The 43,566-nt window shown below is 61.1% G+C and carries 45 protein-coding genes and 1 riboswitch; of the genes, 34 read left to right on the top strand and 11 right to left on the bottom strand.

The features are described 5' to 3' along the window. Positions 1–468: 468 nt before the first annotated feature. The gene (locus EXY20_RS37945) at positions 469–711 is read right to left on the bottom strand and encodes a hypothetical protein (RefSeq protein ID WP_135557650.1); all 243 of its coding nucleotides are present in this window, start codon (positions 709–711) and stop codon (positions 469–471) included. Between the two features lie 319 nt (positions 712–1,030). On the opposite strand from EXY20_RS37945, the gene EXY20_RS37940 reads away from it, so the two are divergent. From EXY20_RS37940 to EXY20_RS37910, 7 genes are all read left to right on the top strand, one after another. Continuing rightward, the gene (locus EXY20_RS37940) at positions 1,031–2,242 is read left to right on the top strand and encodes a response regulator (RefSeq protein WP_167859803.1); all 1,212 of its coding nucleotides are present in this window, start codon (positions 1,031–1,033) and stop codon (positions 2,240–2,242) included. Then, positions 2,239–3,336: a HEAT repeat domain-containing protein gene (locus EXY20_RS37935; protein ID WP_135557648.1), complete on the top strand. Its 1,098-nt coding sequence runs from the start codon at positions 2,239–2,241 to the stop codon at positions 3,334–3,336. The genes EXY20_RS37940 and EXY20_RS37935 overlap by 4 nt, the downstream gene beginning before the upstream one ends. Further along, positions 3,317–4,786, top strand: coding sequence for a glycosyltransferase family 2 protein (locus EXY20_RS37930; protein WP_135557647.1), 1,470 nt, complete (start codon positions 3,317–3,319; stop codon positions 4,784–4,786). Before EXY20_RS37935 ends, EXY20_RS37930 begins: the two co-directional genes overlap by 20 nt. Further along, the gene (locus EXY20_RS37925) at positions 4,783–7,137 is read left to right on the top strand and encodes a hypothetical protein (RefSeq protein WP_235886399.1); all 2,355 of its coding nucleotides are present in this window, start codon (positions 4,783–4,785) and stop codon (positions 7,135–7,137) included. The genes EXY20_RS37930 and EXY20_RS37925 overlap by 4 nt, the downstream gene beginning before the upstream one ends. 49 nt (positions 7,138–7,186) lie before the next feature. Beyond that, positions 7,187–7,498 (top strand): hypothetical protein, encoded by a 312-nt coding sequence (locus EXY20_RS37920; RefSeq protein ID WP_135557646.1) that lies wholly within the window; start codon positions 7,187–7,189, stop codon positions 7,496–7,498. 178 nt (positions 7,499–7,676) lie between these two features. Beyond that, positions 7,677–8,021, top strand: a complete 345-nt coding sequence (locus tag EXY20_RS37915; protein WP_407944957.1) for a metal-sensitive transcriptional regulator — start codon at positions 7,677–7,679, stop codon at positions 8,019–8,021. Positions 8,022–8,056: 35 nt separating this feature from the next. Continuing rightward, positions 8,057–8,257, top strand: coding sequence for a copper ion binding protein (locus EXY20_RS37910; RefSeq protein ID WP_135557645.1), 201 nt, complete (start codon positions 8,057–8,059; stop codon positions 8,255–8,257). A 275-nt stretch (positions 8,258–8,532) separates the two neighbouring features. Here EXY20_RS37910 and greA read toward each other — a convergent pair whose 3' ends face one another. The 4 genes from greA to EXY20_RS37890 all read right to left on the bottom strand — a co-directional run bounded on the left by greA (position 8,533) and on the right by EXY20_RS37890 (position 10,439). Continuing rightward, positions 8,533–9,015: a transcription elongation factor GreA gene (gene greA / locus EXY20_RS37905; RefSeq protein WP_135557644.1), complete on the bottom strand. Its 483-nt coding sequence runs from the start codon at positions 9,013–9,015 to the stop codon at positions 8,533–8,535. 190 nt (positions 9,016–9,205) lie between these two features. Continuing rightward, positions 9,206–9,451, bottom strand: a complete 246-nt coding sequence (locus EXY20_RS37900; protein ID WP_135557643.1) for a hypothetical protein — start codon at positions 9,449–9,451, stop codon at positions 9,206–9,208. A gap of 184 nt (positions 9,452–9,635) precedes the next feature. Further along, a complete protein-coding gene (locus tag EXY20_RS37895; RefSeq protein WP_135557642.1) occupies positions 9,636–10,064 on the bottom strand; it encodes a VOC family protein in 429 nt (142 codons plus the stop codon). Positions 10,065–10,115: 51 nt separating this feature from the next. Next, the gene (locus EXY20_RS37890) at positions 10,116–10,439 is read right to left on the bottom strand and encodes an ArsR/SmtB family transcription factor (RefSeq protein WP_135557641.1); all 324 of its coding nucleotides are present in this window, start codon (positions 10,437–10,439) and stop codon (positions 10,116–10,118) included. A 227-nt stretch (positions 10,440–10,666) separates the two neighbouring features. Here EXY20_RS37890 and EXY20_RS37885 point away from each other — a divergent pair, with 227 nt between their 5' ends. After that, positions 10,667–11,167 (top strand): SRPBCC domain-containing protein, encoded by a 501-nt coding sequence (locus EXY20_RS37885; protein WP_135557640.1) that lies wholly within the window; start codon positions 10,667–10,669, stop codon positions 11,165–11,167. 146 nt (positions 11,168–11,313) lie between these two features. Here EXY20_RS37885 and EXY20_RS37880 read toward each other — a convergent pair whose 3' ends face one another. Continuing rightward, complete coding sequence (locus EXY20_RS37880; RefSeq protein WP_135557639.1) at positions 11,314–11,784, bottom strand: hypothetical protein; 471 nt, start codon at positions 11,782–11,784, stop codon at positions 11,314–11,316. Then, positions 11,781–13,034 carry a DNA polymerase IV gene (locus tag EXY20_RS37875; RefSeq protein WP_135557638.1) on the bottom strand — a complete coding sequence of 418 codons (1,254 nt, stop codon included), beginning with the start codon at positions 13,032–13,034 and terminating at the stop codon, positions 11,781–11,783. The genes EXY20_RS37880 and EXY20_RS37875 overlap by 4 nt, the downstream gene beginning before the upstream one ends. 143 nt (positions 13,035–13,177) lie before the next feature. Continuing rightward, a riboswitch (cyclic di-AMP (ydaO/yuaA leader) is annotated at positions 13,178–13,314 on the top strand. A 162-nt stretch (positions 13,315–13,476) separates the two neighbouring features. On the opposite strand from EXY20_RS37875, the gene EXY20_RS37870 reads away from it, so the two are divergent. After that, entirely contained in the window at positions 13,477–14,634 is a 1,158-nt protein-coding gene (locus EXY20_RS37870; RefSeq protein ID WP_135557637.1) for a KamA family radical SAM protein, read from the top strand. A 42-nt stretch (positions 14,635–14,676) separates the two neighbouring features. Continuing rightward, positions 14,677–14,853, top strand: coding sequence for a hypothetical protein (locus EXY20_RS39395; RefSeq protein WP_167859802.1), 177 nt, complete (start codon positions 14,677–14,679; stop codon positions 14,851–14,853). A gap of 50 nt (positions 14,854–14,903) precedes the next feature. On the opposite strand, the gene EXY20_RS37865 is transcribed toward EXY20_RS39395, so the two are convergent. Continuing rightward, a complete protein-coding gene (locus EXY20_RS37865) occupies positions 14,904–15,182 on the bottom strand; it encodes a hypothetical protein (protein WP_135557636.1) in 279 nt (92 codons plus the stop codon). 30 nt (positions 15,183–15,212) lie between these two features. Then, on the bottom strand, positions 15,213–16,493 hold the full coding sequence (locus tag EXY20_RS37860) for an ArsB/NhaD family transporter (RefSeq protein WP_135557635.1): 1,281 nt from the start codon (positions 16,491–16,493) through the stop codon (positions 15,213–15,215). Positions 16,494–16,838: 345 nt separating this feature from the next. Between EXY20_RS37860 and dapF the strand changes: the two genes are divergently transcribed. The 18 genes from dapF (at position 16,839) to spoVM (ending at position 34,859) form a co-directional block, all read left to right on the top strand. Beyond that, on the top strand, positions 16,839–17,678 hold the full coding sequence (gene dapF / locus EXY20_RS37855; RefSeq protein ID WP_135557634.1) for a diaminopimelate epimerase: 840 nt from the start codon (positions 16,839–16,841) through the stop codon (positions 17,676–17,678). 2 nt (positions 17,679–17,680) lie between these two features. Beyond that, on the top strand, positions 17,681–19,546 hold the full coding sequence (locus tag EXY20_RS37850; RefSeq protein ID WP_135557651.1) for a bifunctional homocysteine S-methyltransferase/methylenetetrahydrofolate reductase: 1,866 nt from the start codon (positions 17,681–17,683) through the stop codon (positions 19,544–19,546). Between the two features lie 74 nt (positions 19,547–19,620). Then, positions 19,621–19,881, top strand: a complete 261-nt coding sequence (gene remA / locus EXY20_RS37845) for an extracellular matrix/biofilm regulator RemA (RefSeq protein ID WP_010269798.1) — start codon at positions 19,621–19,623, stop codon at positions 19,879–19,881. Further along, entirely contained in the window at positions 19,871–20,512 is a 642-nt protein-coding gene (gene gmk, locus EXY20_RS37840; RefSeq protein ID WP_135557633.1) for a guanylate kinase, read from the top strand. Before remA ends, gmk begins: the two co-directional genes overlap by 11 nt. Before the next feature lie 3 nt (positions 20,513–20,515). Then, a complete protein-coding gene (rpoZ, locus tag EXY20_RS37835) occupies positions 20,516–20,734 on the top strand; it encodes a DNA-directed RNA polymerase subunit omega (RefSeq protein WP_135557632.1) in 219 nt (72 codons plus the stop codon). 527 nt (positions 20,735–21,261) lie between these two features. Continuing rightward, positions 21,262–22,476 (top strand): bifunctional phosphopantothenoylcysteine decarboxylase/phosphopantothenate--cysteine ligase CoaBC, encoded by a 1,215-nt coding sequence (gene coaBC, locus EXY20_RS37830; protein WP_135557631.1) that lies wholly within the window; start codon positions 21,262–21,264, stop codon positions 22,474–22,476. Further along, positions 22,473–25,028 carry a primosomal protein N' gene (gene priA, locus EXY20_RS37825; RefSeq protein ID WP_135557630.1) on the top strand — a complete coding sequence of 852 codons (2,556 nt, stop codon included), beginning with the start codon at positions 22,473–22,475 and terminating at the stop codon, positions 25,026–25,028. Before coaBC ends, priA begins: the two co-directional genes overlap by 4 nt. A 130-nt stretch (positions 25,029–25,158) precedes the next feature. Then, positions 25,159–25,641 carry a peptide deformylase gene (def, locus tag EXY20_RS37820; RefSeq protein ID WP_135557629.1) on the top strand — a complete coding sequence of 161 codons (483 nt, stop codon included), beginning with the start codon at positions 25,159–25,161 and terminating at the stop codon, positions 25,639–25,641. Beyond that, entirely contained in the window at positions 25,634–26,602 is a 969-nt protein-coding gene (gene fmt, locus EXY20_RS40210) for a methionyl-tRNA formyltransferase (protein ID WP_235886398.1), read from the top strand. The genes def and fmt overlap by 8 nt, the downstream gene beginning before the upstream one ends. Next, a complete protein-coding gene (gene rsmB, locus EXY20_RS37810; RefSeq protein WP_235886397.1) occupies positions 26,587–27,996 on the top strand; it encodes a 16S rRNA (cytosine(967)-C(5))-methyltransferase RsmB in 1,410 nt (469 codons plus the stop codon). Before fmt ends, rsmB begins: the two co-directional genes overlap by 16 nt. A gap of 371 nt (positions 27,997–28,367) precedes the next feature. Further along, positions 28,368–28,742, top strand: coding sequence for a hypothetical protein (locus EXY20_RS37805; protein ID WP_135557626.1), 375 nt, complete (start codon positions 28,368–28,370; stop codon positions 28,740–28,742). 152 nt (positions 28,743–28,894) lie between these two features. Continuing rightward, positions 28,895–29,944, top strand: coding sequence for a 23S rRNA (adenine(2503)-C(2))-methyltransferase RlmN (gene rlmN / locus EXY20_RS37800; RefSeq protein WP_135557625.1), 1,050 nt, complete (start codon positions 28,895–28,897; stop codon positions 29,942–29,944). A 7-nt stretch (positions 29,945–29,951) separates the two neighbouring features. Beyond that, positions 29,952–30,719: a Stp1/IreP family PP2C-type Ser/Thr phosphatase gene (locus EXY20_RS37795; protein WP_135557624.1), complete on the top strand. Its 768-nt coding sequence runs from the start codon at positions 29,952–29,954 to the stop codon at positions 30,717–30,719. Further along, a complete protein-coding gene (pknB, locus tag EXY20_RS37790; RefSeq protein ID WP_135557623.1) occupies positions 30,716–32,818 on the top strand; it encodes a Stk1 family PASTA domain-containing Ser/Thr kinase in 2,103 nt (700 codons plus the stop codon). The genes EXY20_RS37795 and pknB overlap by 4 nt, the downstream gene beginning before the upstream one ends. Positions 32,819–32,821: 3 nt before the next feature. Next, positions 32,822–33,733: a ribosome small subunit-dependent GTPase A gene (gene rsgA, locus EXY20_RS37785; RefSeq protein ID WP_135557622.1), complete on the top strand. Its 912-nt coding sequence runs from the start codon at positions 32,822–32,824 to the stop codon at positions 33,731–33,733. A 3-nt stretch (positions 33,734–33,736) separates the two neighbouring features. After that, positions 33,737–34,408, top strand: coding sequence for a ribulose-phosphate 3-epimerase (gene rpe, locus EXY20_RS37780; protein ID WP_135557621.1), 672 nt, complete (start codon positions 33,737–33,739; stop codon positions 34,406–34,408). Then, positions 34,405–34,701, top strand: coding sequence for a hypothetical protein (locus tag EXY20_RS37775; protein ID WP_135557620.1), 297 nt, complete (start codon positions 34,405–34,407; stop codon positions 34,699–34,701). Before rpe ends, EXY20_RS37775 begins: the two co-directional genes overlap by 4 nt. Before the next feature lie 77 nt (positions 34,702–34,778). Further along, complete coding sequence (spoVM, locus tag EXY20_RS37770) at positions 34,779–34,859, top strand: stage V sporulation protein SpoVM (RefSeq protein WP_036634233.1); 81 nt, start codon at positions 34,779–34,781, stop codon at positions 34,857–34,859. A gap of 89 nt (positions 34,860–34,948) precedes the next feature. Here the strand turns inward: spoVM and rpmB are convergent, their stop codons facing one another. After that, the gene (rpmB, locus tag EXY20_RS37765) at positions 34,949–35,137 is read right to left on the bottom strand and encodes a 50S ribosomal protein L28 (protein ID WP_135557619.1); all 189 of its coding nucleotides are present in this window, start codon (positions 35,135–35,137) and stop codon (positions 34,949–34,951) included. A 230-nt stretch (positions 35,138–35,367) separates the two neighbouring features. Here rpmB and EXY20_RS37760 point away from each other — a divergent pair, with 230 nt between their 5' ends. From EXY20_RS37760 to EXY20_RS37740, 5 genes are all read left to right on the top strand, one after another. Further along, positions 35,368–35,727 (top strand): Asp23/Gls24 family envelope stress response protein, encoded by a 360-nt coding sequence (locus EXY20_RS37760; RefSeq protein WP_135557618.1) that lies wholly within the window; start codon positions 35,368–35,370, stop codon positions 35,725–35,727. Between the two features lie 107 nt (positions 35,728–35,834). Continuing rightward, on the top strand, positions 35,835–37,526 hold the full coding sequence (locus EXY20_RS37755; RefSeq protein WP_207671405.1) for a DAK2 domain-containing protein: 1,692 nt from the start codon (positions 35,835–35,837) through the stop codon (positions 37,524–37,526). 11 nt (positions 37,527–37,537) lie between these two features. Beyond that, the gene (locus EXY20_RS37750) at positions 37,538–38,407 is read left to right on the top strand and encodes a DegV family protein (RefSeq protein ID WP_135557616.1); all 870 of its coding nucleotides are present in this window, start codon (positions 37,538–37,540) and stop codon (positions 38,405–38,407) included. Further along, the gene (gene recG / locus EXY20_RS37745; protein ID WP_207671404.1) at positions 38,407–40,455 is read left to right on the top strand and encodes an ATP-dependent DNA helicase RecG; all 2,049 of its coding nucleotides are present in this window, start codon (positions 38,407–38,409) and stop codon (positions 40,453–40,455) included. The genes EXY20_RS37750 and recG overlap by 1 nt, the downstream gene beginning before the upstream one ends. 93 nt (positions 40,456–40,548) lie before the next feature. Further along, on the top strand, positions 40,549–40,836 hold the full coding sequence (locus tag EXY20_RS37740; protein WP_135557614.1) for a stage VI sporulation protein F: 288 nt from the start codon (positions 40,549–40,551) through the stop codon (positions 40,834–40,836). Positions 40,837–41,333: 497 nt separating this feature from the next. Here the strand turns inward: EXY20_RS37740 and EXY20_RS37735 are convergent, their stop codons facing one another. Next, a complete protein-coding gene (locus EXY20_RS37735) occupies positions 41,334–42,083 on the bottom strand; it encodes a polysaccharide deacetylase family protein (protein WP_135557613.1) in 750 nt (249 codons plus the stop codon). A 117-nt stretch (positions 42,084–42,200) separates the two neighbouring features. Between EXY20_RS37735 and EXY20_RS37730 the strand changes: the two genes are divergently transcribed. After that, the gene (locus tag EXY20_RS37730; protein ID WP_135557612.1) at positions 42,201–43,304 is read left to right on the top strand and encodes an AI-2E family transporter; all 1,104 of its coding nucleotides are present in this window, start codon (positions 42,201–42,203) and stop codon (positions 43,302–43,304) included. Positions 43,305–43,566 lie beyond the last annotated feature (262 nt).

Genomic DNA, 43,566 nt, shown 5'->3' with positions numbered 1-43,566 from the left:
GGTTTGGCGTTTGAACTCCTCATCAAAATGTTGGCGGATATTTCCCATGACACACCTCGACCTTTCGTTTGTTTGTATTGTATCAGGTCGCTGTTACAGTGTGTCTACTTTCTAGTCTAAATTCAAAGCGTCTTTGTAAGGCTGAAATCAGCTTTATTTCGCTCGCTGCTCGGCGAGGTGGCACTGCAAGGCTGAAATCGGCCTTATTTTGCTTTCCGTTTGGGAAAATGGTGCTGTAAGGCTGAAATCAGCCTTATTTTGCTCGCTGCTCGGCGAAGCGTCGCTGTAAGGCTGAAATCAGCCTTATTTCGCTCGCTGCTTGCCTCGACCTTCCGTTTGGTATCAGGTTGCAGTTACGGCGTATCTACTTTCCGATCTGTATGCGTCGCGGCACCAATAGCGCATGTTACCTGCGCTGCAGCCCCCACATACTTTGGAGGAGGTTAAGGTGTAATAGATCCGCCACGCTCACTCTTCCCGCATCTCGTCCCGATGCTTCTTGTAACGGTAAAGCGCAAGGGGCAAGTTCAAGCATCCCGACAGAAACAAAAGAATGCCCGGAAGCGCCTGATAGAAGGAGATATGCAGCTGGCCGTCGCCGATCGGGCCGACTTTGGGCCGGTGAACATCCCAATAGGCGAGGGCAAAAAAGAGGATGGGAAGCAAGAGCGAGGCGATGGAAGCGACGATATGGGCGATGATTTTGTTCAAACTCGTTTCCTCCTTGTTTGGAGCACTTATGGGATATTATACCATGGGGATGCGCACAAGGGCATGGATAGCAGGTCTCATCTCCTTGCACGACAAACCTATTTCCGCCAAAATTAGGGCTTTTCCGTCCGCCGCCACAACGGCTATAATAGGGGAACAGTGAAAAGCAAACGCTAACATGACGCCGTCGCCGCAGAAGTGCAAGCGCAAGTCAAATCCCCGGTTTCACCCCTCTCGCCCGACGCGGCGTGGCTTCCGACCGTTCACCCCCTCAAACAAGCATCAACCCGTTCGACCCGGCGACTTAAAGGAGAGCGAGATGAGGAAGTATCAACTGCTGTTTATCGGACAATTTGACGAGACGATCGCATCCTGGCGTTTGACCGGCGGACCGGTGCGGGAAGCGGACCTGTACCGGCTGCTGCACCGGATCAAAGGCACGGCGGCGACGATCGGCCTGGGCGATTGGTCGCTTGCCGCCGAACGGCTGCTGCCCGGGCTGGCGGAGTACGGCGATCGCTTGTGGCCGCTGGCCGAACTGGAGCGCTTCGTCGCGCCGCTGCTGGCGTTGCGCGGCAGCGCGAACGCCGGCGACGGCGAAGCGGCGGCTTCGCTGCGGGAGCTTGCCGCCGCCGGCGAGGAAACCGCCGCAGCCGTAGAAACGCAGGCAGCCGCCGATCCCGCCAAGCCGCACGAAGCACTCGTGCTGCTCGTCGACGACGATGTTGCGCTGCTGCGCGTCATGAAGGAGCGGCTGGAGCAGGAAGGCTGCATGGTGATGGCCACGCCATATCCGGAGACGGCGCTGCGCTGGTTTCGCGAGCTGAAGCCGGACTGCGTCGTGCTCGACGTCGTCATGACGGGACGCGGCGGCTTCGAGCTGCTCGCTTACTTGCAGGAACGGTCGCTGATGTCGATGATGCCCGTCCTGCTGATGAGCGCGCAAAACGACAGCGCCATCCGCATCCGGGCTTACGAGTCGGGGGCGGACGATTTTATCCCGAAGCCGGTTGAGCCGGCCGAGTTTGCCGCGCGGGTGCTGAACAAGGTGCGCCGCAAAATGTCGATCGGCCAGCTGCTGCGGCAAGGAGCGGCGAACGGCAGCGGGCCGGGCGGCGATTCCCCGCAAGCCGGGCCCGGCCGCGTCGCCGTTATCGACGACGACCCGCTTATCCGCAACATGCTGGAGCGGCGTGTCCGCGACCTGGAGGAGGCGGAAACGGGGCTGGACGTTCGCACGTATCCGGACGGGGAAGCGTTCTTCCAGGACGAGTGGCATCGAAGCGGACAAGCGTATTTGCTGATCCTCGACCGGATGATGCCGCGCATGAACGGCATGGAAGTGGTGCGCCGCTTGCGCGCCGAGCATCCGGCCGACAAATACCGCATCCTGATGCTGACCGGCATCGGCGACGAAGCGGACATCGCGCAGGCGATCCGGGCCGGCACCGACGATTACGTCACGAAGCCGTTCCGGCTGCCGGAGCTGGAAGCGCGCATCCGGCGCCTGCTGCCCGGAGGCCGCCGATGAGCGACCAGGACGCAGTTCGCGCCATCGCGCTGGTTTGCGCCGGCTTCGCCTGCTTGCTGCTTGTCCTGTACGGCTACTTGCTGCTGCGCAAGTGGGCGCTGAACCGGCGGCGCGGCTTCATGGCGGCCTGGACATCGCGCGCCTCGCTGCCGGAATCGCCGATCGAACGATTCGTGACGCAAGGGGAAAACTCTCGCCGTCTCATGCCCCGGCGGAAGTGGGAATGGCGCACGCTGGAGATGTATTTGACGCACCGGCTGCGCGTGGGCGGCACGTTGGCGGAGCAGGAGCGGATTTACCGGCTGGCCGGCGACGTCTATGGGCCGCTGTACCGCAATCAGCTGCTCGATCGCCGGACCCGAATAAGGCAACACGCGCTGGCGCATATCGCGTTGTTTCATATGGACCGGCTGCAGCCGGAAGTTTCCGCTTTCCTGCACCGCAGCCGGCTGCAGCCGGAGGAATGGTGGGGGGCCTTGCGGGCGCTGGCGGCGTTCCAGGACAAGCTGGCGGCGGAATGGCTGCTTGGCCGGCACGGCAAGCTGCCGCTTTCGTCCGAGCACCGCTACCGGCAAGTGCTGATGGCGCTCGGTACGGAGCTGCTGGAGGAGTTGATCGAACAGTTCGATGAAGCCGACAAGGCGCTGCAGCGCAACCTGATCGACGTGCTGCGGACGCGCAACATCCGGACGGAGCGCTGTCTGGCGCTGTATGAGCGGCTCTTGCTTTCGCCGTCGGACGAGCTGCGCGTGCGCGCGCTCAAGGCTGCCGCCAATTTCGGCTACTTGAGCCAAGGCGCGGAGGATGCGCTGCTGGCGCGTTACGTCGACTGGCGCGGGTATCCGTGGCCGGAGCGGCTGATGGCGGCGCGGCTCATGGGAGAAGTGCGCAATGCGGGCTACCGCAGCCTGCTGGAGCAAATGATCGGCGACGAAGCTTACGCCGTACGCATCGAAGCCGCGCAAGCGATCGGCCGCTACCCCCAAGGCGGAACGCATTTGGCGCGAATCGCCGGGCAGCATCCCGACCGTTACGCGCGCGAAGCGGCAGGGGAGATGCTGGAGAGGAGGAGCTATGAACGGAACGTGGAGTGAATGGCCGGCCGTCATCGCGACGGTCGGCTCCGTCGTCGTTGCCGCTTACGTTGCGCTCGTCGCGCTGTTCTATCTCGCGTTGTTCGTTGTCGCGTTTCGCACGCTGCGCGCGGATTCGGACATCCCGCCCTTCCATTACGAAGAGCTGCTCCATTCCTCGTTCAGCCCGCCCTTGTCCATCCTGGTGCCGGCCTACAACGAAGCGCTCAACATCGTCGACAGCGTACGGTCGCTGCTCGGCATCAACTACGGCAGCTACGAAATCATCGTCGTCAACGACGGATCGAAGGATGCCACGCTGCAGCGGATGATCGACGAGTTCGATATGTTCGAAGTAAAACACCAGGTGCCCTGGTCGGGGCTGCCGAAAGCGACGAAGCCGGTTCGCGGCATATACCGGTCGCGCCGGCACCCGAACCTGGTGCTCGCCGACAAGGAGAACGGCGGCAAAGCCGACGCCTTGAACGTCGGCATCAATTTGGCCCATTACCCGTACGTTGTTTCGCTGGACGGCGACACGGTGCTCGATCCGGACGCGTTTCTGAAAATCATGAAACCGATCGCGGAGGCAAAGCCCGGCGAAGAAATTATCGCCTGCGGCGGCAGCGTGGGCATCGCCAACGGCAGCTTCGTCGACCGGGGGTTTCTCGGCGGCGACATCCGGCTGTCGCGCAACCGGATCGTCGTGATGCAAGTGATCGAATACATGCGGGCGTTCCTGATGGGACGCATCGGGCTCAGCCGAATGAACATGCTGCTGATCGTGTCCGGCGCGTTCGGCGTGTTCCGCAAAGATTGGCTGCTGGAGGCGGGAGGTTACGAAACCGGCACGATCGGGGAAGATATGGAGCTGATCGTGCGGCTGCATCGGCTGATCCGCAGGAAGAAGAGCAAGGCGCATATCGCTTACATCCCCGACCCGGTCTGCTGGACGGAAGCGCCCGAGCAGCTGCGCATCCTGAAGCTGCAGCGCATTCGTTGGCACCGCGGGCTGTTCGAAAGCCTGTGGCGTCATCGCGGCATGATTCTGAACCCGCGCTACGGCCGGATCGGGCTGGTGTCGATGCCGTACTTTTTGTTCGTCGAGCTGCTCGGTCCCGTCGTCGAATTGTGCGGCTACGCGCTGCTCGTCGCCCATCTGCTGATTGGCGATATCAACGCGGCGTTCAGCGCGCTGCTTCTCGCTTCGATGGTGCTGTACGGCTCGTTTCTGTCGATGGGGGCGGTGCTGCTTGAGGAATGGGGCCTGCGCAAATACAACCGGGTGGCCGACATATCCCGGCTGTTCTGGTGGGCGTTGTCCGAGTCGTTCTGGTATCGCCCGATCCAGACGGTGTGGCGCTGCCGCGGGCTGGTGCAGGCGATTCTCGGCAAACGTCAGGAGTGGGGAGAGATGGTCCGCAAAGGCATTTCCGTAGGACCGGGAGCGGGAGGGGGCGGCGGCCGATGAGAAGCTTGCGAAGCGAGAAGTACGGCAGCGCCCGCCTGCGGCGCGGCCTGATTGCGGCTGCGGCCGGCGTTGTCCTGCTGGCGGTCGTCGCTGTCGTCGTATGGCTGTCCGGGATGCTGGATCCGCTCGACCGGGCGGAGACCGTGCAAGTCGACGGCATTACGATTCCGGCCAACGTCGGCGGCCAGTATTTGCAGCGCTACCGCGGCGGCAAGGCAGAGGACATGCTGCTGAAAGGCGTGAATATGGGCATCGCCAAGCCGGGCCATTTTCCCGGTGAGGCGGCGATTACGAAAGCCGAATACGCCCGCTGGTTTCGCGAGATCGGCGCGATGAACGCCAACGTCGTCCGCGTGTATACGCTGCATCCGCCCGCTTTCTACGAGGCGCTGCTGGAGTATAACGAGCATGCGAAGCATCCGCTGTACGTGCTGCACGGCATCTGGATGAACGAAGACAAGCTGCTCGAGACGAGAGACGTGTTCGACGAAGCGAACGCGCAGGAATTTGCCGAGGAGACGCGGCGCATCATCGACGTCATTCACGGGCGGGCGGACATTCCCGCGAGGCCCGGTCACGCTTCCGGCGTATACAAGGCGGATGTGTCGAAGTATGTGCTTGGCTGGGTCATCGGCGTCGAATGGGATCCGGACATTGTCCAGTCGACGAATGCCAATCATGCGGGCGCGCCGGATTACGCCGGCACGTACTTCCGCACGCAGTCGGCGTCGCCGTTCGAAACGTGGCTGGCGCGTGCGCTCGACGATACGGTCCGGTACGAAACGGACACGTATCGCTGGCAGCGGCCGATCAGCTTTACGAACTGGGTGACGACCGACCTGCTGCACCATCCGGCCGAGCCGCTCGCCAAGGAAGACGCCGTATCCGTCGATCCGAACGTCATGTGGCCGACGCCGGCGCTGAAAGCGGGATATTTTGCCTCCTATCACGTGTATCCGTATTACCCGGATTTTCTGAATTACGAGAAGAGCTACATCAACTACATCGATCACCGCGGCGAAAAAAACAACTACGCCGGCTACCTGAACGATTTGAAGAAGGCGCACCGGATGCCGGTTCTTGTGGCGGAGTTCGGCATTCCTTCCTCGCGGGGGATGACGCATCGCAACGTCAGCGGCTGGAACCAGGGGTTCCATTCCGAGAAGGAGCAAGGCGAAATCGTCAGCCGACTGTATGAGGATATTCACCGCGAAGGGTTGGCCGGGGGGCTCGTGTTCACCTGGCAGGACGAATGGTTCAAACGGACGTGGAACAACATGGACTACGACGATCCCGACCGCCGGCCGTTCTGGTCGAACGTGCAGACTAGCGAGCAAAACTTCGGCTTGCTGAGCTTCGATCCGGGAGCGAAGGACCTGCTGGTCAAAGCGGACGGCAAAACGGGCGACTGGTCAAAAGCCGGCATCCGGCCGCTTGCGGAAGCTTCCGGCGGCAGCGCGCCGCACGCTTATGGCGACGGCTACGACGAGCAGCGCCGCATCGAGCGGCTGTATATGGCCAGCGACGAGCGGTATGTATATTTCCGGCTCGATTTCGGCCGAGGCGGGCAGCCGCTCGACTGGACGAAGACAGGGGCGACAATTTTGCTCGACACGGTGCCCGGTCAGGGGCAACTGACGGTGCCGGGCGGAGGCGGTTTGACGAGCGACGCCGGGTTCGATCTGGCGATCGACATCAAGGGGCCGGACGCTTCGCGGGTGTGGGTCGACAGCTACTACGACCTGCACGAGCTGCAATACGGGCGGATGCTCGGCATGATCCCGCAGGCGCCTTACGCGGATAAGATCAATAACGGGATCTTCCACAGGCAGCTGCTGACGCTCAACAAGGAACTGTCGTTCCCGGACCGGAAAGGGGCGGCGGATGAAGTGATTCCGTTCGAGTCGTACGAAACGGGCGTGCTGCGTTTCGGCAATGCCGACCCGGACAGCCCGCAGTACGATTCGTTGACGGATGTCGCGGCGAACGCCGATAATGGAATCGTCGAACTGCGCATTCCGTGGCAGCTGCTGCAGATCAAGGACCCCAGCACGCACGAAGCGACAGGGGACATCCGGCGGGACGGCATCGGCGCGAGCGTGCGTACGCCGGGCTTCCGCGTGGCCGTCGTCACCTACAAGCCGGACCAGGACATAAACAAGCTGCAGCTTGCGCCGGCCGGTTCCGCCATAGCGGACTCGCTGCCCGCGGCGGCGAACGGCATGCTGCGTGCGGCGGATATGCCGCTGTACGAGTGGCAGGATTGGGAATATCCGCTGACGCACGAACGGCTGAAGCCGTCGTACGATATCGTTAAAGCCGCGTTTGCGGCTCACGAATTGGCCCGCTGACGGCAGCCGCGCGGCAGGGAGCAAGCGGCGGCAACAAGGAGGAGAAGCGATGAAACGGATTATCGCCGGAGGGTTTTTGCTGCTGGGAGGCATTCTGCTGTATGCGGCGGCGCACATAGCGGCGGCTCAAGACTTGGTCAACATTCATGCCTGGTCGACGCCGCCGGGCAAGTTCGGCACGGCGCTGCGCGAGACGGGCGGGCTGGCCGCGAGCCGGATCGGCATCGCGCTTGGCGTGTGTGGTTTTGCGCTGCTCGTCTGGGAGTCGCTGCTGGCAGCGTGGCTCGCTCCGGCGCTCGGAAAGATGCGGGCGGAAGTGGCGCGGCGCAACGAGGAGTTCGACCGGGAATTCGGCAAATGAAGCGACGTTTCCGCCTGCCGGTCGGGCTGCGGCGATTCCTGGCGCGGCAAGCGAAGGGATAGCGCAAGCCCGATCGGCATATACTGTGTGACAATGATGCGGATGTGCGGCGGGCGGGTGAAATTTCTGTTTGACATACCCATGGGGGGTATTGTATATTGGTGTCAAGGGGGCGGTGATGAACATGGAGCATACGGCGCATACGGAGCAGAACGGAGCGGAATGCTGCGCCGCGGAAGGCGAGCCGCGCAGAAGCCATCATTCCGATAAAACGAAAGCGAATCTCGTGTCCCGGCTCAACCGGATCGAAGGGCAAATTCGCGGCGTCAAAGGGCTGATCGAAAAAGACACCTACTGCGACGACGTGCTCAACCAGATCGCCGCCATTCAATCGGCGCTGAACGGCGTCGGCAAGCTGCTGCTCGAGAACCATATGAAAAGCTGCGTCGTGGAACGCATCCAGTCTGGCGATCGCGACGTGATCGAAGAACTGCTCGTTACCGTCAACAAGCTGATGAAGTAAAGGCCCGATCATTATTTTCCGAGGAGGAACTCGTCATGAAAAATGTTACGTTGCATGTGGAAGGCATGTCGTGCGGCCATTGCGTCCGTTCGGTGGAAGGCGCAGTGAAGGAAGCGGGAGCGTCCGGCAAAGTCGATTTGGCCGGCAAATCCGTGGCGGTCGAATACGACGAGGCGAAAGTCAAGCTCGAGGAGATCAAGGAAGCGATCGAGGAACAAGGCTACTCGGTCGTTTGATGCCTGGCCGATGGACGGCAAGCGGACACGCTCTTTTTCGTCCGCTCTTTGCAGAGCCGCGCAATCGGTCCTTTTTTTGGCGGATGGTATTGGATAGGGGCTCAAACGACGCTGCAGATTGCCGGCATGACTTGCGACACACGCGCGACCCGCAGCGGGAAGGAGCTTGCCGAGCTGCCGGCGTCACGAACGCCGCCGTCAATTTGGCGCCTCGGGAGCCGTTGTGCCGGTTGGCGTCTGCAACGCGCTCGCCGGATCGGGCGGCGAAGCGCCGGTTAGCCGATTGCGCGAATTTCCAGCAACTCGTATTCGATCAGTCCGTCGGGTGCGGCTACGCGTATGATTTCGCCGACTTTTTTGTCCATGAGGGCGGTGCCGAGCGGGCTTTCGTACGAAATTTTGTTGTCGAACACGTCCGCTTCGGCCGGTCCGACGATCCGGTACGTCATCGTTTCGGCCAATTCGACATCGTTCAGCACGACGGTGCAGCCGACGTGAACGCGCGACAGATCAATGCTGGACGCATCGGTCACCTTGGCCCTTGTCAGCATCTTCTCAAGTACGGCGATGCGCGTTTCCATAAATGCCTGGTCGTCTTTCGCCGCATGATACTCGCTGTTCTCCTTCAAATCGCCGTAGCTGATCGCCAGTTTGATCCGCGCGGCGATTTCTCTGCGCTTGACCGATTTCAGCTCTTCGAGCTCCTGCTCCAGCTGGGCCATGCCTTCCCGGGTCAAAATCACTTCTTCATCCGCCATGGGGCCACCTCCAAAAACGCGTTTGTTTCGATTGTACACTTTTTCGGTCCGCGATGCCAAAAACGGGTTGCAGGTGACGGGACGAACGGTTTTGTTTCCTGCCGGAAGCTGAAAGGGGGCGGGAAGCGCTCGGAGGTGCAGGGGGATATCGGGTTCGATCCATTCAGGTAAGGAGCGGCGGTTGCCCGGGTTACGGGCACCCCGTCCGGCGAACGCGCAGCCAGTCGCGCAGCTCTTCGAGCAGCGTGTCGAGTTCCTGGCGCAGTTCGGACAGCTCGCGGCAGCAGCGTGTTTGCAGGTCGTCCATTTGTTTGGCTGACAACGTTCCTTGCTTCAGCTCGGTGCAAAGCAGCGCTTGCAGCGATTCATTGTTGCCGATCGACATGTGTTCGGGGATATACAAGCGGCCGGATGAGGGTTGATGGGCCAGTGCCATGAATTCGTCTCCTTTCCGTAAAGTTATTTCCAGTATATCCCCGGTTTGTTAATGCAGCGTCATTAGTTTGTTATCGGACTGTAAGATTATGGCGGATGTTGCCGTTATCTGCGGCATCGTTCGACCAACGGCAAAAAGGCTGTCCCATCGCGGGGCAGCCTTGTATGCATGAGCGACGGAGGAGTTACATCGCCATCTCGCCGGTGTCGTAGTTGAATTGCCAGGCGATGCCGAATTTGTCGACAACGCTGCCGTAACATTTGCTCCAGAACGTTTCCTGCAGCTCCATCGTCACGCTGCCGCCTTCCTTCAGCTTGTGGAATGCCGCCTTGACTTCCTCCAGATCGGTGCTGACGAGCGACAGGCTGAAGTTGTTGCCGGGGGTGAACGGCATGCCAGGGAACGTGTCGGAGAACATGACCACACTGCCGCTGATTTCCAGCCGCGCATGCATGACGAGCGACTTGGCTTCTTCCGGAAGCGGGTAGTTCGGGTCCGGCGGCACATCGCCAAACGCCATAATGTTCGGCGTTCCCAGGTTGAACACCTCGGCATAATACTCGACGACGGCGCGGGTGTTGCCTTGGAAATTCAGATACACGTTTATGCTCATCAGTTTCGCTCCTTCTCACGGCAAGGTTTGTTGTTGCGGCGCATGCGGCTGCTACGTCTTGTCTTTTCGCTGCATGTCTTGCAAATACTCGTCCAGTCGGTCGAATCGGTCTTCCCATAAACGGCGGAACGAATCCAGCCAGCCGTCCAGCTCTTGCAGCGGTTCGGCCCGCAGCTTGTAGATGCGCCGGTTGGCAATCGGTTGAACTTCGACGAGGCCTGCATCGCTGAGGACGCGCAGATGCTTGGAGGCTTGCGGCTGCTGCAGCTCGAGCCGATCGGCAATTTCACCGACGGGCAGCGCTCCGTCGCGCAGCAATTCGACGATGTGCAATCGGTTCGGCTCGGCAAGCGCGCTTAAAGTTGCCGTATTCATGATTGTTCCCAAGCTGCTCGTGACGTCATACAGCGTTCCCCTTTCCAACTTGAACATACTACAAATGAATATGCCGGTCAAGGAATACTGTTTCCGCTAATGAAGCGCTCCGGGCAAAATTTTGAATATTCCTTGACAAGAATATTCCGTATTGGATATATTAAAGGCATGAGGGTACAAGTTGCCCGGCAATTGTATCGCCCAACCAAAATGACGGAGGGAACCCGATGGCGGCATATGAAGCGCGAAGCGATGTGCAGGTAGGAGAGAAGGACTTTGTGATGGAGCGGATATTTCAGGCGCCGCGCGAGCTCGTATTCCAGGCGTTTACGCGTCCCGAGCATTTGGCGCGCTGGTGGGCGCCGGCCGGCTATACGATTCCCGTGTGCCGCGTCGATTTGCGTCCCGGAGGCGTGTGGCATTATTGCATGCGTTCGACCGCGGGCGACGAGCATTGGTGCCGCAGCGTGTACCGGGAAATCGAATCGCCGGAGCGGCTCGTATACACGTCGCTGTTCGCCGACGAACACGGCAACCCGACGGACGACATTCCGGAGCAGACGTGCACGGCTACTTTTACGGAAACGGATGGCGTCACGAGGCTTGTGCTTCGCGTTGAGCTGCCGACCGCCGAAACGTTGAAGTGGACGATGGACGTGGGCATGGTCGAAGGACTGACGATTACGTTCGCGCAATTGGACGCCTTGCTGCCGCAATTGACGGCGTAAGCCCGGGAGAAGGAAAGAACCGCCTCGCGACTGCCGGGACAAGCCGGGCGGACGGGGGCGGTTCTTCCGTTTCCAGCCAATCGGGCGCGCGGCTGCAATCCGCCGCAAGGAAGAGGAGAAGCGCCGGTTCGCGAGGCTCGCGCGCATCATTTGCCGTGCTGCTCGAGCAGCTTGGCAATGTCGGCTACGTACTTCGTCAACCGCACGCTGATCTCCGAGCGGACGACATCGCGCACGATGCCGAACCGCTCCTCGTAGCCGCGACAAATGATTTTGTAATAAATCACGGGGTCCATCTGCTCGTCGGCGATCACTTTGATGTTGCGTTTGCTAAGCTCCCGGCGCAGCGCATTAATATCTTTGTGGAGCTGATTCATGACGGTTTGCGTGGCGATCAGGTAGAGCCGTCTTAAAATATTGGTCGAGTGTTTGATTTCCTCCATACTCCGCTCCAGCATGGTCAGCAGATGCGGCAGCAGCATGAAATCCCGCGCCAGCTCGTATTCCGCGGGCGTCGGCCGGGAGGACGCGGATTCGTTGCGCGCCTCGTACTGCTCCACATGCTCCGTGAGCGCCATCTTCGACTGCCAGCGGCCGTTTCCCTCGAGTTTGCTCATGCAAAGTGACCTCCTATTTGGACTGCCCTTTCAAACGCCTGCGCCGTTGGCGCCAAGGACGACGCGCGGATGACGGCCGTCGCTCCGAACCGTTCCTTGATGGCGTCGACCGTCTTTTCCCGTCGGATGAGCCGGCTGCGATCCTCGAACAAGTCCAACTGGTAACACTCGTCCCGCGACAGATCCGTGAGCGTGATGTGCAGATGGGTAAGCGGCAAGCCTTTCCAATGGGTCAGAAACAGCGAACGAACGACCGAGGAAAGCTCGTGTTCCAAATAGGTCGGACGCGGCAGCGTCATCTGCCGGCCGAAGCCGGAGGACCGCTGTCCGTCGGTTTCCGCAGCCGCCACCGCAACGACCCGGCCCATGTAGCCGTATCGCCGGGCGCGGCGGCAAACTTCGATGAGAAGCTCGAGCATGAGCGGCTCGATGTCGGCGAACGTCCGGTACGTTTGCCATTTCAGGGCGCGGCCGTGGTTGATGATCTTGATCTGGCTGCGCATGCCGGAGACGACGGGGCTCGGGTCGATGCCGTTCGCCGTTTGCCAGTAATATTCCGCCTGGATGTCGCTCTGCCGTCCCATGCGGGCGCGCATCCGCCGTTTGAATTCGCCGAGCTCGAGACGGGCGATGTCGCCGATCGTGTGCAGCCCCATGCGGGCAAAATGGGCGGTCATACGCCCGGCCACCATAAACATCCGGTGCACGGGCAAGGGCCAGAGCTTCTCTTCGATGTTGGCGCGCGAAAGCTCGGATATGCCGCCGGGCTCCCGTTTCGCGAAGTTGTCCGTCGCCATCTTGGCGAGAATTTTGTTCGGGCCGATGCCGACGCGCGCGCATACGCCGGTCGAAAGCTGGACCCGCGTCTGGATCAGGCGGGCAATCCGTTCGGCGGAACCGAACAGGGCGAGCGAGCCTGTCACGTCGAGAAACTGTTCGTCGATGGAATACGGCTCCACTTGATCGGTAAACGATTCGAAAATTTCCGTAATCAGCAGGGAAACCGAAATATAGGTTTGCATGCGCGGCCGGATCACGACAAGATCCGGGCACTTGGCCAGCGCTTCGCCGACCCGTTCGGCCGTCGTTACGCCGCGCTCCTTGGCAACCGGGCAGGCGGCCAGAATAATGCCGCTGCGGCGCGTCGGATCCCCGACCGCTACAGGTTTGCCGCGGCATTCCGGGTGGGCCGCCTTTTCGATGCTGGCGTAAAAGCTTTGTCCGTCGGCCATGAGAATTGTGCGTTCCATTTTATCACCTGCGAATGTACGTTCGTATTTCTATTATACACCGAACACACGTTCTTGATGCAAGGGACAACAATTGGAAGTTGCGTGTATTTTTGCGGTTTCTTCGCATGCGGCAAGTTGACGGTACGGGAACGGTTGTGTAAGATAATACCAAGCTTAATTTCCGCTCCTGCAGCGGAAAGCGGGGGAACCACGCATTTGGGGCGCATCATTCATTATGAAGGGAACCATCTTTCCCGAGCCCGACAGCTAACCTCGTCAGCATAGGATGGGTCGCGTATTCGGTGCTGCTTTTTTGCATGCTGACCCGTAAATCCGGGTCTGCCTGTGGCCAGGACCCGGAGCGAATTGCCGCTGTTTTTCGGCGCAATCCGCATCGCGGGTCTTTTTGTTTTTTCGCCGATTCCCATCCTTCATTCCATTTCATGAGGGAGGAAAATGAATGCCGCAACCGAAGTACATCACCGACATCGACAGGATCGAACACATCCCGGAGCCGGAGCGACGGAAGCTCAAGGCGGTAGCCGAACGGTTCGTGTTTCGCGTCAACGAGTACTATTTGGGCTTGATCGATTGGGCCGACCCGCACGATCCGATTCGCAGGCTCGTCATTCCGAACGAAGGGGAGCTGTCCGAATACGGCCGCTGGGACGCCTCCGACGAAGACACGAACTATGTCGTGCCCGGCTGCCAGCACAAATACGCCACGACCGCGCTGCTGCTCGTTTCCGAAGTGTGCGGGGCGTATTGCCGGTATTGCTTCCGCAAGCGGCTGTTCCAGGACGAAATCAGCGAAACGTCGGCAAAAGTGGAGCCCGGGCTGGCCTACATCGCCGAACACCCCGAAATAAACAACGTGCTGCTGACCGGCGGCGACAGCCTGATCCTGTCAACCGCCAAGCTTCGATCGATCATCGAACGGCTCCGCGACATCGAACACGTCGGCATTATCCGGCTCGGCTCCAAGCTCCCTGTGTTCAACCCCATGCGCATCTACGAAGACGACCAACTGCTGGACATGATCCAGCGGCATTCCACTGTCGACAAGCGCATTTACGTGATGGCCCACATCAATCATCCGCGCGAAATTACGGAAGAGGCCAAGCGGGCATTCGAGGCGCTGCACCAGGCCGGCGCCATCGTCGTCAACCAGACGCCGGTGCTGCGCGGCATCAACGACGACGCCGAAGTGCTCGGCGAGCTGCTCGACAAGCTGAGTTGGGCCGGCGTCACGCCCTATTACTTTTTTGTCAATCGCCCCGTGGCCGGCAATGCGGATTTTGTGCTGCCGCTCGAGCGGGTATACCGGATCGTCGAGAAGGCCAAGTCGCTGACGTCGGGTCTCGGCAAAAGAGTGCGTCTCTCCATGAGCCATACGTCGGGCAAAATCGAAATTTTGGCGATCGAGGGCGGCAAGGCCTATTTGAAATATCATCAGTCCCGCGACGGCCGTTACGGCCGGATGATGATTCTGGATTGTCCGCAAGAGGCGGCCTGGTTCGACGATCTGCCGGGAAGCGAAGTGTACTGGGAGCAGCCGCGCAAGAAGGCGGCCGGCATCGTGTCGGCGAACGAGCGGCTCCGGCTGCCTCGTGTGTAGCCGCTGCCGAGGGCGGCACGGAAAAGGGCGAACGGCAGCGGCATGATGATGAAAACAAAAGAAGGAATAGTTGTCGAAATTTTGTTCAAGGACGAGAGCGGCGTGTGTCTGTGCGACGACGGCTGGAAGCGGATGCTGCAGGATATGACGCTTCCGACGCTGGAGGAAGTGAAACGGAAGCGGCAGGAGATCGAGCAGGCGAAGGGAAGCGGGGAGTAACAAACGGGGACGCCGGCGCGGCGTCCCCGTTTCGATCGCGCCGGACGGCGCTATGCCCATTCCACCTTGCGCAGCAGCCGGCGCTTCATCAGCTCCAGCACGAAATCGGCATAATGCTCCCTGCGAACAATCACCTTGTATTCGTGCTCCGGGTAGACGTAGAACAGGACATCGGTGTAATGACGGTCTTCGTCGAACGTCTTCTGCACGCGTTTCATCGCTTCCAGGTACGGCTGCTCCTGCATAATCCGGATTTGAAATTCCGTATCGTCTTCATTTTGCGATTCGGCGATCCGGATCACCGCCGGGTCGTAATCGTACGTCAGCATTTCGTTCGCCTCCCGTGAAATGGAATAGAATTACAACAAATAGCGCAAATAAATGTAGCCGGTGGACAGCACAATGGACAGCAGCATGAGTGGGAACGCCACTTTCAGAAAAGCGACGAACCGGATCGGATACCCTTCCTTGCCTGCCAGGCCGGCTACGATCAGGTTCGCGCTGGCGCCGATGAGCGAGCCGTTGCCGCCCAGGCAAGCCCCGATGGCCAGGCTCCACCACAGCGGCTCGAGGTTGTCGACCCCCATGCGACCCATCTCCTGAATGAGCGGAATCATGGTGGCGACGAACGGGATGTTGTCCAGAAAGGCGGAGGCGATGGCGCTCAGCCACAGGATCAACAGCGAGGTGGCGACCGGATCGCCGCCGGTAAGATCGATGGCCTGTTCCGCCAGGCGGGCGATGACGCCGGTTTCCACGAGCCCCGAGACAAGCACGAACAAGCCGATGAAGAAAAAGATGGTCATCCACTCCACTTTGGCAAACGCTTCCTCCATCGCATGTTCGCCGGTCAGCAGCAGAAGCAGGAAGGCGCCGGCCAGCGCGACCGTTGCCGACTCCAAATGAACGAGCTGGTGCGTAAAGAAGCCGATCAGCGTCAGCGCCAGCACGATCAGGCATTTGCGCAGCAGACGATGGTCCGTGACAAGCTCTTTTTCGTCCATGCTCATGAGCCCTTGCTTGAGCTCGGGCGTCGTTTGCAGCCCTTTGCGAAACAACAGCAGGAAGAGCGGCAAATAGACGGCCATCACGATGATCGCGAGCGGCGCCAGATTGACGATGAACGCCACGAAGTCCAATTCCTTGACCGCGCTTCCGATCATGATGTTCGGCGGATCGCCGATCAGCGTCGCCGTTCCGCCGACATTGGACGCCACGATCTGCGCGATCAGGAACGGAACCGGATTCAGGCGAAGCTGCCGGGTGATGCTGAACGTGACCGGCACCATCAGCAGCACCGTCGTTACGTTGTCCAGGAACGCCGAGCCGACTGCCGTGATGACCGACAGCAGGATCAAAATCCGCTTCGGCTCGCCTCTGCCTTTCTTCGCCGCCCAGACGGCGATAAATTTAAACACGCCGGTTTCCGCCGTCGTGCTGACGATGACCATCATTCCGATCAGCAGTCCGAGCGTATTGAAATCGATGTGATGGACGGCCGTTTCCTGATCGACGATCCCGAATCCCACCATGATGGCGGCGCCGATCATGGCTACGATTGTGCGGTGAATCTTCTCCGAAATAATCAGTCCGTAAATAAGCAGAAAAATAATGATTGCCCAAATGGCTTGTTGCTCCATGAGTCCCTCCCGACGAATGACAGTCTTACCATTTCCCGTTCCGGAAGAGTTGCATACCTGGACACCCGCAGGCAAAAAAAGACAGAAGGAGCCCGCTGGTGGCAGGCTCCTCCGGTAATGCAGGTATGATAATCTGGTACCATTCTATAAGTTTTGCAGGTTGTCCGTCAAGCGGCTTGGCCGATCGCTTGCCGATCGAAGGGGAATCATTTTATCTCGTAATGAAACCTCGCAGCGCCGGTCGCGTAAAAAGGCGGACGGGAAACACTACCTGAACGCGGCGTTTTGCGGTATGATAGAGGCTAAAACGATGCAGATGGCGAGAGGGAACGAGAGGGAACCGCGATGAAGTTTACGAAGATGCACGGACTGGGGAACGATTTTATTGTCATTTACGGTCTGCAAGAGCTGCCCGCAGATGCCGCGCAGCTTGCCGTCAAGCTGTGCGACCGGCATTTCGGGATCGGCGCGGACGGCCTTGTTTATATTTTGCCTTCGGCGAAGGCGCAGTTCCGGATGCGCATCGTCAACAACGACGGCTCGGAAGCGGAGCAATGCGGCAATGCGATCCGCTGCGTCGCCAAATATTTGTACGACCGCAGCCTCGCGTCCGGCAGCGAACTGACGGTGGAGACGATCGGCGCCGGCGTGCAGCGGGTCGTCGTCACGGACGACGGCAGCGGCAAGGCGGCGTCGATCAAGGTCGATATGGGCGAACCGGTGCTGCAGGGGATGCAGGTGCCGACTACGATCGACGAAGCGCTCGTACGCGACTATCCGGTGACGGTGGACGGACGCGAGTTTCGCTTCACCGCCGTTTCCATGGGCAACCCGCACTGCGTCATCTACGTCGACGACGCGACCGCGGTCGATTTGTACGAATGGGGACCGAAGCTGGAGCATCATCCGCTCTTCCCGCGGCGGATCAACGTGGAGTTCGTCCACGTCGAGTCGCGGGGGCATGCGATCATGCGCGTCTGGGAGCGCGGGGCCGGCCCGACGCTCGCTTGCGGCACGGGCGCCTGCGCGGTGCTCGTCTCGTCGGTGCTGAACGGGCTGACCGACCGTTGCGCGACGGTCACGCTGACCGGCGGCGACCTGCAGATCGAATGGAGCGAGGCGGACAACCGCGTCTACATGACCGGCCCGGCGGAAGAAGTGTACACGGGAGAGACGGCGCTATGACGATGAAACAACCTTTGCGGCAAGCGCTCGACAACGGCATCATCGTGGCGGACGGGGCGCTGGGGACGTATTTGTACCAGCTCGGTTTTTCGGTCGGGCAGTCGTTTGAGGAATTCAATCTGATCCGGCCGGAGGTTATTCTCGATGTTCACCGGCAATACGTGGAGGCGGGCGCGCGGCTGCTCGAAACGAACACGTTTGCGGCGAACCGCGGCAAGCTGGCCAAGTTCGGGCTCGAAGCCGAAGTGGAAGCGATCAACCGCGCCGGCGTGCGGATCGCCCGCGAAGCGGCGGCCGGCCGGGCCTACGTTGTCGGCAGCGTCGGTTCGATCCGTTCGGGCCGCCATCTCGGCATCCCGCTCGAAGACATCGAGAGCGACCTTCGGGAGCAGATTGCGGCGCTGCTGGCGGAAGCTCCGGACGGCATCCTGCTCGAAACGTTCTACGACGCCGAGGAGCTGCTCGCGGCGCTGCGAATCGTGCGCTCGCTGAGCGACATCCCCGTCATCTGTCAACTTGCCACGGACGGCGGCGGCATGACGCAGGACGGGCAGCCGGTGGCGAACGTGTTCCGCAAGCTGCAGGCGGAAGGCGCCGATGTCGTCGGCTTCAACTGCCACAGCGGGCCGGACGGCATCATGCGGGCGCTGGAGAAAGTGCAGGCCGAGCCCGGGCCGTTTTCGGTGTTCCCGAACGCGGGGCTGCCGCGCTACGAAGACGGCCGCTACACGTACCTCGCGACGCCGGATTACTTTGCCGGCACGGCGGTGCGCTTCGCCGAACTGGGCGCGCGCATCGTCGGCGGCTGCTGCGGCACGACGCCGGCGCACATTGCGGCAATTGCCGGCGCGCTGAAGGGCTACGTCCCGGCGGCGGAAGCGGATGCGCCGGCTGTGCGCGCCAAAGCGATTGCCCAAGCGAAGCCGGCGCCGGCCGAAGCGCCTGACGCCGCCGAGCCGACGCTCGTCGACCTCGTCCGCCAGCGCCCGACCGTCATCGTCGAGCTCGACTCGCCGCGCGACCTCGCGATCGACAAGTTCATGCGCGGCGCGGAAGCTTTGCGCGAAGCCGGCGCGGACGCGGTGACGATGGCCGACAACTCGCTGGCGATGACGCGCATGAGCAACTTGTCGATGGGCTATCTCGTCAAGGATCGCGTCGGCGTTCGGCCGCTGCTGCACATCGCCTGCCGCGACCGCAACAGCATCGGCACGCAGTCGCACCTGATGGGGCTGCACGCGCTCGGAATCAATCATGTGCTGGCGATAACGGGCGATCCGGCCCGCGTTGGCGATTTGCCCGGCGCAAGCTCCGTGTTCGATCTGACGTCGCTCGACCTGATCCGCATGACGAAGCAGCTCAACGACGGCGTCGCTTTTTCCGGCAAGCCGCTGAAGGCAAAGGCGAATTTCGTCGTCGGCGCCGCGTTCGATCCGAACGTGCGCCATCTCGACAAAGCCGTGCAACGCATGGAGAAGAAGATCGCCGCCGGCGCCGATTATTTCATGACGCAGCCGATCTACGATCCGCTCCAGTTCGGGCGGATGCACGAAGCGACGAAGCATCTCGACACGCCGATATTCGTCGGCATCATGCCGCTCCTCAGCGGGCGCAACGCCGAATTTCTGCACAACGAGGTGCCCGGCATCCGCATCTCGGAGGGAGTGCGGCAGCGAATGGCGGGGCTTGAAGGCGAAGAAGGCCGGCGAATGGGCGTGGAAATCGCCAAGGAGCTCGTCGACGCGGCGCTGGAGCATTTCAACGGCATTTATTTTATGACGCCGATGCTCTTTTTCGAGATGACGGCGGAACTGACGCGCTATGTTTGGCGCAAGTCCGGACGAGCGGATTCCCCCTTGTACCGTTAGGCAAAATGCATTAAAATAGGGTCGGAAGCGACTGTACAATCCGTTTGCAGCTGGCGAACGGCAGGGAGGGCCATATGGCTATCAAACTCATCAATATCGGCTTTGGCAATATCGTGTCGGCGAATCGAATCATTTCGATCGTCAGCCCGGAATCGGCCCCCATCAAACGGATTATTCAGGAAGCGCGCGATCGCCATATGCTGATCGACGCCACGTATGGAAGAAGGACCCGCGCGGTTATCATAACCGATAGCGACCATGTCATTTTATCCGCCGTGCAGCCGGAGACGGTGGCACACCGACTTGCGAACAAGGAAGATGATCATGACGAATAATACATGCGGCGTCGCCGCGTGCGAACGAGGCAGCCTGATCGTGCTTTCCGGTCCTTCGGGCGTCGGCAAAGGCACGGTTTGCGCGGCATTGCGGCGGCGCAGCAAAGAGTTGGTGTATTCGGTTTCCGCGACGACGCGCGCGCCGCGCGCGGGCGAAACCGACGGCGTCAACTACTTCTTCAAAACGAAAGAGCAGTTCCAGGCGATGATCGAACGCGGCGAACTGTTGGAGTGGGCGGAGTACGTAGGCAATTTCTACGGCACGCCGATGTCGTTCGTCAAGTCGACCATCGATTCGGGGCGGGATATCATCCTCGAAATCGAAGTGCAGGGAGCGCTGCAGGTGCAGCGCAATTTTCCCGATGCGGTATTCATTTTTCTGCTGCCTCCTTCGCTTCACGAGCTTCGCAACCGGATCGTCACGCGGGGAACGGAAACCGAAGAAACGATCCGCAGCCGCATGAGCGTCGCTCTGGAGGAGATCGGACTGCTGGAGCATTACGATTACGCCATTGTGAACGACGAAGTGGAAGCCGCCTGCGGCCGCATCGAAGCGATTGTTACAGCGGAACGCTGCAGGCGCGAGCGGTACATCCCGAGAATCAAGCAATGGCTGGAGGAGGTGCGTTAAGTTATGTTGTATCCGTCAATCGACAAGCTGCTCGGCAAAGTCGACAGCAAATATTCGCTCGTTGTCGCCGCGGCGAAGCGGGCCCGCAAGCTGCGCGAAGGCACCAAGTCGGATTTGCGCGCGCCGCGCTCGCACAAGCAGGTCGGCATCGCGCTCGAAGAGCTGTACGGCGATTATATTCACTACGAGAAGCTGCAAGGCAAAGAGCAACAAGAAGAGTAATCTACAAGCAAGGCCCTCGACAACCTGGACCAGGTTGTTCTTTTTTTCACGGCCGAAGTGGAGGGCGGGAAGTCCCGGCGACCGGGGCTGCAAGTCGAAATGAGCCGTCGTTTGATCCGAATAGCCAGTGTTTCACTGGCTTTTTTCGATGGAGCCCATCGCCTTCGCGCCTAAACGAACGGTTAAATCCCGGATCGGAGCAAATAAGACGGGAAAACCGGCTTAACTCGCTGCCGCTGTCCTGATCGGAGCAAATAAGGCGGAAAAACCGGCCTAACTCGCCACTGCTGTCCGGATTGGAGCGAATAAGGCGGGAAAACCGGCCTAACTCGCCGCTGCTGCCGGGAGAGGAGCAAATAAGGCGGAAAAACCGACTTAATTCGCTCCCGCCGTCCGGATTGGAGCGAATAAGGCGAACTTCGGGGAAGGTTGCCACCTTCCGCAATCGATCGACAGCCGCTTTTTGCAGGTTATTTTTGAGGGAGTGTAAATTTCCTTTACGCAACCTAACGAGGAGGCGGCATACGATGCTGCAAGGGAAAACGATCGTGCTTGGCGTATGCGGAGGCATTGCGGCCTACAAGGCGGCGGCGCTGTGCAGCAAGCTGGCGCAGGCCGGCGCCGACGTGCGCGTCATCATGACGGCATCGGCGACGAAATTTGTCGCTCCGCTGACGTTTCAGACGCTGTCGCGCCACGACGTCATCACCGACACGTTCGACGAGAAGGACGCTTCCGTCGTCTCCCATATCGATTTGGCCGACCGCGCCGACCTGGTCGTTGTGGCGCCGGCCACGGCCAACATGCTGGCGAAGATGGCGCACGGCATCGCCGACGACATGCTCAGCACGACGCTGCTGGCGACGCTCGCTCCGGTGTTGGTCGCGCCGGCCATGAACGTACATATGATCGACCATCCGGCGGTCAAGGAAAACATGGCCAAGCTGGAGGAACGCGGCGTGCGTTTCATCGAGCCGGGCTTCGGCCAGCTCGCCTGCGGCTACGTCGGCAAAGGCCGGCTGGCCGAGCCGGACGAGCTGTTCGCGGCGATCGCCGCGGCGCTGCGCGAGGCGGAGCAGCCGAAGCCGCTCGCCGGCAAACGCGTGCTGGTGACGGCGGGGGGCACGGTCGAAAGGATCGATCCGGTGCGCTACATGACGAACGACTCGTCGGGCAAAATGGGCATCGCCGTCGCCGAAGCCGCGCGCGACGCAGGCGCGCAGGTGACGCTCGTGTACGGCAAGCTGGCGGTGCCGCTGCCGTCCGGCGTCGACGCGGTGCGGGCGGAATCGGCGCTGGACATGCTGGATGCGGTGATGGCGCGGCTGCCGGAAACGGACATCGTCATCAAGGCGGCGGCTGTGGCCGATTACCGGGCCGAAACGATAGCGCCGCAAAAAATCAAGAAAAATGCTGAAACGATGACGTTACAATTGGTGAAAAATCCCGATATTTTGCAAACGGTCGGCGAACGCAAGGGGAACCGCTTCATCGTTGGTTTCGCCGCTGAAACCGAACAGCTCGAACAGCATGCGCTCGACAAGCTTCGCCGCAAGCATTGCGATCTCATCGTAGCCAATGATGTGTCGCAGGAAGGTGCGGGTTTTCGCGGGGATACGAATATCGTCAGCGTATACGACGAAGCCGGCCTGGTCGAAGCGATGCCGCTGCTCGGGAAGAAGGAGGCCGCGCGCCGGCTGGTTGCGTTGATTGCGCCCCGCGCCGCGGAGCGCCGGGCATGACCATTGCCAAAGTGATCGTGGACGTGCCCGCGCGGCAGACGAACCGCGCATTCGATTACATCGTGCCGGCCGATTGCGTCGGCTGGGTTGACGTCGGCAGTCGAGTTGCCGTGCCGTTCGGGCCGCGGCTGTTGCAGGGCTTCGTCGTGGCGCTGGAGGAGGAAGCCGGCGTCAAGGCGTCCAAGCTGAAGCCGCTTGACCAGGTGCTCGACGCCGAACCGCCGCTGACGCGCGAGCTCGTGGCGCTGGCCGGCTGGATGAGCCGCCGATACTTGTGCCACGAGGTGACCGCGCTGCAGGCGATGATCCCGGCGGCGCTGAAGGCGAAGTACGAGCGGCTGCTGACGCTCGGCGCGGCGGCGGAAGAGCCGGCAGCGGCGTGGACCGGCGGCGCATCGCGCGAGCCGGCGGAGGAGGCCGCATTTGGCCAGGCGGAGCTTTTTGCCGCGGAGGAGCTGTTCGGCGACGACGATATCGTCGCTTTCGTGCGGGAGCGCGGCAGCGTCACGCTTGAAGCGGTGCAGCACCGCTTCCCCGGCTGCGGCGCGGCGATTCGCCGGCTCATTCGCGCCGGCTGGCTGGCGGAAAGCCAGACGGTCAAAGACCGGATGGCGGCAAAAAAGGTGTTGACCGTGTTTCCGCCGGAGCGCCCGGAATCGCTCGACGCGGCGCTGGAGCTGATTCCGGCGCGGGCGAAGCGGCAGCGCGACGTCGTGCGCTATTTGCGCGAGCATCCGGCGCCTATCCGCCTGACCGAGCTGATGCTGGCGCTGGAGGTTGGCGCGGGCACGGTGAAGGAACTGGCGGACAAAGGCTTTATCGCGCTGCGCGAAGTGACGGCGTTCCGCGATCCGTACGCGAACCGTACGTTCGCGCGGACCGAGCCGCTGCCGCTGACGGCGGAGCAGCAGCGGGTGTTCGGCGCCATCGGCGCGACGCTTGCGGCCGGCGAGCACCGCGTCTTTCTGCTGAAGGGCGTAACCGGCAGCGGCAAAACGGAAGTGTACCTGCAGGCGATCCAGCGCTGCTTCGACAAAGGCAAAGAAGCGATCGTGCTCGTGCCGGAAATATCGCTCACGCCGCAAATGGTCGAACGGTTCAAAAGCCGGTTCGGCTCGGACGTTGCCGTGCTGCACAGCAAGCTGTCGAACGGCGAGCGCTACGACGAGTGGCGCAAAATCGCCCAAGGCCGGGTGAAAATGGCAATCGGTGCGCGGTCGGCCATTTTTGCCCCGTTCGCCAGGCTGGGCTTGATTATTATCGACGAAGAGCACGAAGCTTCCTATAAACAGGAGGACAGTCCCAAATACGACGCCCGCGACGTGGCGATCGAACGGGCGCGCGCGGCGGGAGCGGCGGTTGTGCTCGGCTCGGCGACTCCGTCGCTCGAAAGCTTCGAGCGCACGCTGCCGAACGGGCGCGACGCGTTGTCCGGCGCCTACGAGCTGCTCGAAATGCGCGAGCGCGTCGCCGGCCGGCCGATGCCGCCGGTGCGCATCGTCGACATGCGCGAGGAGCTCAAGGGCGGCAACCGCGCCATGTTCAGCCGCCCGCTGTACAAGGCGCTGCAGGAGCGGCTGCAGCGCGGCGAGCAGTCGGTGCTGCTGCTCAACCGGCGCGGCTACTCGACATTCGTCATGTGCCGCACCTGCGGCCATACGCTCGGCTGCCCGCACTGCGCGATTTCGCTCACCTACCACCAGAACGCGGGCGCGATGCGCTGCCATTATTGCGGCTACGCCGAAAGGCAGCCGAAGACGTGCCCGAGCTGCGAGAGCGAGCATATCCGCTATTTCGGCACCGGCACGCAGCGGGTGGAGGAGGAGCTCGGCAAGCTGTTCCCGGGCATCCGCGTCATCCGGATGGACGTCGACACGACGAGCGAAAAGGGCGCCCACGAAAAATGGCTGACCTTGTTCGGCGACGGCAAGGCGGACGTGCTGCTCGGCACGCAGATGGTGGCCAAAGGGCTCGATTTTCCTAATGTAACGCTTGTTGGTGTGATTGCCGCGGACACGGTGCTGCATTTGCCCGACTTCCGCGCCGCGGAGCGCACGTTCCAGTTGATGACGCAAGTGGCGGGCCGCGCCGGGCGCCACAGGCTTCCGGGCGAAGTGTTCGTGCAGACGTATACGCCCGAGCATTACAGCATCGTGACGGCGGCGGATCACGACTACGGCGCCTTCGCCGGCGTCGAGCTCGATTCTCGCCGCCAACTCGGTTATCCGCCGTTCAGCCGGCTGATTCTGCTGACGCTGTCGCACGAGAATCCGCAGCTCCTGGTCAAGTCGGCCGAATCGCTGGCCGGGCGGCTCAAGGAGCTGGCCGCGTCGGCCGCCGTCGAACCGGGTTTCGCCTGCGACATTCTCGGCCCGGTGGCGTCGCCCATTTCGCGGATCAAAGATAGATATCGGTTCCAATGCGTGGTAAAATATCGGGGAACTGTGCGCATGTCCGAGCTCGTCCGCGAAGCGGTTGCGTCGCTCGACGACGTATGCCGGCAGGAAGGGCTGCAGATCAGCGTCGACGTCGACCCGCAGATGATGATGTAAGCGGCACGCGGCGGGAGTCGCCAAGGCGAGCGGTTCGACATAATGTATCCCGTAGTCATACCCGGCAGGCATACAGCAGCGACAGCCGGCATAATAAGATCAGATAGGTGACGAAAGGTGAGATAGAGCGATGGGAATCAGATTCATCGTGAAAGATCCGGACCCGGTGCTGCGCGAAGTGGCGCGCCCCGTTCCGAAAATTACGCCCAACATCCACAAGCTGCTCGACGACATGGCGGCCACGATGTACGACGCGCCGGGAGTAGGCCTGGCGGCGCCGCAGGTCGGCATTTTGAAGCGGGTCATTGTGATGGACGTCGGCGACGAGCACGGGCTGATCGAGCTGATTAACCCGGAAGTGATCGCCAAGGAAGGGGAGCAGTTCGGGCCGGAAGGCTGCCTGAGCATCCCGGGCCTGCAAGGCGACGTGCGGCGGGCGCAGAAGGTGACGGTGCGCGGGCTTGACCGCAGCGGCAACGAAATTACCGTTGTCGGCACGGATTTGCTGGCGCGCTGCATTTTGCACGAGGTCGACCATTTGAACGGCGTGCTGTTTACGGATGTGGCCGAGTCCGTTTACCGCGCCGAACCGCGGGACGAGAAGGATGAATAACGAGCTGCGGATCGTGTTTATGGGAACGCCGGACTTTGCCGTGCCGGCGCTGCGCATGCTGCTGGCCGACGGCTGCAACGTCGTCGCCGTCGTTACGCAGCCGGATCGTCCCAAAGGCCGCAAACGCGAACTGACGCCTCCGCCCGTCAAGGCGGAGGCGCTTCTGCGCGGCATCCCGGTGCTGCAGCCGGAACGGCTGCGCCGGCCGGAGGCGGTCGCGGAGCTGGCGGCGTTCCGGCCGGATCTGATCGTGACGGCGGCGTACGGCCAAATTTTGCCCAAGTCGGTGTTGGACATGCCTGCGCACGGCTGCGTCAACCTGCACGGCTCGCTGCTGCCCCGCTATCGCGGCGGCGCGCCGATCCAGCATGCGATCATGAACGGCGAAACGGTTACCGGCGTCACGCTGATGTACATGGCCGAAGGACTCGACACCGGCGATATGCTGGCCAAAGCGGAAGTGCCGATCGGGGACGACGACACCGCCGGCACGATCTTCGACAAGCTGAGCGTGACGGCGGCCGAACTGCTGCGCCGTTCGCTGCCCGAGCTGCTGGCCGGGCGGCTCGCGCGCCAGCAGCAGCCGGAAGCGGAGGCGACGTACGCGCCAAACATTACGCGCGAAGACGAGCGGATCGATTGGTCGCGTCCGGCGGACGAGCTGTTCAACCGGATTCGCGGGCTGAATCCGTGGCCGGTGGCGTTTACGACATGGAACGGCGACGTGTTTAAAGTATGGGCGAGCCGCAAGCCGGCGGCGGCGGAGAGCGGCCGGCCGCCTTCGGCGGCGCCGGGCACGGTGCTGCGCGTCTCTGCCGAAGGAATCGCCGTGCAAACCGGCGGCGGCGAGCTCGTGCTGACGGAAGTGCAGCCCGCCGGCAAAAAAGCGATGAGCGCCGGCGATTTTGCCCGCGGCGGCGCGATGCAGGCGGGGACGGTGCTCGGATGGCAAGCCGAGTGAGAAGCGCGAGGGAACTGGCGACCGACATCCTGACCCGCGTCGACAAAGACCGCGCCTACAGCAATTTGCTGCTGCACCAGACGCTGCAGAAGGAGAAGCCGGAGCGCGCCGAAGCGGCGCTCGTCACCGAGCTTGTTTACGGCACCGTGCAGCGGCTGAACACGATCGACTACTTCCTCGGGCGGTTCGTCGCCAAAGGAGCGGCCAAGCTGGATCCATGGGTGCGCGCGCTGCTGCGCCACAGCTTCTACCAGCTGCACTATTTGACCCGTATCCCGCCGCACGCGGCGGTGAACGAGGCGGTCAACATCGCCAAGAAACGCGGCCATGCCGGGATCGCCGGCATGGTCAACGGCGTGCTGCGCAGCGTGCTGCGAAGCAAGGACGAGTTGGTCGTAAGCGGCGAACTTCCCGCGATGGCCCGATTTGCGCTGGAGCATTCGCATCCGGAATGGATGGCGGCGCGCTGGGTCGGCCGCTTCGGGGAACCGGCTGCGGCGGCCATCTGCGACGCGAACAACATGCCGCCGAAGTCGAGCGTGCGCGTCAACCGGCTGCGGCGCAGCCCGGCGGACATGCTGCGGCTGCTGCGCGAAGCCGGTTACGACGCCGAGCTCTCGCCGCTGGCGCCGTCCGGCATCGTCGTAACCGGCGGCAACATGGCGCTGACGCCGTGGTATGCGGACGGCAGCTTGTCCGTGCAGGACGAAAGCTCGATGCTCGTCGCCGAAGCCGTCGCGCCGGAGCCGGGCATGCAGGTGCTCGACTGCTGTGCCGCGCCCGGCGGCAAAACGGCGCATCTGGCCGAACTGATGCAAGGCAAAGGACGGATCGTCGCCTGCGACCTGCACGAGCACAAAATCGGCCTCGTGCGCGAACAGGCGAAGCGGCTCGGCCTGCGCTGCGTCGAAACGGTTGTCGCCGACGTCCGCCGGCTCGGCGAACGGTTCGCGGCGGGCTCGTTCGACCGCATCCTGCTTGACGCGCCGTGCTCGGGGCTTGGCGTGATCCGCCGCAAACCCGATCTGAAGTGGGCGAAGCGCGAAGCGGAAATCGCCGAGCTGGCGCAGCTGCAGCGCGAGCTGCTGGAAGCGGTGCAGGCGCTGCTTGCGCCGGGCGGCGTGCTCGTCTACAGCACGTGTACGCTGGAGGCGGCGGAGAACGAAGCGACCGTGCAGCGCTTCCTGCGGGAGCACGACGATTTCGAGCCGGCGCCGCTGCCGGCCGGCATGTTCGCGCCGGAGGCGGCGGCCCGCCGGGCGCAAGGGCAAGGCGGCGAGGGCGACGGCCTGGCGGCGGGGGCGGACGCGCTGCGTGGCGCCGCGGTGCAGCTGCTGCCGCACGAGTACGGCAGCGACGGTTTTTTCATCGCCCGGCTGCGGCGAAAGGGGTAAGGCAAGAAGCGACACGGCCTGCTGGCGCGGGCGTGTCGTTTTTTTTGTGTTTGGCTGTAAAATAGGCCGTAAAAAATGGCTTATTCGCTTCTTTTTAGTTGTCTCATCGAAAAGAGCCAGCGAAAACACTGACTATTTCAACAAAATTGCCCCGTTTTCGGTAGTTTCAAAGAATTAGCCAGCGATTTTACTGGTTATTTTGATGCTGCCTGCCTTTTTTTGCGAAATAGGCCATGATTTCACTGGCTATTTTCAGGCGGCACCGATAGCTGGTCCATAAGCGATCGGCCGAGGCCATTAGCCGTACTTGCGCAAGCGAAACTTTCCAGCCCGGCGAATCGTCATATAGGCGAAAAAGGAGTGTGGAAACGATGAGAATATTTATGACGTTAACCATCGTTATCGTTTTGTTGTCCGCCTGTTCGCCGACTGCAAACTCGACGCATAACCCAACGGCCAAAGAGGTGCTGAAGGCCATGCCGGACGCGGATATTTTCCAATTCGACGGTATCGTCTACCAGAACGCGAGCGAAGTCGATTGGGTGCGGGAACTGCAGCCGGCCGCAGGGGAGAAAGTCGGCGCCATAACCAAAACCCACCGCAAAGGCAGCTCCTTCCGAAACGGCAGCGCAACGAAGCTGCCCGTCGGAACGGAAATATATGCTTCGGAGCCGCATGTCGGCCCGCTGCTGATCGTCCGCCAAGGCGGCCGGGAAATCCCGTATACGGGCCTGATCGAAGGCTGAACAGCCCCCGGTTATCGCCCCGGCGGCGCCCAAAAGCCGGGTCCGCCGCACCGTCGCCCGGCCTTTCGGCCTATTGCCTTTTACGCGCCGTCCCCATTTGTGTTACTATAGATAAGATGAACTCAGAACAGAATGAAGCGGGTTGATGCAACATGAAACCTTTTGTATACGATTTGACGTTTGAAGCGTGGCAGGAATGGGCCAAAGCCAGCGGCGAGGCCGCTTTTCGCGCGGGACAAATATTCGATTGGCTGTACGTGAAGCGCGTCGACTCGTTCGCCGCGATGAGCAATTTGCCGAAGACGCTGATCGCCAAGCTGGAAGACCAGTTCCGGTTCGTGACGCTGAAGGAGATTACGCGCTACGAATCGAAGGACGGCACGGTGAAGTTCCTGTTCGAGCTGCAGGATCAGAACGCGATCGAAACCGTCATCATGAAACATAATTACGGCAACAGCGTATGTGTGACGACGCAGGTCGGCTGCCGTGTCGGCTGCACGTTCTGCGCGTCGACGCTGGGCGGGCTGAAGCGCGATCTGGCGCCGGGCGAAATTATCGCCCAGGTCGTCAAGGCGCAGAAGATGCTCGACGCGAAGGAAGAGCGGGTCAGCAGCATCGTCATTATGGGCATTGGCGAGCCGTTCGAAAACTACGACGCCACGATGACGTTTCTGAACGTGATGGTGCACCCGAAAGGGCTCAACATCGGTCAACGCCACATCACCGTGTCGACGAGCGGCATCGTGCCGAACATTTACCGGTTCGCCGACGCCGGCACGCAGGTCAATTTGGCCATCTCGATCCACGCGCCGAACGACAAGCTGCGGTCGAAGCTGATGCCGGTCAACCGTCGTTTCCCGTTCGCCGATTTGATCGAAGCGTGCCAATATTACGTCCGGACGACGGGGCGCCGCATTACGTTCGAATACGCGCTGATGGGCGGCGTCAACGACCAGCCGGAGCATGCCGAGGAGCTGGCGCAGGTGCTGAAGGAAATTCCGCACGCCCACGTCAACCTGATTCCGGTCAATTTTGTGCAGGAACGCAATTTCGTGCGGACGCCGCGCGACGATATTTTTACGTTCCAGCGCATTCTGGAACGCAGCCAGATCAACGCGACGATCCGTCGCGAGCACGGAAGCGACATCGCGGCGGCCTGCGGCCAGCTGCGGGCGCAGCATTTGGAGTCCAGCTCGAGGTGATGGAGAGATGAAGGCGGCTTATAAAAGCGATGTCGGTTACGTACGCGCGGTCAACGAGGATCGTGCCGTCGTACGGACCGAACTGGGCGGCTACGATCTGGCGATCGTAGCCGACGGCATGGGGGGTCACCAAGCCGGCGAAATCGCCAGCCAAATGGCGATCGAAACGATTGAGGAAAAGCTGCATGGCCTACATAGCGGCATGACCGACGAGCAAATCGAGCGGCAGCTGACGGAAGCGATTGCAGGCGCCAACGATTCGATTTACGAATACGCTCAGCAACTGACGCATCTGCACGGCATGGGCACGACGGTCGTCGCCGTGCTGGCGAGCAAGGAGTCGCTGCTGATCGGCCATATCGGCGACAGCCGCGCCTACCTTGTCCGGGGCGATTCCATCGTGCAGTTGACCGAAGACCATACGCTCGTCGGCGAATTGCTGCGCAGCGGGCAAATCTCGAAGGAAGAAGCGGAGCATCACCCGCGGCGGAACGTACTGACGCGCGCGCTCGGGACGGAACCCGGCACGCCGGTCGACATTCGCCGCCTGCCGTGGTCGTCCGGCGACGTGCTGCTGCTGTGCAGCGACGGGCTGAGCGGTCTCGTCGAGCCTGCGGACATCTGCGCGATCGCCGGCGGCGATCTGGAGCTGGCCGACAAGGCCGATGCGCTGATCGCCCACGCGCTGGCGGCGGGAGGCGACGACAACGTGACGGTCGTACTTCTGGTCAACGATGCGAACGAGCCTTCCGGAAAGCGAGGTGATGCGGATTGACCGATCAAGTGCTCAGCGGCAGATACGAATTGCTCGAACGCGTCGGCGGCGGCGGTATGGCGCTGGTGTACAAGGCGCAGGACATTTTGCTGAACCGGTTCGTTGCGGTCAAGGTGCTGCGTCAGCAGTTCGTGCACGACGAGGAGTTCATCCGCCGTTTCCGCCGCGAGGCGCAGGCGGCCGCATCGCTGTCGCATCCGAACATTGTCAGCATTTACGACGTCGGACAGCAGGACGACGTGCATTATATCGTGATGGAGTATGTGGAAGGCAATACGCTGAACGAACTCATCAAGGAGAAGGCGCCGCTTCAGGTGGAGGAAGCGGTCCATATCGCCGGGCAAATTTGCGACGCGCTCGATCACGCGCACGCGAACCAGATCGTGCACCGCGATATCAAGCCGCACAACATCCTTATCGGCAAGAACGGCCGGGTCAAGGTGACCGACTTCGGCATCGCCCGCGCCACGACCTCTTCGACCATCACGCAGACGGGTTCCGTGGTGGGTTCCGTTCATTATTTTTCGCCGGAGCATGCCAAAGGGACGCCCGCCGGCGCCAAATCCGACCTGTACTCGCTCGGCATCGTCCTGTACCAGATGCTGACCGGACGGCTGCCGTTTCTCGGCGAAAGCCCGATCAGCGTGGCGCTCAAGCATCTGCAGGAGAAGGTCGAGGAGCCGCGCAAAGTCAATCCGCTCATTCCGCAAAGCGTGGAGAATATCATCCTCCGGGCAATGCGCAAGTCGCCGGAGGAGCGCTATCAGTCGGCGGAAGAAATGCAGCACGATCTCGATACGTGTCTGATGCCGGAACGCCGCAACGAGCGCAAACTCGAGTTTCACGACGCCGAGCAATTCGATGCGGAGCGGACGCGCGTCGTGCCCGCCATTCGCGGCAATGCCGACAACGGCTACGCGGACGACGGCGATGAGGAAGAGGGGCGCAAGCGCAGAGGCTGGATCGCGCCAACCGTGTGGGCGGTCGTGCTGCTGCTGACGATCGGCGCCCTCTGGTACGGCATCGGCTATGTCAAAAGCAATTTTACCCCCAAAGACGTGGAAGTGCCTTATGTAACGGGGGAAAACGTCGATGTGGCGAAGCAAAAAATAACGGCGGCGGGCTTGCGCCCCGAGGTCACCCTGGAGACGAGCAAAGACGTGGCGGTCAATATCGTCATCCAACAGGACCCGGAAAAAATGTCGGTGCGCGAAGGCACTGTCGTCAAGCTGCGCGTCAGCACGGGCGCGGAAATGCGCGCGATGCCCAAGTACGTGGGCAAATCGTTCAACGACGTGCGGCTCGAGCTGCAGGCGCTCGGCATCAGCGATACGCAGATCAAAACGTCGAGCGATTTCAGCGAAGAAGATCCGGATAAAATTCTGGAGCAGACGCCGAAGGAAGGCGAGCAGTTCGATCCGGCCAAAACGCAGTTTACGTTCAAACTCAGCAAAGGCCGCGAGAAGCTGAAGATGCCCGATCTGACCGGCATGACGCAGAAGGAAGCGGAAAACGCGCTGACGCTGATGGATTTGAAACTGGCTCCGAACGGCGATGGCGTCGTGCGCAAGCCGAACTACGATACGCCGAAGGACCGGGTGTTTGACCAATGGCCGTACAAAAAAGATCAGGACGTCGATCGCGGCGCAAAGGATATCATCATCTATATCAGCTCGGGCAAGCCGGACGATGCGGTCGAATGGGTATACCAGTCCAAGCCGCTTGAACCGAAGACGCAGGGCAAACCGTCGACGTTCAAAATCGAACTGACGGACGCTCGTTACGAGAAGTTTGTCTATCAGGACGGGCTGCAAATCAGCACTGCCGAGCCGATCAACATCCAACTGACGCTTACCAGGGACAAGAGCGCGACGATCACTTATTATCGCGACGGTGCGCCGTACAATACGGAAACGGTCACGTACCAGAATTACCTGCAATACCTCAACCAGCAAAGCAAACCGTCGGCCGGCAGCGCGTCGCCGAGCGCTTCCGTTACGCCATCCGGCTCGCCGGGGACAACGCCGAAGCAGTCGCAAACGCCGACGCCTTCGCCATCCGCATCCAAATCGCCGTCGCCGAGCGCGGGAAGCAGGTAACGCATGCCGGAAGGATTGATTGTCAAAGCGCTAAGCGGGTATTACTACGTGCTCCCGCAGCCGGCCGAGGCGCAAGCCGGAGCGGCTGCGGAAACGATCCAGTGCAGGGCGCGGGGCCTGTTCAAAAAGCAGCATATTTCGCCGCTGGTCGGCGACCGCGTGTCATACGAGCTGACCGATAACGGGGAAGGCACGGTTGTCGCCATTGAGCCGCGCGCAACCGAATTGATTCGCCCGCCGATCGCGAATGTCGATACGGCGGTGCTTGTTTTTTCCGTGGTGGAGCCGAACTTGAGCCTGCAGCTGCTGGACAAGTTTCTTGTCCATACGGAGCAGGCAAGGCTGGACACCATCGTCGTCCTGACGAAAACGGACCTTGCCGGTCCGGAAGAGAACGAAGCGGCCGAAGCGGCTGCCGGCTTGTACCGCGCGATCGGATATCCGGTCGTGACGACGAGCGCGCGCAAAGGCGAAGGCGTCGGCCGGGTGAAGGAGCTGCTGGCGGGACGTATCGCCGTCTTCTCCGGCCAGTCCGGCGTCGGCAAGTCGTCGCTGCTGAACGCGATTATGCCGGGGCTGGCGCTGTCGACGAACGCCATCAGCCACAGGCTCGGCCGCGGCAAGCATACGACCCGCCATGTCGAACTGATCGCCCAGCCGGGCGGCGGCTGGATCGCCGATACGCCGGGCTTCAGCCAGCTCGACTTTCAGCAGCTGGAAGCGGGCGATCTCGGCGGCTGCTTCAAAGAAATGCGCGAGCTTGCGCCCGGATGCCGGTTTCGCGGCTGCCAACACGAACGCGAGCCCGGCTGCAAAGTGATCGGCGCCGCGTCCGCCGGGCAAGTCGCCCGCACGCGGTATGAGCATTACCTGCAATTCCTGACCGAAATCAAAGACCGCAAACGGAGGTACTGATTCATGCGCAAGCTGTATATCGCGCCGTCGATTTTATCCGCCGATTTCGCCAAGCTGGGCGAAGAAATCGCAGACGTGGAGCGCGGCGGCGCAGATTGGATACACGTCGACGTGATGGACGGGCACTACGTGCCGAACATTACGCTCGGGCCGCTCGTGGTGCAGGCGATCCGGCCGCATACAAAGTTGCCGCTCGACGTACACCTGATGATCGAGCAGCCGGACCGCTACATTCCCGCATTCGCCAAGGCGGGCGCCGACTATATCACCGTGCACGCGGAAGCTTGCGTGCATCTGCATCGCACGCTGCATCTGATCCGCGAGCATGGCGTCAAGGCCGGTGTGGCGCTTAATCCGGCCACGCCGCTGACGGCGATCGAATGGGCGCTCGGCGACGTCGATCTCGTGCTGCAGATGACGGTCAATCCGGGCTTCGGCGGCCAATCGTTCATCCCGCTTACGCTGGACAAGATTCGCCGGGTGCGTGAGTGGCTGACCGAACGGAATCTGCATGACGTGCGGATCGAAGTCGACGGCGGCGTAAACGAAGCGACGGCCCCGCTCGTAGCCGAAGCGGGCGCCGACGTGCTGGTGGCCGGCAACGCCGTGTTCGCCGCGCCGGACCGGGCCGCCGCGATTGCCGGCATTCGCCGGGCGGGAGGAGGAGCGCCGTGAGAGGGCTTGTCTTGCTGCTGTACAGCATCGCCGGCGCGCTTCTGATGTCGGGCTTCATTCTCGTTCCCGGCATCACCCGGTACGCGTTTTCGCTGGGGGCGATTCTGCTCGGCATCCGGTTCTTCCGCATCCGGGACGGCATCGGCGCCCGGATCACGTTCATCTTGTTGGTCGTTGTGTTGTGCCTCGTCTTTACGAGTATGTACGTCTTGTTCGCTACCGCAAACGACTGGTGGATTCCGGACGTTTACAAGGACATGAACAACGAGCCCTCCCCTGCCAACCCGTCATAATTGGCGGCGCCCCTTCATACACTTGATTACAGGAGCGGGCGCTCAAGATCGTGGAACCTTTTGAGGAGGGGGATGGCATGAAGTTTTACACCATCAAATTGCCGCGCTTTTTGGGCGGATTCGTCAAGGCGGTTTTAAATACATTCAGCAAAAATTGAACGGGCAATCCCGGAATCGAAGCAGACGTCAAATGAAAAAAAGCACCTTCTCAGGTGCTTTTTTGTCTTCGTATGCAACAATGACGGTGCTAGACGCGGGCTACTTTGCCGGATTTCAACGCGCGCGTGCTGACATAAACGCGTTTCGGCTTGCCGTCCACGAGGATGCGGACTTTCTGAACGTTGACTCCCCAGGTGCGCTTCGTTTTATTGTTCGCGTGGGACACGTTGTTTCCTTGTTTAGGCGATTTGCCGGTTACGTAACATTTGCGGGACATGCATGACACCTCCTCTATCGTTTCACCGCCGGACAAGCCGACGGATATTGGCGTGAAAAGCGGATCTTCCGTAAAAACATACTAGAATATAATAGCATAGCCCGATTGGGCAAGTCAACGACCGAAAACGGCGGGGAACGGCCGGGATGCGCCGCCGCCGCTCGCTTTTCATCTCTCCCTACTTGTTGTACAATGTTCGTAATACTTTCGATCGAAGGGCGTGTAGAATCATGTCGATTGAGCTTGCAACCGAATATGGGAAAGTGAATGTAGCCAACCCGGTAGTCGCCGTTATTGCCGGTTCCGCCGCACTGGAGTGCTATGGGCTTGTCGGCATGTCGTCGCGCAACCAGTTGAAGGACGGCATCGCCGAATTGCTCGGCCGTGACAACTTGAGTCGCGGGGTGGAGGTGCGGCGCGAGCACGATTTGCTTCATGTGGATCTTTATATTATCGTCAGCTACGGCACGAATATTTCCGAAGTGGCTCACAATGTGCAGAATCGTGTGAAATATATACTGGGCGAAGTGGTTGGCCTGCAAGTCGATCGCGTCAACATCTTCGTGCAGGGAGTACGCGTGGCCAAGTAGCAACGGCAATCCGACGGCGGGGCCGTCCGGTGCCGCATCGACGGAAGGAGAAGGTGTGGTTGAGTAAGCGCTTCAGCGGGATAGACGCAGCGGATTTGGTACAGCTTATGGTTTCCGGCGCCGAACGATTGAAGGCGATGGCCGAACACGTGAACGCGTTGAACGTATTTCCGGTTCCGGACGGGGATACGGGATCGAACATGAGCATGACGATGTCCGCCGGCGTGGAAGAGCTGCTGCGCAGACAGAGCGGCCATGCCGGCAAATGCGCCGAAGCGCTGGCCAAAGGGCTTCTGCTCGGCGCCAGGGGCAACTCGGGCGTTATTTTGTCGCAGCTGTTTCGCGGCTTCGCGAAGGCGGTCGCCGCCTGCGAAACGATCGATGCCGCACACTTCGCCGCGGCGCTGCAGACCGGCGTCGACGCCGCGTTCAAGGCTGTCGTCAAGCCGGTTGAAGGCACGATCCTGACCGTGGCGCGGGAATCGGCGAAACATGCGGTAGCGGTGGCCCGCCGGACGGACGACGTGGCGGCGGTCATGAGCGAAACGCTGCGCTGCGGGCAAGAGACGCTGGCCAAAACGCCGGATATGCTTCCCGTCCTGAAGCAAGTTGGCGTCGTTGACGCCGGAGGACAAGGTCTTATCTGCATTTATGAAGGGTTTATGGCTTACTTGTCCGGCGAGCAGGTCGCATCGGCAACGGTTCCGACGCCGCCAAACGTCGCGACATTCGTGGAAAATCATGATCCGCATCGTTCCAAGTCCGCACAATCACAATTGTCCGCCAGCTCGATCGAGCATGGTTATTGTACGGAATTTATCATTAAGCTGGCACCGGCCCAACGGTCGGCGCGCTTCGAGGAAGGCGCGTTCCGCAGCGCGCTCGGCAGGCTGGGCGATTCGCTGCTCGTTGTCGCCGACGACGAACTGGTCAAGGTGCATATCCACGCCGAGTCGCCCGGCAACGTGATGAACGAAGCGATGCGTTACGGAGAACTGACACGGATCAAGATCGAAAACATGCGCGAACAACACGCGCATATCGTCTCCGACGATTTTGCCAAGGCCGGCGCAGACGCGGCTCCCGCTGTATCTGCAGCGCCGGTTGCCGGCGGGGAAGCTGCTGCGGAGCCGCAATTGAAGCGCTACGGCGTCGTGGCGATTGCCGCAGGCGAAGGGCTGTCGCGCCTGTTCGCCAGCCTCGGCGCGGATGTGGTGCTGTCCGGCGGGCAAACGATGAATCCGAGCACGGAAGACATCGTGCGCGCGGTGCAGCAAGTGCCGGCCCAGACGGTGTTCGTGCTGCCGAACAACGGCAACATCGTGATGGCCGCCCGGCAGGCGGAGGAGCTGGTCTCCGGCCGCAAGCTCGTGGTTGTGCCGACGAAGACGATTCCGCAAGGGATGTCGGCGCTGATCGCGTTCAAGGAGAAGGCGGAGCCGGCGGTCAACGCCGAACGGATGGAGAAGGCGGCGGCGGCCGTGCAATCCGGTCAGGTGACAACGGCCGTGCGCGATACGGAAATCGACGGCGTGACGATTGCCGAAGGCGATTATCTGGGCATTCACAACGGGCGCATCGTGGTGTCGAGCGCCGAGCTTGCGACGACGCTGCGCGAACTGATCGACAGCATGCTGCAGGACGGCGGCGAAGTCGTGACGATCCTGACCGGCGAAGACGCGCGGCAGGAAGAAGCGGGCGCGCTTGCCGGCTATATCGCGGAGCGATATCCTGAAGTGGAGACGGACATTCAGGCCGGCGAACAACCGGTGTATCGGTTTATACTTTCGGCGGAATAGGGGCGGCGCGCATGAGCCAGATTCGATTGATGACCGACAGCACGGCGGACATTCCGGCGGAGCTGCGGCAAGAGCTCGGCATCGCCATGGTGCCGCTCAAGATTCATTTTGGCGAAGAAACGTATTTGGACGCGGTGACGCTGCAGCCGGAGCAGTTCTACGAGAAGCTGGCCGCCGCGCCGTCGCTGCCCAAGACGTCGCAGCCGTCGCCGCTCGACTTCGTCGAATGCTTCAAGCAGGTGGCCGCCGAATCGCCCGGCGCCTCGATCATTTCGGTGCATCTCGGCTCCGTGCTGAGCGGAACGTACCAGTCGGCGCTGCTCGCCGCGTCGATGCTCGAAGGGGAAATCGACGTGACGGTCGTCGATTCGCGGTCCGCCTCGTACGGCTGCGGTTTGCAGGTCGTGAAGGCGGCGGAAGCGGCGAGAGCCGGCGCGACCAAGGAGCAATGCCTCGAGCTGATGGCCACGATCAAGCAGCGCAACAGCTTGTACTTTCTCGTCGATACGCTCGACTATTTGCAGAAGGGCGGCCGAATTGGCAAAGCGTCGGCGTTCATCGGTTCGCTGCTGAACATCAAGCCGATTTTGACGCTCGACGAAGACGGCACCGTAACGTCCGTGGACAAGGTGCGCGGCCATCGCAAGGCGATGCAGCGCATCATCGAGCTGCTGCAGGATGAAGGCGCTTTTGGCGGTGAGAACGATGTGATCATCGCCCATTCCAACGATAGGGAGAAGGCGGAGGAGCTGAGCGGCCTCATCGGCGAACATTTCCGGGTTCGCTCGCTCACGTACACGTCGCTCGGGCCGGTCATCGGCACGCATGTCGGCCCCGGCACGGTGGCGGTGTTCATGCTCCCCGCCGACGTTTTGTCATGATGGATCTGCATCACATTCCGGTACGGCAGGTTCGCGGCGTCAGCGCGGCAAAGGCGGAAGAGCTCGCCGCGCTTGGCATTCGCTCCGTAGCCGACCTGCTCGATTATTTTCCGTTCCGGTATGAGGATTACCGGCTGCGCGATTTGACGGAAGTCAAGGACGGCGACAAAATTACGGTTCAAGGCACCATCTACGGAGAGCCGCTCGTACGCATGTACGGCAGAACGAAGTCGCGGCTGACGTGCATGGTGATGGTGGACCGTTTTTTGATTACTGCCATTATGTTCAACCGCCACTTTCTGAAGGACAAGCTGGTCGTCGGCAAGGAGATCGTGCTGACCGGCAAGTGGGACCAGCGCCGGCTCCATCTGACGGTAACCGAAACCGAGTTTCCCGGTCAGGGGGCGTCCAAGACGGACACGGTGCAGCCGGTGTATTCGCTGACGGGCGCGATCGCCCAAAACTGGCTGCGCAAAATCATGACGCAGGCACTGACGCAGTTCGGCGCGCTGGTGGAAGAAGTGCTGCCCCGCGAGCTGGTGGCGAAGCATGACTTGCTGCCGCGCAAACAGGCGGTGGCGACGATTCATCGCCCGGCGAACGTTGCCGAAGGGCAACGGGCGCGCAAGCGGCTTGTCTACGAGGAACTGTTCCTGTTCCAGTTGAAGCTGCAAGCGTACCGCGCCGTAACGCGGCAGCGGGCGGAAGGCGTGGCGCATCCGCTTGACGAACAGGCGGTGCGCGGCTTCCTGGCTTCGCTGCCGTTCGCGCTGACGGAGTCGCAGCGGCGCGTCATCGGCGAAATCATGCACGATCTGAAGCAGCCCTACGGCATGAACCGGCTGCTCCAGGGCGATGTCGGCGCCGGCAAAACGATTGTCGCCGCCGCTGCGCTCGTCGCCGTCGTCAAGGCGGGTTCGCAGGGAGCGCTGATGGTGCCGACGGAAATTTTGGCCGAGCAGCACAAGCGGTCGCTGGAGGCGCTGTTCGCCCCGCTCGGCATCGAAGTCGCCTTGCTCACCGGCGGCCTGACCGAACGCAAGCGGCGCGATGTGCTGGCCGGCTTGCAGATGGGGCTGATCGACGTTGTCGTCGGCACGCATGCGCTGATCCAGGAGGACGTCGTGTACCGCAAGCTCGGCCTCGTCGTCACCGACGAGCAGCACCGGTTCGGCGTCAACCAGCGCAGCATCCTGCGGCGCAAAGGGCTGCACCCCGACGTGCTGACGATGACGGCGACGCCGATTCCGCGTACGCTGGCGATTACCGCGTTCGGCGACATGGACGTGTCGACGCTGCGCGAGCTGCCGAAAGGCCGGCTGCCGATAAAAACATACGCGGTGTCGCACAACTTGCTGACGCGCGTGCTCGGTTTTATCGACCGCGAGGTGAAGGCGGGGCGGCAGGCGTACGTCATTTGCCCGCTGATCGAAGAATCGGAGAAGCTCGACGTGCAGAACGCGATCGACGTGCATGCCCAGTTGACGCAGGAGTTCCCGGCTTTGCGCGTCGGGTTGCTGCACGGTCGTTTGAAGGCGGAGGAGAAGGACGACATCATGCGCCGGTTCAGCGCCGGCGACTTGCAGGTGCTCGTCTCGACGACGGTCATCGAGGTCGGCGTCGACGTGCCGAATGCGACGCTGATGGTCGTTTACGACGCCGACCGCTTCGGCTTGTCGCAGCTGCACCAGCTGCGCGGCCGGGTCGGCCGCGGCGAGCACCAGTCGTACTGCGTGCTGCTGGCCGACCCGAAGAGCGAAGTCGGCAAGGAGCGGCTTCGCGTCATGGCCGAAACGAACGACGGCTTCGAAATCGCCCGCCGCGACCTCGAACTGCGCGGGCCGGGCGACTTCTTCGGCACGAAGCAAAGCGGCATGCCGGAGTTCCGGCTGGCCGACATGATCGCCGATTTCGAGACGCTCGAGGAGGCGCGGGACGATGCCGCCGCGCTCGTGGCGCGCGCCGATTTCTGGACGGCGGCGGAACATGCGGCACTGCGGTCGTTTTTGCAGCGGGAAGGCATTCTCGGCAATGAACAGCTCGACTGACAATCGTTTTGCATGCCGTCGCCGGGCGAACAGGAACATTTTGCGGGCGGCCGTCATACGATAGAGAATGATCGGTTGACGGAGGTGTGACGGTTGAGCTACATGCATTACGGCATCGAGCCGCAGTTGGTCGAGCAAGTCAAGATGAAGCTGAAGCAGCCGGACAACAAGGAGCGCGTCAAACATATTTTGCAATACGTGACGAAATCGGATTTGCAGAACAAGCTGACGGTGCGCAAGCTGGTCGGCGACATTACGCGGGCGATCGGCATCAAGCTGAGCGAACGGCAGACGGAAAATATCGTTGCGTTCGTCATCGCGCAAAAAATCGATCCGAACAACACGTTTCATCTGCTCAAGCTGTGGGGGATGTTCCGGTAGGGAGTGTATGAGAACTCCGAGGCCGAGGGCAGCAGATTGGGCTGAATTTTCGTTCCAAACAAGCCGGCGTCGCAGCGCGACGGCCGGCTTGTTTGGCGTGTTGGGGCGGGTGCGTGAGGCGTGGATGTGGCAGGTAAGGCGGGAACAGATGTGTCAGGCGGGGCTGGTGCGTGTATAGTGTATGGGAGGACGAGACGTGCCTGGCAGGGCTGGCCCGTAAGGCGGGGCCGGCGAATAGCCCAGAAAAAATGGCTTATTTGCGTACATTCACGAGTCTCATCCAAATTAACCAACGAAAACACTGGCTATTCCGAGCAGATGGACGAAAAACCGGGTTTCCCGACGAAATAGCTAGCGAAATCACTGGCTATTTCTGCGAAAGAGGCCCATATTCCATCAATAAGCCATTTTTTATGGCTTATTGGGATAAGCGGAGGCAACGAACCGGATCCGGGCGACCTCGTTGCGCCGTGGAACGAACGCTCCTCAGGGACGCTTCACGGCTTCTTCACCGGCACCGACTTGCGCATGCTGAGCAATTCGGAAACCGTCACGAACTGGTAGCCGCGCTGTTTCAGTTCGGGCAAAATAACGCGCAGCGCGTCGACGGTTTGCGTCCGTCCTTCGACAAAATCGTGAAACAGCACAATATCGCCGTTATGGTCGTGGTCGAGCACTTTGCGCACGATGCGGCCCGTACCGGGGCTGCGCCAATCGTTCGTATCCTGATCCCACGACCAGAGGATGACGAGGTAGCCGCTTTGTTTGGCCATATGCACGACCGCTTCGTTATAGTACCCTCCCGGCGGGCGGAACAGGTGCGGCGGCTGGCCGGTGGCGCGGAAGATGGCGTCGTGCGTGTCGCTCAGCTCGCGGCGCATCGTTTCCGTATGCCGGTTGCGGTTGAAGTAGGGGTGCGTGTACGTATGGTTGCCAATCTCATGGCCTTCCATTGCCGCCCGCCGGACAAGCTCGGGGTATTTGGCCGCCCGGTTGCCGACGACAAAAAAGGTAGCTTTGGCGTCATACTGCTTAAGCAGCTTCAAAATATGGTCCGTATGCACCGGATGAGGCCCGTCGTCGAACGTGAGCGCAATCACTTTGCGATCGGTCGGCACTTCCCAGACGACTTCGCCGCGCTGCTCGTAATATTCCCTTCCCTTGCTTGCGGAAGGCGAGAAGGAGGTCGCCAGGCCGAGCGACAGCACGGCGGCCATCAGCAGCGGCAGTTTCAACAGCAGCATCATAAGCAAAAATCCCCTATCCTGCGTAGTTGCCAGTAGGGTGCCAACATTTTGGATCTTTTATGACGAATCGGATGAATGTGATATACTGGAAAGAACGAGACGAGCGGAGGGGTCGGCATGCCGCAAGGGAAATATTTTCGCATCGGGTACGGCATTATTATCGTGTTATTGATCGTGTTTCTCGCTTCAAAAGTCGATTTCCTGTTCCGTCCGATTGGCGTCGTCGTGCAAACGCTGCTGCTTCCGTTCATTTTGTCCGGGGTGCTGTACTACATCATGCGGCCGCTTGTGACGCTGCTCGAAAGGCGAGGGGTTAAGCGAGCTTACGGGGTGCCGATCATTTTCCTGCTGTTTCTGGGTCTGGTCGTCATGCTCGTACTGCTCGTCGGTCCGGTGATCCAGGAGCAGATCAACAGCTTGCTGACCAATGCGCCGCAGATGATTTCCCTCGTGCAGAAGCAGGTCGACAAGCTTCAGGAAAATCGCTGGATCGCCGATTACTATAACGAGCACCAGCAGGAAATCGAAGCCAAAATCGCCGAATTCAGCAAGAACATTTTATCGAGTACGGGCAATGCGCTCAACACGTTGCTTGGATTTATTTCCGATGTGGTGGTGCTGCTGTCCACCGTGCCTTTCATCGTCTACTACTTGCTCAAGGAAGGCGATAAATTCAGCAAGTTTGTGCTTCGCGTCACGCCGGACGAGCACGACGACGAAGCGATGAAGATCCTGAAAGACATGGACGCGGCGCTCAGCAATTACATCCAGGGCAAATTTCTCGTCAGTCTGGGGCTCGGCATTCTGATGTACGTCGGCTACGAAATCATCGGCTTGCAGTATTCGCTCATTCTGGCGCTTGTGCTGACGATGATGAACCTCATCCCGTTCGTCGGCGTGTTTATCGGCATGATTCCGAGTGTCGTCGTGGCGCTCATCGATTCGCCGGCCATGGTGATCAAAGTGATCGTCGTTGTCGTCATCGCGCAGCAAATCGAAAACAACTTCATTTCGCCGCAGGTGATGGGGAAGAAGCTGGCGATTCATCCGCTGACCATCATCCTGCTGTTGATCGCCGTCGGCAGTTTGACCGGTTTGCTCGGCATGTTCGTAGCCATCCCGACTTACGCGGTGATCAAAGTGGTCGCCAGCCATCTGTACCGGCTGTATCGGATCCGCCGTCACAAGAGTCCGCCCGGCGATACGGGGGCACCAACATAACGCACCGAAAGCGAGCGACGCCGCTCCGCGGAAGGGCTGTTCCTCCGATCTCTCCTGGCGAGCCGCCCCTGAAGTGGCCCGATTGATTGCCGGCAACCAAAATAGCCCATGAAAAATGGCCTATTTGCCCCAGATTGGGTGCCGTCAAGTAGTTTGTGTAGTAGGTTCTTCCATCGGGACGATGGGGGTCATTTGTTTGGTGTAAAAGGTTGTGGGCGGCCGTAGCCCAAGCGAAGGCGCGGGAGGTTATTTTTTTGCTCCG

The sequence above is a fragment of the Paenibacillus cymbidii genome, from assembly GCF_004764705.1.
Taxonomy (GTDB): domain Bacteria; phylum Bacillota; class Bacilli; order Paenibacillales; family NBRC-103111; genus Paenibacillus_AN; species Paenibacillus_AN cymbidii.
This window is presented reverse-complemented; position numbering and strand designations above follow the sequence as displayed.

Bases quoted from the DNA above. Each gene is read 5' to 3' on its own strand.
- EXY20_RS37940 (WP_167859803.1), top strand. From the start codon at position 1,031: ATGAGGAAGTATCAACTGCTGTTTATCGGACAATTTGACGAGACGATC.
- EXY20_RS37935 (WP_135557648.1), top strand. From the start codon at position 2,239: ATGAGCGACCAGGACGCAGTTCGCGCCATCGCGCTGGTTTGCGCCGGC.
- EXY20_RS37930 (WP_135557647.1), top strand. From the start codon at position 3,317: ATGAACGGAACGTGGAGTGAATGGCCGGCCGTCATCGCGACGGTCGGC.
- EXY20_RS37925 (WP_235886399.1), top strand. From the start codon at position 4,783: ATGAGAAGCTTGCGAAGCGAGAAGTACGGCAGCGCCCGCCTGCGGCGC.
- EXY20_RS37920 (WP_135557646.1), top strand. From the start codon at position 7,187: ATGAAACGGATTATCGCCGGAGGGTTTTTGCTGCTGGGAGGCATTCTG.
- EXY20_RS37915 (WP_407944957.1), top strand. From the start codon at position 7,677: ATGAACATGGAGCATACGGCGCATACGGAGCAGAACGGAGCGGAATGC.
- EXY20_RS37910 (WP_135557645.1), top strand. From the start codon at position 8,057: ATGAAAAATGTTACGTTGCATGTGGAAGGCATGTCGTGCGGCCATTGC.
- greA (WP_135557644.1), bottom strand. From the start codon at position 9,015: ATGGCGGATGAAGAAGTGATTTTGACCCGGGAAGGCATGGCCCAGCTG.
- EXY20_RS37900 (WP_135557643.1), bottom strand. From the start codon at position 9,451: ATGGCACTGGCCCATCAACCCTCATCCGGCCGCTTGTATATCCCCGAA.
- EXY20_RS37895 (WP_135557642.1), bottom strand. From the start codon at position 10,064: ATGAGCATAAACGTGTATCTGAATTTCCAAGGCAACACCCGCGCCGTC.
- EXY20_RS37890 (WP_135557641.1), bottom strand. From the start codon at position 10,439: ATGAATACGGCAACTTTAAGCGCGCTTGCCGAGCCGAACCGATTGCAC.
- EXY20_RS37885 (WP_135557640.1), top strand. From the start codon at position 10,667: ATGGCGGCATATGAAGCGCGAAGCGATGTGCAGGTAGGAGAGAAGGAC.
- EXY20_RS37880 (WP_135557639.1), bottom strand. From the start codon at position 11,784: ATGAGCAAACTCGAGGGAAACGGCCGCTGGCAGTCGAAGATGGCGCTC.
- EXY20_RS37875 (WP_135557638.1), bottom strand. From the start codon at position 13,034: ATGGAACGCACAATTCTCATGGCCGACGGACAAAGCTTTTACGCCAGC.
- EXY20_RS37870 (WP_135557637.1), top strand. From the start codon at position 13,477: ATGCCGCAACCGAAGTACATCACCGACATCGACAGGATCGAACACATC.
- EXY20_RS39395 (WP_167859802.1), top strand. From the start codon at position 14,677: ATGATGATGAAAACAAAAGAAGGAATAGTTGTCGAAATTTTGTTCAAG.
- EXY20_RS37865 (WP_135557636.1), bottom strand. From the start codon at position 15,182: ATGCTGACGTACGATTACGACCCGGCGGTGATCCGGATCGCCGAATCG.
- EXY20_RS37860 (WP_135557635.1), bottom strand. From the start codon at position 16,493: ATGGAGCAACAAGCCATTTGGGCAATCATTATTTTTCTGCTTATTTAC.
- dapF (WP_135557634.1), top strand. From the start codon at position 16,839: ATGAAGTTTACGAAGATGCACGGACTGGGGAACGATTTTATTGTCATT.
- EXY20_RS37850 (WP_135557651.1), top strand. From the start codon at position 17,681: ATGAAACAACCTTTGCGGCAAGCGCTCGACAACGGCATCATCGTGGCG.
- remA (WP_010269798.1), top strand. From the start codon at position 19,621: ATGGCTATCAAACTCATCAATATCGGCTTTGGCAATATCGTGTCGGCG.
- gmk (WP_135557633.1), top strand. From the start codon at position 19,871: ATGACGAATAATACATGCGGCGTCGCCGCGTGCGAACGAGGCAGCCTG.
- rpoZ (WP_135557632.1), top strand. From the start codon at position 20,516: ATGTTGTATCCGTCAATCGACAAGCTGCTCGGCAAAGTCGACAGCAAA.
- coaBC (WP_135557631.1), top strand. From the start codon at position 21,262: ATGCTGCAAGGGAAAACGATCGTGCTTGGCGTATGCGGAGGCATTGCG.
- priA (WP_135557630.1), top strand. From the start codon at position 22,473: ATGACCATTGCCAAAGTGATCGTGGACGTGCCCGCGCGGCAGACGAAC.
- def (WP_135557629.1), top strand. From the start codon at position 25,159: ATGGGAATCAGATTCATCGTGAAAGATCCGGACCCGGTGCTGCGCGAA.
- fmt (WP_235886398.1), top strand. From the start codon at position 25,634: ATGAATAACGAGCTGCGGATCGTGTTTATGGGAACGCCGGACTTTGCC.
- rsmB (WP_235886397.1), top strand. From the start codon at position 26,587: ATGGCAAGCCGAGTGAGAAGCGCGAGGGAACTGGCGACCGACATCCTG.
- EXY20_RS37805 (WP_135557626.1), top strand. From the start codon at position 28,368: ATGAGAATATTTATGACGTTAACCATCGTTATCGTTTTGTTGTCCGCC.
- rlmN (WP_135557625.1), top strand. From the start codon at position 28,895: ATGAAACCTTTTGTATACGATTTGACGTTTGAAGCGTGGCAGGAATGG.
- EXY20_RS37795 (WP_135557624.1), top strand. From the start codon at position 29,952: ATGAAGGCGGCTTATAAAAGCGATGTCGGTTACGTACGCGCGGTCAAC.
- rsgA (WP_135557622.1), top strand. From the start codon at position 32,822: ATGCCGGAAGGATTGATTGTCAAAGCGCTAAGCGGGTATTACTACGTG.
- rpe (WP_135557621.1), top strand. From the start codon at position 33,737: ATGCGCAAGCTGTATATCGCGCCGTCGATTTTATCCGCCGATTTCGCC.
- spoVM (WP_036634233.1), top strand. From the start codon at position 34,779: ATGAAGTTTTACACCATCAAATTGCCGCGCTTTTTGGGCGGATTCGTC.
- rpmB (WP_135557619.1), bottom strand. From the start codon at position 35,137: ATGTCCCGCAAATGTTACGTAACCGGCAAATCGCCTAAACAAGGAAAC.
- EXY20_RS37760 (WP_135557618.1), top strand. From the start codon at position 35,368: ATGTCGATTGAGCTTGCAACCGAATATGGGAAAGTGAATGTAGCCAAC.
- EXY20_RS37755 (WP_207671405.1), top strand. From the start codon at position 35,835: ATGGTTTCCGGCGCCGAACGATTGAAGGCGATGGCCGAACACGTGAAC.
- EXY20_RS37750 (WP_135557616.1), top strand. From the start codon at position 37,538: ATGAGCCAGATTCGATTGATGACCGACAGCACGGCGGACATTCCGGCG.
- recG (WP_207671404.1), top strand. From the start codon at position 38,407: ATGGATCTGCATCACATTCCGGTACGGCAGGTTCGCGGCGTCAGCGCG.
- EXY20_RS37735 (WP_135557613.1), bottom strand. From the start codon at position 42,083: ATGATGCTGCTGTTGAAACTGCCGCTGCTGATGGCCGCCGTGCTGTCG.
- EXY20_RS37730 (WP_135557612.1), top strand. From the start codon at position 42,201: ATGCCGCAAGGGAAATATTTTCGCATCGGGTACGGCATTATTATCGTG.